This window comes from Epibacterium sp. ABZ3_068 (assembly GCF_056159265.1).
The window spans coordinates 2,459,399-2,517,069 of the sequence record NZ_JBSWUV010000001.1 but is presented as its reverse complement, the minus strand read 5'-3'; the positions used below and the strand labels follow the sequence as shown (position 1 = coordinate 2,517,069).

Sequence of the window (57,671 nt, the reverse complement as noted above, 5' to 3'; positions counted from 1 at the left end):
CATACCTTGGGTGATCTGGCTCAGCTGTTCGGCTGTGGTGATAAAGGGCGGCATCGTATAGATATTCTTGCCAAAAGGACGCAGAAAGACGCCCATCTCTTTGGCGCGTGCATGGGCTTCGTCCGCACTGACACGATGCGTCATCTCGATCACTCCAATCCCGCCCAAGACGCGAACATCGGCCACATTCGGCAGATCGCGGGCGGGTGCAAGGTCTTCTGCCATCTGTGCCGCAAGCCCTGCAACGCGGCTCTGCCAATCCTGTCCTGTGAGCACATCCAGCGCCGCCTTGGCGGCCGCGCAGGCCAAAGGGTTGGCCATATAGGTCGGACCATGCATAAAGATGCCAGGATTGCCACCGCCGACCCCATTGGCCACCCGATCATTGGTCATGGTACAGGCAAAAGAGATATGTCCGCCCGTCAACCCTTTGCCAAGGCAGATGATATCCGGCTCGACCTTACAGAAGTCGGTGGCAAACAGGGCTCCGGTGCGACCAAAACCTGTAGCAATCTCATCAAAGATCAGCAGGATCCCCAGTTCATCACATAACGCGCGCGCCTTATTGAGGTACTCTGGGTGATAGAAATACATGCCTCCGGTGCCTTGCACGACCGGTTCAAGGATCAGCGCGGCAATCTTGTTCTGCCCGGCTTCCAAGGTTTGACGCAGCTGAGCCAGCCCGTTTTGCGCAGGATCTTCACGCCACTCCCGCCCCAGAGCCACCGGCGGCCTGGACACAAAATGCTGCACACTCAGCGCGCCCTGGAACAGATGGTGCATACCGGTGTCAGGGTCACAGACGCTCATCGCCTTCCAGGTGTCACCGTGATACCCGGATCGGATGGTGGCAAATTCGCTGCGCCCGGGATGGCCCAACGCGTGCTGGTATTGCACCGCCATCTTCATCGCCACTTCGACAGAGACGGACCCGCTGTCGCAATAAAAAATCCGGTTAAGCGATTTCGGCGTAATTTCCAGCAGTTTGCGCCCCAGATCGATTGCCGGATCATGGGTCAGACCGCCAAACATCACATGGGGCAAGCGGTCCAGCTGATCATGCATCGCCGCGGTGATTGTCGGGTGACGATGGCCATGCATCATGCACCACCACGAAGACATGGCATCAATAAGCTGGGTGCCGTCATCAAGTGTCAGATGGACGCCTTCTGCTTCCTTGACCACAAACGTCGGGCCCGGTTTGGTAACGTTTGTATAGGGATGCCAGAGGTGCTGTTGATCAAACTCAAGCTGGGTCAGGTCGCTCATGACACATTCTCCAGACTTTGCCGGATCCGATCGACATCCAGCGCGCTTGCAGTTGCAGCCTCAAGCGTATCCGGTGTGATGCTATCCAACATGGGCAGACGCCCCAGATGCGCCACATCGCCAAAGTCGCAAATGGTCGCCTCTACATCCGCAGCAGGCTCGCCGACAAAGACAATCCCCACCACAGGCACGCGCGCGTCGCGCAGGGCGCGCACCGACAGAAGACTGTGATTGATCGTTCCCAGCATGGTCCGGGCGCATAAAACCACCGGGGCCTGCCATTGCGCAAACAGATCAAGATAGAGCATGCGCCGATTCAAAGGCACCAATAGGCCCCCCGCCCCTTCCACAACAAAAGGCCCCTCACCCTCTGGCAAGGACAGGCGCGCTGGGTCGATCTCGACATTTTCTGCCTCGGCAGACAAATGCGGCGACGCAGGCAGATCAAGGCGGTAGGCCTCTGGCAGCACAGGGCGACCGGACAGGCGCGCGACGATCTCACTGTCGGTTTCCTCTTCAAGACCGGATTGCACTGGCTTCCAATAGGTTGCCCGCAGCGCGCGGGTCAAACCGGCCGAGACAATCGTCTTTCCGATGCCCGTATCCGTTCCCGTGATGACCAGACTGTTCATTGGACCTCCTGACGTAGGCGCGCCAGATCAGAAAACATCGATGAAATGACGGCGGCACTGGTGTTGAGCGTGATGGACAGCCGCAGGCGCGAGGTGCCGCGTGGCACTGTCGGCGGACGGATTCCCCGAATGTCATAGCCGATCTCCTGCAATGCGGCAGCAAGCGCCATGGTCGGCGTGTCGCCGCCGATAACCACCGGCATGATCTGGGTCTGAAAGCCGCCAAGCCCACAAAGCCGCGCGGCCTCCCGGTGGGCATGGTCGACCGTTTCGCACGCGCGGCGGCGCAGATCGTTGTTCTCTGCCACCTCCCGAAGCGCGGCCCGCACCAGCGCCGCATTCAAAGGTGACGGCGCCGTGGCATAGATGAAGGCGCGCGCCTTGTTGATCAATGTCTCAACCAAAACCCGTGCACCACAGATCAGTGCGCCCGAAACGCCCAGCGACTTGCCACAAGTGTGTAGCGACAGGACATTGGGGTGATGGGCCACCGCGTGCGCCAAACCGCGCCCGCCTGCGCCCATGACACCGGTGGAATGCGCCTCGTCCACAACGAGAATGGCGTCATGCTCTTGTGCCAGCTGAAACAGATCCGCAATCGGAGCCTTGTCGCCATCCATGGAATAGACCGCCTCAACCGCGATCCAAACACGCCCCGAACCACCTTCGGCCCGCCAATCCCGGATCGCATCTGCCACGGCCTGCACATCGCTATGGGCAAAGGCGCGGGCCTCAGCACGGCCCAACCGCATCCCATCGTGGGTGCTGGCGTGGATCAGCGCGTCATAAAGCACCAGATCCCCCTGCTGCGGCAAACTGGAAAAAATCGCCAGATTGGCATTAAACCCGCCGCCCATAAAAAGCGCCGCCTCGGTTCCAAAAAACGCTTCTGCGTCTTCTTCCAAACAGGCGTGTTCATGGGCGTTCCCGCGCAGAAGGCGCGCGCCCCCAGCCCCGACCGGAACACCCCGCGCAATCGCATCCGCCGCGGCGGCGCGCAGCACATCGCTGTCCGCCAGCCCCAAGTAATCGTTGGACGCAAAATCATGGCCTGCGCGCGGCAAAAGCTGACGATACCGCCCGCGTTCTTTCAGACGATCCAACGCATGACTGTGCCGCGCGAAGAGATCCGCCATCAGCGGCTGCCGTCGCAGCCCGCCGCCATCGCAGTGATGCCCAGTCGGGTGAACAGCGCCTTGTCGTTATCCTCTTCGGGGTTATCCGCTGTCAGCAGTGTATCCCCGACAAAGATCGAATTGGCCCCCGCAAAGAAACACATGGCCTGCATCTCATCACTCATCTCGGTCCGGCCCGCAGACAGGCGCACATGGGATTTAGGCATCAGGATCCGCGCCAGCGCGATGGTGCGAACGAATTCGATCGGGTCCAGCTTTTCAACATCGGCCAAGGGGGTATCCGCAATTGGGATCAACTGGTTCACCGGCACGGAATCGGGGTGCTCGTCCAATGTGGCCAATGCGAGCAACATGTCGATGCGGTCCATCTGCTGTTCGCCCATGCCAACAATCCCACCGGCGCAGACTTTCATGCCTGCCTCGCGCACGCGGTTCAGAGTCTCGATCCGATCCGCAAAGGTGCGCGTTGTGATGATCTCTTTGTAATAACGCTCGGATGTGTCGATGTTATGATTGTAGTAATCCAGACCTGCGTCGCGCAGACGAAACACCTGAGTGTCGTCCAGCATGCCAAGCGTCATGCAGGTTTCCATACCCAACTCTTTGACCCCGTGGATCATCGCTTCAAGTGCATCCATGTCGCGATCCTTGGGCGAGCGCCAGGCTGCACCCATGCAGTAACGGGTTGCGCCTGCCTCTTTGGCCTTTTTGGCCTCAGAAATCACGCGCTCCACCTCGATCAGCTTCGCCGCAGACAGCTTTGCCCCGTTGCGCGCCGACTGCGAACAATAGGCGCAATCCTCTGGACAGCCGCCTGTCTTGATCGACAACAGCTTGGACATCTGAACCTGGTTCGGGTCGAAATGTTCACGGTGCACAGTCTGCGCCTGAAACAGCAGATCCATAAAGGGCTGGTTGTAGATTGTCTCGGCTTCCTCACGCGTCCAGTCGGTGCGAATGGGGGCTGCGTCCAGCATCAGGATCTCCTCGGGCCATTTTATCTATAAAAATTCACCGCATTGGCGGCGCGCTTTTAGTTTCATAGATAAAAAAGCGCCTGGCGATCAAGCCTCCTTTTTCCGCTGGAACACACAAGCATAGAAACGGCCGGCAAACTTTCTGCCGACCGCAGGTTCTACAACGCGAGGTCAGTATAGGTAATCATCCTGCCCCAGAATGGAGATGAAGCCGTTCTGCACTTCAATGTCATTGGCCTCCAACGCATAGTCCCGGAACCGGATCTGACTTTCATAGGCGGTTCCCCCACCCACTGTCAGAACAGAATCCGCACCATCCTGGGACAGATCTATTGCAACAGAGATCAAACCGCTGAGGTAAATGGAGACCAGATCACCCGCTTCAAAATCGCCGATCACGTCAGACCCAAAACCGATTTCATGCCCGTCCAGCGCAAAGACGTCAAAGTCAAAGAAATCCGCGCCCGCGTCCCCCTGGAGGTAATCGTCACCAATTCCACCCGCCAGAACATCGCGGCTGCTGCCCCCAAAAAGCGCATCATCGCCCTGATCACCATAGAGGTAATCCGCGCTGCCGCCGCCATAGACAGTGTCATCTCCTGCCGCGGCGCTGACCACAAAGCCATTTGCAGAAGTGCTCAGAAGGACATCGTTTGACACGATGCCGCTTTGATGTCCCTGGAAAGAGAACTCAAAATCAAATGCGCCACCGGCCGGCAATTGGTAAGGCGCGACAAAGTAGTTCTGCAAGGTGATTGAGCTTTCCAACGCCGTGCCTTCGGAGAAGGTGAGGATCGTGTCCGTGCCGGCAAAGCTGGCCGAAACAGTGACCGGTTCGACGCCATAGTTGAACACGGTCAACTGATCTTCGCCATCGAAATCCGTCACAGTATCGTGGCCAAAGCCCCAGCCGCGCGCACCATAGTCATCCTGACCTTGGACAAATTCAAAACGGTCATCTCCGCCACGACCGCTCAGCACGTCATTGCCCTGACCTCCATCCAGGAAGTCGCGCCCATGGCCGCCGACCAGTTGATCATTTCCGGCCTCACCAAACAATCGGTCATGACCAGCGTTCGACCCCAACAATGTGTCATTGCCCGCACCACCAAACAGATAGTCCAGCCCGTTGTTCGCAATCAGCTCGTCATCACCGGCATAGCCAAACAGGCTCTCAATGCTGAGTGTACCGATGATAATGTCATCTGACACGACGCCGTCTGCAAAGCTTGTGAGGTTAAACTCCGCCCCCGGAAAAATAGCCCCGGTGATGGAGCCACTGTCGACCAGGTAGTTTTGCAGCGTAAACGTGCTTTCAGCATCTGTGCCCTGCGCAAAGATCAGGTAGGAATTGGTGCCATCAAAGCTGAGATCGATAGTGACCGGCGCGCTACCGTAATTAAAAGCGCTGAGATTGTTATCATCCGCACCAAAGTCCGCGACGGTATCATTGCCAAAACCGTATCCATCGCCAAGTTCACCGGCAAACGTATCGCGGCCCTCTCCGCCAATCAGAACGTCGTCGTCAGCGCCATAGCCACCGGACAAGTAATCATTGGCACCAAGGCCAAAGATCGTGTCATTGCCAGCCCCTCCAACAAGGAAATTCCCACCGTTGTCGCCAATAATCTGGTCGACCACAGAGTTCAAAAACCGAAATTCGTTAAACAAAACTGTTTCAGATTCATTTTCAGTAGACATAACGCCCCTCCTAAAAAGTGAAGCCAGAAGGGCGTCAGCGCTCTTAACAAATTGTTAATCTGGAATTCGAAACCCGAACAAGTTTGCGTTACCGTCAACATCACAAAAGCAATGCAAATTGCATGTCACACGTCTCGCACAACACCGAAAAGCGGCTTTTCTCAGTGGCCCGACATTCAAAACATCCCTTTTCTGACGAGACGCCGCCGAGGCGCGGATGCGGAGGGTCTGCTCCCAAATTCGCGCCATTCAACTCTGGATGCGCCGTCCAGCGCGCTTTTTTCATGGCGACAATTGAACCTATATGTTTAGGAACCAAACTGCGCCTTTATGCTTTGCGCTCAGGAACCTCGGGAATTTGCCTATGTCGTCAGCTGAAACCAAAACACGGATAACCTCCAGCCATTGGGGTGCGATGGAAGTGGATGTTGAGCATAACCGTATCGTTGCAGCGCGCCCGTTCTCGCAGGATCCAAGCCCGCCGCAGATTGCCCATATCCTCGCAAAGGCCGTGCATCATTCTTCCCGTGTTGCACGCCCCTCATTCCGGCGCGCATGGCTTGAGACGCGGGAACGCAGCGGCCGGGGAACCGGTGATTTTGTCGAACTGCCCTGGGACGAGGCCTTGGACATCACGGCTGCGGAAATCGACCGGGTACGAACGACGCACGGGAACGAGGCGATCTTTGGCGGCTCCTACGGGTGGTCTTCAGCGGGGCGATTTCACCACGCTCAAAGCCAGGTGCACCGGTTCCTGAACTCCATCGGCGGCTATGTAAAATCATTTGGCAGCTATTCAACCGGCTGTGCACAGTCGATCATGCCCCATGTGTTCGGCGTATCTTTCCTCAAATACACCTACGACTCGCAAGACAGCTGGCAGACCATCCATGACAATACAAAAACTCTTGTTATGTTTGGTGGGATAAACCCCAAGAACAGCCAGGTCTCGATGGGGGGGATCACTGAGCATGTGACCGAAAGCTGGTTCGACAGGTTCGCCACCAAAGGGATCAGGCGGATCAACATCGGGCCACAGCGCACCGACGCGCCCGAAGGATGTGAATGGATCCCCTGCCGTCCCGGTTCAGATACTGCACTGATGCTTGCGCTGGCCTATGTGCTCGAAGACGAGGGGCGCACCAACTACGATTTCCTCAACCGCTATACCGTGGGTTATGACCGGTTTCGCCCCTATTTGATCGGAGACAGTGATGGCCAGCCGAAAACGCCGAAATGGGCAGAACACCTGTGTGGCGTTCCCGCCGAAGACATTCGGGCGCTGGCACGGCATATGTCGGAAACCCGCACATTAATCACCGTCGCCTGGTCTCTGCAGCGCGGTGAACACGGGGAGCAACCCTATTGGATGAGCGCGGTTCTGGCGGCCATGCTCGGGCAGATCGGCCTGCCCGGCGGCGGTGTCGGTTACGGGTATGGCGCAATTGGCAGCATCGGTAAATCCGTAAACGGCCCACGTGGCGCGACCCTGCCCCAAGGTGAAAACCCGGTCGACACCGTAATCCCCGTGGCGCGCATTGCGGATATGCTGCTGCATCCGGGTGAGCAGTATGACTTCAATGGAAAACGCGGACCCTATCCGGGTATCCGCCTGATTTATTGGGCAGGCGGCAACCCCTTCCATCACCATCAGGATCTGAACCGCCTGCACGAAGCCTGGCAACGCCCGGACACAATCATCGTCAACGAACCGTGGTGGACAGCCACTGCCCAGCGCGCCGACATCGTCTTTCCGGCCACCACCCCATATGAACGTGAAGACATCGGACGCAGCGATCTGGATAATTACATGTTCCACATGCCGCAGCTCATTCCTCCAGTCGGTGAGGCGCGTGATGACTATGATATTTTCGCCGGCCTAGCCGAACGGATGGATGCGGGAGCCAAGTTTACCGAAGGACGCGACACCCGACAGTGGCTTGACCATCTTTACAGCGGCTTTGAACAGGACGCTCAGGAACGCGGGATCGACGTTCCAAGCTTTCAGCAGCTAAAGGAGCAAAACTGGGGCAAGCTGCCCAACGCCCAAGAAAAAGCGCCGCCGGCGTTCCTGACACGCTTTCGTCAGGATCCAGAGGGCGCGCCACTTGCAACCCCCTCCGGTCGGATCGAGATCTTTTCCGACACGATCGACGGGTTTGGGTATGATGACTGCCCGGGCCACCCTGTCTGGATGCCACCGTCTGAGTGGCCAGGGGCCGCAACACAAGAGACACCGTTGCACATGGTCTCCCCCCAGCCCGGTGACAAGCTGCACAGCCAGCTTGAGGCGGCCCTTGCCGATGAACCGGATGCGCGGCCCGTACGGCTTGTGATCCACCCGGCGGACGCTGAGCCGCGTGGGATAACAACCGGCACGCTGCTCCAGGTATTCAACAAACGGGGGGCATGTCGCGCACGCGCAGTGGTCAGCACAGACATCACCCCCGGCGTCGTCGCCCTGCCTACCGGCGCCTGGTACGGCAAGCCCGGCGTCGCATTGGACCCGCACGGCAATCCAAACGTGCTGACCAAGGACATCGGCACCTCAAGGCTGGGTCAGGGCTGTTCCGCGCATACGGCACTGGTGGACGTCAAACGGCTGGACTAGCGACCGCCTCCGGCCCCGCGCACCCTACGCGGTTTCAAGGTGCGCTCTCAGGACCGGCGGTTGTGAAAAATGAAGCCAAGGAAATTCAACAGCAACTGCGCGGCCAGGATCTGGGTGCTCTCGGAAGGGTCATAGGCCGGCGCCACCTCGACGAGGTCGATCCCGACCACGCCCCCTCTTTTGCTGAGGCCCTGAAGAATTTCAAGAACCTCATAGTAAAGAAATCCCCCATGGCTGGGCGTGCCTGTTCCGGCTGCAATTGAGGGGCAAAAGGCGTCAATATCGATGGTCACATAATATCGCGCACCTTCCGGAATACGTGCCAGCACGGCTTCGGTTCCCAACCTGCGAACTTGCCGGACTGACAGAATATCGGATCCACGGGCGCGGGCGTCCTCATACCCGTCCTTTGCGGTGGAGGAGACATTACGGATGCCAAGCTGGGTCATGCCTGAGACATATTCTTTTTCTATGGCGCGTCGCATGGGATTGCCATGCCCCGCTGTCACCCCGTGCCGTTCATCCACAAAATCGAGATGCGCATCAATCTGGATTACATGAATGAGGCCGTTTTCAGCACAATCATCGGCAAAGGCATTGATACAAGGAATGTTTACCGAGTGATCGCCACCGATTGTCACCGGCAACGCACCGGCTTTGAGGATCTTGTGCACGCCAAGGGCGATATTGGCATGGCTCTCCTCGGTTTTGGTATGGATGATATCTGCATCCCCAAGGTCCACGATCCGCACATCCTTGCCAAGATAGGTTGCATCATCCTCATGATCATATGCACCGGCATGACCAAAGCTGAACAAGGTTGAAGCCTCACGCACTGCGCGCGGGCCAAACCGCGCCCCGGACCGGTACTGCGCCCCGAAATCAAACGGGGCCCCCAAGACCGCCACATCTGCATCAATCTGATCCCAGTCCGGAACATAAGGCGCCTTGCCAAAGGTCGGCAGCCCGACAAAGGGCAGGTTCAGACGTCCAGTGTCATAACCGTGGGAAGACATCACTTTGTTCCTTTATGCTGAATGGCGGACCTGTGCGGTGCAGATCTTTTGAACCCCTGCGCGCAGATGACTGTACGACGATGATCTCTGCTTTGGCAAAGTCAAGTAAGTGACCAAAAGCATACGCCCTTTCGCATCTCCGTCATCGGCGAATGGGCCCCATGGGGCCGCAATGCCAAAATAAAAACACGCCCCGGATTTCGGCGCGTGTTTTTGCGTTTTCAGGCAACATCAGTTCAAATCAGTTCAAGCGGTTTCCCGTTTGTGGCGCGAAATAGGACACTTTTCCAAGGTCAAAGGCCAGCGACAAGGGCTGACCAGCCTGTGCCGTGGTTTCTGCATGAAGCCGCGCGGTGACCTGTTTTCCTCCCAGATGCGACACCACAAAAGTATCCGCACCAGCAGGTTCAACCATCTCAACCAGACACTCCGCCTCTTGCACATCCGCACCAGAGCGAAAGCCGCTTTCTGCGATGTCTTCCGGGCGAAGTCCCAACAGGACATCAGCAGGCAGGTCCGGATTACGGTGATCCCGCAGGATGATGGGTGCGCCCTCGGTGCGGGCGATTTCCAACACGGTCTCGCCACCGTCCTTATGTGCCTTGGCCGGGATCAGGTTCATTGCCGGTGAGCCCATGAAATCCGCCACAAAGAGATTGGCAGGCGTATTATAGATCTCGGCCGGGGTGCCGATTTGCTGGATCACGCCGCCTTTCATTACAACAATCTTGGTCGCAAGGGTCATCGCCTCGATCTGGTCATGGGTCACGTAGACCATCGAAGCTCCCAACGTCTGGTGCAGCTTCTTGATCTCGGACCGCATTTCAACACGCAGCTTCGCATCAAGGTTCGACAGAGGTTCGTCAAACAAGAAGAGCTTCGGATCACGCACCAGCGCACGCCCCATCGCAACCCGCTGACGCTGACCACCGGACAGCTGCCCCGGACGACGGTTCAAAAGCTGCTCGATCTGCAACTGGGCCGCGACTTTTTTCAGCTTTTCTTCCTGCGTGGCCGCATCCACCCCACGGACTTTCATGCCAAAGGTGATGTTCTTTGCAACCGACATGGTCGGGTAAAGCGCATAGGACTGGAACACCATGGCGATGTCGCGGTCCTTGGGGCTGACATGGGTCATATCCCGGCCGCCAATGCTGAGGCTCCCACCGGTGATCGGTTCAAGCCCTGCAATACAGTTCAGCAGCGTGGACTTGCCGCAGCCAGAGGGGCCAACAAGGACCAGGAAGTCACCGGGTTCAATGGAGACGTTGATATCCTTCAGGATCTCGACGTTGCCGTAGTTCTTGTAGAGGTTTTTGATATCAAGAATAGGAGCCATGGGTCACCCTTTCACAGAACCGGCGGTCAGGCCGCGGATGAAGTATTTGCCGGCGACGACATAGACAAGGAGCGTGGGCAGCGCTGCAATGATCGCGGCCGCCATGTCTACATTATATTCTTTGACGCCAGTGGTGGAGTTGACGATGTTGTTGAGTGCAACCGTAACAGGCTGCGTGCCGGACTGGCTGAAGGACACACCAAACAGGAAATCGTTCCAGATCTGGGTGAACTGCCAGATGACTGTGACCACGATGATCGGCAGCGACAGAGGCAGGAAAATCGACCAGAAGATCCGCAGAAAGCCAGCGCCGTCGACCTTGGCCGCCTTGGTCAGTTCGGTTGGAACCGTCACGTAGTAGTTGCGGAAGAACAGCGTGGTAAAGCCAAGCCCATAGATCACATGGACAAAGATCAGCCCCGGAATGGTCCCGGCCAGCCCCATGAACCCCAACACACGCGCCATGGGAAGCAGCACCACCTGAAACGGGATGAAGCAGCCAAACAGCAGCAGCGAGAAGATCAGATTTGCGCCTTTGAACTTCCAATGGGCGATGACATAGCCATTGAGCGCCCCAAGGATCGTCGAGATTGCAACAGCAGGGATTGCCAACAGAACCGAGTTCCAGAAATACGGACGCAGGCCCTCGCATTGGATGCCCGTACAGGCTCCGGACCAGGCGGTTTTCCAGGCGTCAAACGTTACCTCACGCGGGAGAGCCACAAGCGATCCGGTACGGATTTCATCGAGGCTTTTGAGCGAGGTTGTGATCATGACCACAAGCGGCAAAAGATAATAAAGCGCAAAGAGGCCCAGGATCAGGTAGAGCCCCCAGCGCAGGGCAATCTTGCCCAGCCGGGTCTCGGATTTGGATGTTTGGGCGGCGGAAGGCACAGAGATATCAGTCATTTTTCGCCCTCAATTCTGAGTAGAGATAGGGAACGACAATGGTGAAGACGACCGCCATCATGATCATGGCCGAACTTGCCGCCTGACCGATATCGCCGCGCGAAAATGCCATTGCGTACATGTATGTAGCGGGTAGATCGGTTGCATAGCCAGGGCCACCACCCGTCAGGGCAATCACCAGATCAAAGCTCTTGATCGCAAGGTGGGCGAGCACAATGAACGCGGACAGGAAGATTGGCGCCATCGAGGGAATGATGATTGCGGTGTAGATGCGCCAGGTCGGGATACCGTCCACTTGGGCCGCTTTTATGATCTCGCCATCCACCGAACGCAGGCCCGCCAGGAACAGCGCCATCACAAAGCCCGAGCTTTGCCAGACCGCTGCGATCACCACAGTGTAAATTGCGTAGTCAGGGTTAACCAGCCAGTCAAAGCTGAAGGTCTCAAATCCCCAGCCTTTGACCATGGCCTCCAGCCCAAGACCGGGGTTCAGGATCCATTTCCACGCTGTCCCCGTCACGATCATGGACAGCGCCATGGGGTACAGGTAAATCGTGCGGATCACCCCTTCGCTGCGCACCTGCTGATCCAGCAGGATCGCAAGCATCAGCCCCAGCACCATTGCTACCACGATAAACAGCGCACCAAAGACAAAAAGATTGTCCATAGCCGTGTCCCAACGGGGCGAGGCAAAGAGTTTTTCGTATTGCACCGTGCCCTTCAGCTCATAGCGGGGCAACAGTTTTGAGCGGGTGAATGAAACCCAAGCCGTCCAGCCGATGAACCCGTACCCGAGGCCCCAACACAACGCGCATCGAAGGCACCGGGCTAGGACTGTCGATCGTTTCAACAATCGTTTCCATTCACGGCGGCAATTTGCGCTTTGAAGACGGCGAAACCGGCCTGCGGGCACGCATAACCTTGCCGCGCTGACAGACGCTCTTGATGTCGACACAGACGCAGCTGGATATGTTATTACATACCATACACTGATACATACGCTGCGAATCTCACCAATGTGAATCGGAGTGTCCCTTATGTTTAAAAATCTGAGCACGGCTCTGTGTCTGGTTACTGCGCTTTCAGGCAGCTGGGCCATGGCCGACACGAAATCAAGTGTAACCATTGCCGCTCCTTGGGAAATCGCAAGCTATGATCCGGCGGTTGCAGGCTTTGCGCTGCAAAAGTTGCAAATCATGGAAAATCTGGTCGATGCGGATGAAACCGGCACATTGCGCCCGGGACTTGCGACAGCATGGGCTGCCTCCGATGACGGTTTGACCTGGACATTCGAACTGCGCGCAGGTGTCACCTATCACGATGGCACAGAGATGACAGCCGGGACTGTCGCCCAGGTTCTGACACGCGCCTGGGAACAGCCGGGCGTTCTGAAAAAAGCACCGATCACCAGCATCGCAGCCAAGGGCAACAACCTGGTTATCACAGTCGACAAGCCCTTCACTGCGCTTCCGTCACTGCTGGCCCATGCCACAACCATCATTCCCGCCCCAACCGCATTTGATGCAGAAGGCAATGCGGTCAAACTGCTTGGCACCGGACCGTTCAGCGTTACTGAATTCACACCTCCGCAAAGCATCTCGCTGGCGCGCAATACCGCATATTGGGGAGATGCCCCCAAACTGGAAAGCGCCACATATCTGGCCGCGGGTCGCGCCGAAACACGAGCGTTGCTTGCGGAAAGTGGAGATGCAGACATCGTGTTCAGCCTGGATCCATCCGGCTACGCCCATCTTCAGCACGTGGACAATATTGAAACCTCGGCCCACCCGATCCCGCGCGTTGTTTCGCTCAAGGTCAATGCAAGCCACCCGTTCCTGAACGATGTACGTGCCCGCCAGGCGTTAAGCCTCGCAACACCGCGCGCAGGCATCGCCAAGGCAATCACACGCTTTCCAGAAGCCGCCGCTGGACAATTGTTCCCACCTGCATTGAACTCTTGGCACTCTGACGGTCTTGAGCCTCTGAAGACCGATATTGAAGCTGCCAAGGCGCTGCTGGCAGAGCTGGGCTGGGTTCCGGGTGATGACGGTATTCTGACCCGAAATGGTGAACGGTTCTCGATCCAATTGCGCACATTCCCGGATCGCCCAGAGCTACCGCTGATCGCCGCCGCCCTTCAGGACCAATGGCGCGAGATCGGTATCGAGCTGGACGTCAGCGTCGCCAACTACTCCGAGATCCCCGCAGGTCACAAAGACGGCTCTTTGCACGTTGCGCTTTATGCCCGTAACTACGGTCTGACCCCGGATCCGATCGGCACCGTTCTGCAGGATTTTGGCAAAGGTGGCGGAGACTGGGGGGCCATGGGCTGGAGCAACGCCGATGTTGAAAAAGCGCTGGAAATCGTTGCCGGCTCTTCGGATCCCCAACTGCGCAAAGAAAGCATCGCCAAGATCTCGACCACCCTTCACAACGAACTGCCGGTCATTCCCGTTGTCTGGTATCAGCACACGGTGTCCGTTGCCGACAAGCTGGAAGGTGTGGTGATTGATCCGCTTCAACGGTCCTACGGGCTGAGCAAGATGTATTGGGTCGAGTGATCAGATGCCCATTCTTCTGAATTCAATCGCAAAGGCGCTTGCAACCCGGGGGCTGCAAGCGCTGATTGTCGCGGTTATCGTCGGCATCGTGAGCTTTGCAATGATGCACGCGCTGCCGGGCGATGCGGCCTATCGTATCGCCGCGGGGCGTTATGGCTATGACATGATGGACGCCGCCGCCGCCGAGGCCGTTCGCAGCGAACTGGGGCTGGACCGGCCGTGGATTGTCCAGCTGATGTCCTGGCTGACCGCTCTTGCACAGTTTGATTTGGGCACATCAGCGGTCTATGGAACCCCAGTGGTGGATGAGATCGCAACCCAGCTCGGTCATTCGCTGATGCTGGCCGGGGGGGCTGTGGTTGCATCACTTCTGATCACCTTGCCTGTTGGCATTACCGCAGGCCTCAAGCCGGGGGGATTTGTGGACCGAGTTTCGCTGGCGGTTTCTGTCCTTCTGCGCGCAGTGCCTGCCTTCGCATTGGGGATCGTTCTGGTCCTGATCTTTGCGGTGCAGCTGAAACTCCTTCCTGTCGCCGGGTTTCGGGGGATCGAATATCTGATCCTACCCTCGTTCACCCTTGGCTTTGGTTTGGCCGCTGTCTCCAATCGCGTGGTACGAGACGCAGTTGCAGACGCCATGAGCGCTGACTGGCAACAGTTTTCCCGGACCAAAGGGCTGTCCGCCCGGTTGACACTCTGGCGCCATGTTCTGCGCAATGCGGCACTGCCCGTTGTGACCTACATTGGCGTTCAACTGGCCTATCTGATCGAGGGCGTGGTGATTGTTGAAACCGTCTTTGCCTGGCCTGGTATCGGCCATGCTCTGGTCCATGCCATCTTTGGCCGCGACATCGCCATGGTACAGGGCACCGCACTGACACTTGGCCTCTTGTACGTTGCGCTGAACCTCTGTGTTGACCTGACCTGCCGCGCAATCGACCCCCGTGTGAGGGCACAATGACTGATCAATCCAACTCACTTCTGACCTCCCCTGCCGCGCTTGCTGTTCCGCGATTGCGCGGACCTCAGCTGCTGGGCCTGATGCTGCTGGCCCTATTGGCCATATGTGCCATCGGCGGCCCTGCTTTGATCGGGGGCGACCCTGCCAAACAATCACTGCTCAGCACCATGGAGGTCCCAAGCGCGGCACATCCGCTGGGAACGGACAATCTGGGCCGCGATATGGCCTCCCGCCTGTTGTCCGGGGCACAGCTGTCCCTGTCTTTGGCCTTTCTGTCTGTTCTGACAGCAGGCCTGCCCGGCACCATTCTGGGCATCACCGCCGCATGGTTCGGAGGCTGGACGGATCGCGTGTTGGGTGCCTTTGCTGATGCGGTCCTGGCATTGCCCGGTCTTTTGCTGGTTCTGATGCTGGCCGCCATTTCACCCGGATCCTGGTGGGCCCTTTATGCAGGGATCTCGCTGACGCTTTGGGTGGAATACTTCCGCTACACCCGCCAGCAGGCCCGCATTGTTCTGGCCGAACCCGCTGTTGAAGCCTCCCGCCTCCTTGGGCTGGGTCCCTGGCTGCTGCTGCGCCGACATCTGATCCCGGCAATCGGTCCCGGTCTCAAAACCATCGCGGCCTTTGGCGCGGCGACGGCCGTGACTTCTGTTGCGGCCCTCGGATTTGTCAGCGTCGGCGTGCGCCCCCCCACAGCGGAATGGGGAGTAATGATGACGGAACTCCTGCCCTATTGGCGTGAAGCTCCGTTCCTGATCCTGCAGCCGGTCGCCTGTCTGGTCCTCACAGTCCTTGCCCTACATCTTTCAGTCGGAGGATTGCGTCGACCATGACCTATTCCATCGAAGTCAACGCGCTCTCTGTCTATGCGGGATCAACCCGCCTGATGGGCCCCGTGAGCTTTCAAGTCGCCGCCGGTGGCACACTTGTTATCATGGGCGAAACCGGCGCAGGAAAAAGCCTGATCGCCCAGGCAATCCTCGGCACCCTTCCGGCGGCCCTGCATGCCGAAGGGGAGATTGCCATCAACGGCCGCCGCGTCGACCAACTGCCCATTGCGGAACGTGTCGCCATGTGGGGCAAGGAGCTGGCAACCCTGCCCCAGGAACCCTGGCGCGCATTGGACCCGCTGATGCAGGCCCTCTTTCAGGTTTCCGAAGCGCATCAATACGTGGCCGGAGCCTCACCAGCAGAGGCCCGCACAAACGCACAGGATGATTTTGCAGCCCTAGGTCTAAAGGGCGCGGAACACAGGCTGCCCGGTGCCCTCTCCGGGGGTATGGCGCAACGGGTGGCCTTTGCGGCGGCCACGGCGGCCAAAGCTCCGATCCTGCTGGCGGATGAGCCCACCAAAGGTCTGGACGCGCAACGCAACGCAAAGGTTGTTGAACTGCTGGCAGACGTCCCCAAAAGCGGCGGCACGCTCATTGCCATCACTCATGAAGCAAGCGTTGCCCATGCCTTGGGCGGCGAGGTCCTTGTGCTGCGCGACGGCGCCTTGGTAGAGCAAGGAAATACCGTGTCCGTCATGGAAAACCCTACGGCCCCCTACACCAAGGCTCTTCTGGGCGCTGACCCGCAAAACTGGCCCCGCAGTGACGCTAGCAAGCCCGGCGAAACCGTCCTGACAGCCAAAGGCGTCTCCGTATCACGTGGTGATCGTCTTCTGTTTGAGGATTTCGGTCTGAACCTTCAGGCCGGCGAACGGGTTGCGCTGGTCGGTCCAAGCGGCATTGGCAAAACCACGCTGCTTGATGCTTTGGCGGGAGTGCTTCGCCCTGCTTCGGGTACCGTCAAACGCAACCCAAATCTGGCCCGGCATGCGGTTCAAAAGCTCTATCAGGATCCGCCTGCCGCCTTCCCCCCACGCGTTGCGCTAAAGCAGACGTTGCGAGATGTTGCCCACCTGCACAAAACAGATTGGTCAAAAGTGATCGCCACGCTTGAACAGCTTGGCATCCACCCGTCCCTGTTGGATCGACGCCCGGATGAGGTTTCAGGCGGCGAATTGCAGAGGATCTCCATAGCGCGGGCTTTGACGGTTGGACCCAAGGTGCTGTTGGCAGATGAGCCCACGTCACGCCTGGACCCCATCACCCAGCGAGAGACGCTTTTGCTTCTTGAACGGATCTCCAGGGATGAGCGGATCGCAGTTGTCCTGGTCACTCATGACAGCAATATTGCCGCGAAATGGGCGGACCGGACCATCACGTTGAAAGCGGCGAAGCTGCACGCATAAAAGAGCATAAAAATGTGCAAAAGAGGCGCGGTTCAAACGGCGCCTCTCTTTCGTTATATCGGGGCACTTTCTGCACTCGGCGGCACCGTGCCGCATTGGCTTACCGGGCAGGCTTTGGAACACAGCCTCAAAGGGTCTATCGCAACTGCGGCTTAATTGTGCATCAACCGTAAAAGCATCACGCGCTAGATTGAGCCCTTGTAGCAAGTGTAGTAAGAGATTTTGGAAGGACACAGGTAAAAACCGGAGCCTAAAGGATCAGCGACGCAAGGGATCGCGTTTTTGCAGCCCCCTTTCGTTCAGTTGATCGTCTTGCAAACTCGCCGCACTTGGTATACATCCGCATACAACGCGCTTGTCGCTGACTCGCCAGACCTGTCTTAGATTCAGTGGTCAAGCTTCCCGAAACGCATATTCGTCGAGGCAGTCATGAGCTTGTACACAGACTACTTAAATGAGATCGAAACGCGCAAAGAGCAGGGTTTGCACCCGAAGCCCATCGATGATGGCGCGCTGACCCAGGAAATCATCGCGCAGATCAAAGATGCTGACAACGCGCATCGCGAAGACTCCTTGCAGTTCTTCATCTATAACACCCTGCCCGGCACCACGAGCGCTGCGGGTGAAAAAGCCAAGTTCCTGAAAGAGATCATTCTGGGCAACGTGAGCGTCCCGGAAATTTCGGTAGATTTTGCTTTTGAACTGCTGTCCCACATGAAGGGCGGTCCGTCGGTTGAAGTCCTGCTGGACATAGCATTGGGCGACAACGCAGACTTGGCGGCACAAGCCGCCGACGTTCTGAAGACGCAGGTCTTCCTTTATGATGCTGACACCGACCGCATCAAAGCGGCCTTTGAAGCAGGCAATGCAGTCGCAAAAGACCTGTTGGAAAGCTATGCCAAGGCAGAGTTTTTCACCAAGCTGCCCGAGATCGACGAAGAAATCGAAGTTGTGACCTATATCGCCGCCGAGGGGGATATTTCCACAGACCTGCTGTCTCCGGGTAACCAAGCGCACTCTCGCGCGGACCGTGAGCTGCACGGCAAATGCATGATTTCCGAAACCGCGCAGCAAGAGATTGAAGCGCTGAAGATCAAACACCCCAATGCCCGCGTGATGCTGATCGCAGAAAAGGGCACCATGGGTGTGGGCTCCTCACGGATGTCTGGCGTAAACAACGTGGCCCTGTGGACCGGCAAGCAAGCATCGCCTTATGTTCCGTTTGTGAACTTTGCCCCAATCGTTGCAGGCACCAACGGCATTTCCCCGATCTTCTTGACCACCGTAGGTGTGACCGGCGGCATCGGCATCGACCTTAAAAACTGGGTCAAGAAAGTTGATGAGGACGGCACTCCGATCCTGAACAACGATGGCAACCCGATCCTGGAACAGAAATACTCTGTTGAGACCGGCACCATCCTGAAAATCAACACCAAAGAGAAGAAGCTCTATAACGAAGCGGGCGACGAAGAGCTGGTCAGCCTGGACTCTTCTTTCACTCCTCAAAAGCTGGAGTTCATGAAGGCAGGTGGGTCCTACGCCATCGTCTTTGGCAAAAAGCTGCAGACATTTGCAGCCGAAGCACTGGGTGTTGAACTGAAATCCGCCTTTGCACCGTCCAAAGAGATCCATGTGGATGGCCAAGGTCTGACTGCGGTAGAAAAAATCTTCAACCGCAACGCGGTTGGTGTGAAATCCGACAAGCCGCTGCACGCAGGCTCTGACGTTCGTGTCAAAGTCAATATCGTTGGCTCTCAGGACACCACCGGCCTGATGACCATGCAGGAACTGGAAGCTATGGCGGCTACCGTTGTGTCCCCGATCGTGGATGGTGCCTACCAGTCCGGCTGTCACACCGCGTCGGTTTGGGACCTGAAAGCACAGGCCAACACACCCCGCCTGATGAAGTTCATGAACGACTTTGGTCTGGTTACTGGTCGCGACCCCAAAGGCGTCTATCACTCCATGACCGACGTCATCCACAAGGTTCTGAACGACATCACCGTGGACGACCGTGCGATCATCATCGGTGGCGACAGCCACACCCGGATGTCAAAAGGCGTGGCCTTTGGTGCGGATTCCGGGACCGTTGCGCTGGCACTGGCAACAGGTGAAGCCTCCATGCCAATTCCTGAATCGGTCAAGGTGACCTTCAAGGGCAAAATGGCAGACCACATGGACTTCCGTGACGTTGTGCACGCAACCCAGGCGCAGATGCTGGAGCAGCACGGCGACAACGTCTTCCAGGGCCGCGTGATCGAAGTGCACATTGGTACCCTTATGGCGGACCAAGCCTTTACCTTCACCGACTGGACTGCCGAGATGAAGGCAAAAGCCTCCGTCTGTATCTCCAATGATGAAACGCTGATCGGCTCGCTGGAGCTGGCAAAGTCCCGCATCCAGATCATGATCGACAAAGGTATGGAGCATGAAAATGGCATGCTTGCTTCCCTGATCGCCATCGCGGACAAGCGCATCGCCGAAATCAAATCTGGCGAAGTGCCAGCCCTGACCCCGGATGAGAATGCAAAGTACTTTGCCGAAGTGGTCGTGGATTTGGACCAGATCGTCGAGCCGATGATCGCGGACCCCGATGTGAACAACGTGGATGTCTCCAAGCGCTACACCCACGACACCATCCGTCCGATCTCTTTCTACAAGGCTGAGAAGAAGGTCGATCTGGGCTTTGTGGGCTCCTGCATGGTGCACAAGGGCGACATCAAGATCGTAGCCCAAATGCTGCGCAACCTCGAAAAAGCAAAGGGCTCGGTTGAGTTCAAAGCACCGCTGGTTGTCACCGCGCCGACCTACAACATCATCGACGAGCTGAAAGAAGAAGGCGACTGGGAAATTCTCCAGAAATACTCTGGCTTTGAGTTCGACGATGCAGCGCCCAAGACAACCGCACGCACCGAGTATGAGAACATCCTCTATCTTGAGCGTCCGGGCTGTAACCTGTGTATGGGGAACCAGGAAAAAGCCGCCAAAGGCGACACTGTTCTGGCAACCTCGACCCGTCTGTTCCAGGGCCGCGTTGTGGCTGACCTTCCTGAGAAGAAAGGTGAATCCCTTCTTGGCTCGACCCCGGTTGTTGTTCTTTCAGCGATCCTCGGCCGCACGCCAACCCTGGAAGAATATAAAACGGCTGTGGAGGGGATCGACCTCACCAAATTTGCACCACCTCAGCAAGTCCCGGCCGGCGCAAAGTCGCTGCACTTCTAAAACGCGGCAGACCATAGGACATGATGGCAGCGACGGGAAACCGTGGCTGCCATTTTCGTTTGACCCTCAGGTCGTGTCGCAAACAAGCGGATCATTCAGAACAGACATGCTCGGCTGCCCCGCCCCAATGGCCTCCGGTGGCCTCCGGTTTTGAACGAAAGAGAAACCCAAAGGGCACGTTCCCTTCGGGGAGGCCCGCCTCGCATCCCGCGTGATGCGCCCAAGGGGGAGAGAGGGCGCCCCCAGGAGAAGTTTACAGGGGCTTTCAGAAACCGCCTGCTGCCACAGCCTGATGCGCGGCACGTGCGATGACGCGCTCTTCATCCGTCGGAATAACAAGGATCCGAGTCGCGCCACCGCCAATATCGCGTGGATCTGCGGGCGCGCTGTCATGTATCGCCAGCCCAAGGTATTCAAGCCCCTCAACTATCCGCTCCCGGATTATTCCCGCATTCTCACCTATTCCACCGCAAAAAACCAACCCGTCCAATCCCCCAAGGACCGCGCTGAGCGCGCCAATTTCGCGGCGGGCGCGGAACACATAGTAGTCGATTGCCTGCTGCGCCTCTGGGGCCTCTGAGGCAAGCAGCGTTCGCATATCACCCGAGATCCCCGACAAGCCCAGCAGTCCGCTTTCCTTGTACAGGAGGGTCAGGACCTCATGCGGTGACATGCCTCTCTGTTCGATCAGATGCAGCACAACACCGGGGTCAATCTGCCCGCACCGCGTCCCCATAGGCAGCCCGTCAAGCGCGGAAAACCCCATTGTGGATCCAACACTTTTACCGTTTCGAACCGCACACATGGAAGCACCGTTGCCCAGATGGGCGATGATCACCCGCGCCCGGTGCAAGTCCGGAAACTCCCGTGCAATGACACCGGTGACATAGTCGTAGCTCAGACCATGAAAGCCATACCGCCGGACCCCTTCGTCATAAAGCGGACGCGGGAGTGCAAAAGCGTCATTCACCCAAGGATGGCCGCGATGAAAGGCCGTATCAAAACACGCCACCTGAATGGCTTCGGGAAAACGGTCGTGAGCGGCTGTGACACCGGCCAGATTATGCGGCTGGTGCAAGGGAGCCAGCGGGTTTAGCGCCGCAAGAGCCTCTTGGATCCGGGGCGTAAGAACAACAGGTGCGGCGAAATCTGGACCGCCATGCACCACCCGGTGGCCAACGCCCGTGATGCGCAGCCCCCGCATATGCGGTTCCAGCGCCTTTATGACGTGGTCCAGCGCCTCATGCTGGGTGTGGGCTTCGATCTCACGCGATGTCCGGGTCCCGTCTGCGGTCAGGATCAACCGGGCCGCGCGCCCTATTCCGTCAACCTGGCCACGAACCAGCAGATCAGGTTCCGCGCGGTCCTCATACAGCCCGAACTTGAGCGACGAGGAACCGGCATTGAGCGTGAGAAGCCCGCTCATGCGCGGCGGGCCACGCTATACAAGGAAGCAATGGCAGCCGATGCTGTGCGTGTGCTGTCGTCATCCGCCCGGCTGGTCAGGATGATCGGAACCTGGGCGCCAAGGACAATGCCTGCGGCCTCGGCACCAGCCAGATACATCAGCTGCTTGGCAATCATATTGGCAGCTTCCAGATCGGGGGCCACCAATATGTCAGCCTGCCCGGCCACCGGAGAGACGATGCTTTTGGTCGCCACTGCGCGCATTGAAATCGCATTGTCAAAGGCCAGTGGACCGTCGAGAATCCCACCGGTGATCTGGCCCCTGTCGGCCATCTTACACAAAGCGCCCGCATCAACGGTGGATTGCAGCCGCGGCGTAATCGTCTCAACCGCAGACAGAAGCGCAACCTTAGGCGTGTCGATGCCAATCGCATTGGCCAGATCAATTGCGTTTTGAATAATATCGGCCTTGGTCGCCAGATCCGGCGCGATGTTGATCGCAGCGTCGGTAATGATCAGAGGCTTCGGGTAGGTCGGGACATCCATCACATAAACATGGCTCATGCGGCGCTCGGTGCGCAGCCCACCGGACTTGGCCACAACCGCGGACATGACCTCATCCGTGTGCAGCGCGCCTTTCATAAGCGAGCGGGCTCTGCCCTCGTGAACCAAAGCAACCGCCATTTCCGCCGAAGCATGGCTGTGCGGAGTATCGACGATTGCCACCCCTTTGATATCAAGCTCGTGTTCCAAGGCCACCGCAGAGATGCGCTCCCTGGGTCCGACCAGAACAGGGTCGATCAGGTCCAGATCGCGCGCATGAATGGCGCCCGCAAGCGAGGCCTGATCACAGGGGTGTACCACGGCAACTGACAGCGGTTTCTGTGATCTGGCTCGGGCCAGCAAATCGCCATGCACAGCCCCATGCCGGTGCAGGACCAGATCGGGCATCGCAACCCGTGGCCTGCGAATTTTGCGATCCGGCGCGATTACGCGGGCTTGCCCGACGATCACCGCTTTCCCACCGCCATTGGTACAGGTGCAGTCCAACGTCAGACGCTTCTTTTCGGGATGTTTCTCGACAACAGTGACCCGCACTGTAACCGTATCGCCAACACCAACCGGTTTCAGAAACTTCAGCGACTGTTCAAGATAGATCGTCCCCGGGCCGGGAAGCTGGGTGCCAAGCACGTTTGAAATCAGCGCGCCGCCCCACATGCCATGCGCAATCACCTTGTGAAAGATGTCACCTTCCGCAAATTCGCTATCCACATGGGCCGGGTTCACATCTCCGGAAACAACCGCAAACGCGTCGATATCCTGCGCCGTCAAAGTCCGAACCAGCTCCGCAAAATCCCCCACTGCGATTTCGTCAAATGGGCGGTTTTCGATAAATTCCAGGGCCTCAGACGACATGATGCCCCCCATCAATATAAGCAGTGTTCCCACTGACCGACCCCGCCAGGTCCGTTACAAGGAAAGCAGCCATAGCCCCGACCTCTTCGATGGTGGTGAGGCGATGTAAAGGGGCGCGCGCCTTTGCGTCTTCGATCAGCGTATCAAAGTGGTCGATGCCCGACGCCGCGCGTGTCTGCAACGGGCCAGGAGACAAGGCATTCACCCGGATGTTTTTGGGGCCCAATTCAACAGACAGGTACCGCGTTGTTGCTTCCAGGGCTGCTTTGACCGGCCCCATGATATTGTAGTGATCCACGACCTTTTCAGCACCATGGTAAGATACCGTCAGGATCGAGCCCCCGTCTTGCATCAGCGGTTCAGCGCGCTTTGCCAACCGGATGAGCGAGTGGACAGACACATCCATGGCCAGGGCAAAGCCTTCCTGCGAACAGTCGACAACGCGCCCATGCAGATCATCACGCGGACAATAGGCGATGGAGTGCAACAGAAAATCCAGTTTACCCCAGCGCTCCTGGATCTGGGCGAACACCGCATCCAACTGCGCTTCATCCATCACGTCGAGCGGCAGAAACAGGTCCGCGTCAACGGCGCTTGCAACCGGTTCCACAAAGGCCTTTGCCCTGTCACTCTGGTAAGTGACGCAGAGATCTGCGCCAGACGTCCGAAAGGCCGAAGCACATCCTGCCGCAATTGAATGTGCATTGGCGATCCCTACGATCAAACCCTTTTTGCCTTTGAGCAGTTCGTTTCCTGGCAGCATTGGCTACTCCATCATCACATATGTGCCCGGCGCAGCGGCCAGTGGCTTTGTCATTGTTGGCGGTTGGGTGCGCGGACCTGAAATTTTCTCAAGCCATGTCGTCCATGCAGGCCACCAGCTGCCCTCTTCCAGCGAAGCGGCATCCATCCAGTCCTCTGCGGTCAGCGCCTTGTCCGAAACCCGTGTCGTATGGATCCGATAGTGGCGCCGTTTGTGCCCCGGTTCAGAAATCACCCCAGCATTATGCCCGCCATTGGTCAGCGCAAAGGTCACATCAGCATGGCCCGAGTTGTGGATTTTGAACACGGATTTCCAAGGCGCAATGTGGTCCGTTTCAGTCCCCACGCCAAAGACCGGGATGCGGATGTCGCGAAGTGAAACCGGGTGGCCATCAACCTCGTAGCGCCCTGCCGCCAGATCATTGTTCAGGAACATGTGACGGAGGTATTCGGCATGCATTCGCGCCGGCATCCGGGTGCTGTCCATATTCCAGGCCATCAGATCATTGACCGGCACGTCCTCTTCGCCAAGCAGATATTTGCGTATCATCTGCGACCAGATCAGATCGTTGGAGCGCATCATCTGAAACGCGCTCATCATCTGATTTCCGGCAAGGTAGCCCTGCGACTGCATGATATCTTCAAGAAAGGAAACCTGGCTTTCGCTGATGAACAGCCCAAGCTCGCCTGGCTCGCTGAAATCGGTCTGCGCCGCAAGCAAAGTCATGCTGGCCAGCCTGTCATCTCCATCCCGCGCCAACGCGGCCGCAGCAATCGACAAGAGCGTGCCGCCCAAACAATATCCTGCCGTGTGGATCTTGGCCGCTCCCGTTACAGCGGTGATATGATCAAGGGCCGCACGAGGGCCTTGATCAAGATACTCCGCCATCCCCAGTGCCGCATCATCCTCTCCCGGATTGCGCCAGGAAATCATAAACACGGTAAACCCTTGATCCGTAAGAAAACGCACCAGAGAGTTGTGCGGGCTGAGGTCAAGAATGTAATACTTCATGATCCAGGCCGGAACGATCAGGATCGGCTCAGGATGGACCGTATCGGTCGTCGGGGCATATTGGATCAGCTCGATCAGGTGATTTCGAAAGACAACTTCGCCATGCGTCACGGCCACTGTTGTTCCGACCTGAGCATTGCCACCGGCGTGATCCGCGTGGCGCGCGCCTTTCAGGTCCTGCAACATGCGGGCCATGCCGTGCTGTAAATTGGCGCCACCCGTCTCTATCGTGCGCTCGATCACCTCTGGGTTGGTGGCAAGGAAATTAGATGGCGCTGCTGCATCCAGCATCTGACGCATCAAAAATGTCATTGCCCGATCATGTGCAGGATCCAAACCCGGCACATCTGTTGTGGCCTGGTCAAAAAAGTCCTCTGCCAGCAGAAATCCCTGAGACAGCGCCGCAAAATAAGGCCTTGACCAGCCTTCAGCCTGAAAGCGGCGATCAGTCCGCTGCGGCGTGATTGGGCGAAGGTTGGGATCATCGGGGCACCCTTGCGCCACATAGCCAAACCAGCTGATCCAATGATTGGCGGCAGTCTGAGCAAGCTCCATCTGCTTATCCGGAGCCATCGCCAAATGGGCCTGCCAGTCCGCGTAGATAGAAAACAGCGACGCAGGTGAACTGCCTTGGGTCAGCGCCGCCAGGGCTTGGCGCATGGGCCGATTGTTTCGTTGATCCTTGGTCACCGAGTGCACATCTGTCGCTTGCGCAGCGGAATGGTCTTTCATCGGCACTACCTCAACTTGTCTTTGTGTCTGGACTATAGTCCGAAGACGTAAAAGTTAAACGACAAATGCTGCACGGCAGAAAAATGCTAAACATATATTTTTGCTTGATAATTACCGGCCCAAAATTCAAAAGAAACAAACCTGCCGCCCGACCGGTTCAGCTGCGTTCACGCTGATTTAAAAAAGTCTGAGAACAACTTTAAAGCGTTAAGAAGACACACCAATTCAAACAAAGGAACCTCCCCCTAAGTCGTGCTACATAGCGAAGTACAACTGGACAGAACATCCTCAAGGCCTTTGCACGCCCCCTGCTGACACTTGCCAAAAGCTATCCCCTCGTGCCATCACGGCCCTGATCAAGACGGTGAACAAATAGGACGCACTGGACTATTTTTTGACCACAAACAACCAAAGGCGGGCCGTGAAGACAATAATTTCAGTGACGTAACTGAAAGCGATGTCTGATGCTGGCGACATGTAACTCTTGAAGGTGACTTGACGTGCCTGATCCAAATGTTAGGGCCTGCGAGCAAGAATATCCAGTTTACGTCCAAACCCAATCCCGGGCGCAGGACCACAGAGAAGTTAACGATCGCCATGTTCACCCGACTTTTGCGCAGCACTGATATGATGCTTTGGCGGCGCTCCCCAAACCCTCCCGGTGAAACAGCCGTAAAACTGGGTGACCAGAACTTGACAACATGTCGTCTATGCCCCCTTTCAAAGAAAAGGCTTTTTTCATGACCTCCAATCAGATCACCCTTCGCGAATTCCTGCTTGCCGAGCGCAGCCATCACAAGCTGGATAAGGATCTGATCTTCCTGCTGGAAGACATTGCAACCTCTTGTCGTATCATCTCACATCAGATCCGCGGCGGGGCGTTCGCCGGCAAGTTGGGGGCCACCCAATCGACCAATGTTCAGGGTGAAACACAAAAGCAACTCGACGTGATCGCCAACGACGTGTTTGTGCGGCATTGTTCAAATTGTGGACGCGTCGCCGCGCTGGTGTCAGAAGAAGTGGATGAGGTTTACTGGCTGAAAGAAAAGCCAGAAGCCGGTGATTATCTGGTCTATTTCGACCCGCTTGACGGCTCCTCAAACCTTGATGTGAACCTGTCGGTCGGATCCATCTTCTCGATTTCGCAGCTGCCCACTGCAATCGATGCAACTGACGACCGCTCAGTGCTGCGCGCAGGTGCCGAACAGATCTGCGCGGGGTATTCGGTCTATGGCCCTTCCACATCTCTCGTGATCACAACTGGCAATGGCGTGAACGGATTTACCCATCAGCAAGGCACCGGAGAGTTCCGGTTGACCTACCCCGATATGGTCATCCCTGAGACAACAGCCGAATTTGCCATTAACGCCTCTCGTTATGCGTTGTGGGATCAACCGGTAAGACGCTATTTTGACGAATGCATCCAAGGGAAATCGGGCCCTCGTGCAAAGACTTTCAACATGCGCTGGACCGCTTCCATGGTTGCCGAAGTGCATCGCATCCTGATGCGCGGTGGCGTATTTCTCTACCCGCGCGACGCGGGCAACATCGCGGACGGCGGTAAATTACGCCTGATGTATGAGGCAAACCCGATGGCATTTGTTGTCGAACAGGCTGGCGGTGCAGCGTCCACCGGAACACAGCGCATTCTTGATGTTCAACCCATGTCACACCATCAGCGTGTTTCCGTGATCCTCGGTTCCAAAGAGGAAGTCACCGTTCTCAATCGCTATCACGAAGAGTCGTGATCAGCACGCCCCGCGCCAATATAAGTTTTTGGAACGCCTCTGGCGCGGGGCGCTGAAATGCTAAGCTCACGAAGGCCAACTACGGGCTTGGGAGCTTAGCATAATTCACTGTTACGGTCAGAAATCTGTCCATTTTCCTTGTCCGCCACCGCCCTGGGATGCGGCAACAGCTTGTGGCGCGGAAGAGAACTCTTCGACCTCCCAATCACCTGCATCTGATGACGTTGCGCCGGCACCAGAAGACGACTGAGACAGGCCGCCGTTTGAGCCAGAGACTTTGAAGCGCCCAACAATGTCAGCCAGTTTTCCTGCATCGGAATTGAGCATGTGACCAGCTGCAGTTGATTCCTCGACCATTGCTGCGTTTTGCTGAGTGACCTGATCCAATTGCATAACGCCTGTGTTGATTTCATTCAGGCCAATGGATTGTTCGGCTGCCCCTTCGGCAATACCCGACACCAACTGCGAGATTTGTGTGATTTGCTGAACGACATTCTGCAACGCACCACCCGCTTTGCCGACCAGGTCAACACCGCGTTCGACTTGTTGCGAACTTTCGCTGATCAATGTCTTGATCTCGGTTGCTGAATCTGCGGAGCGCTGCGCCAAGGCCCGAACCTCGCTTGCCACCACAGCAAAGCCGCGACCTGCTTCACCAGCGCGGGCCGCTTCAACCCCCGCGTTCAGGGCAAGCAGATTGGTCTGGAACGCAATGTCATCAATGACCGAAATGATCTGGCTGATGTGGTTGGAAGATTGCTCGATCTCAGTCATAGCCGTCACGGCGTTTTGGACCACGGCGCGGTTTTTCTCCGCTTCATCACGGGCACTGGTCATCGTCTTCTCAACGTCGCGCGCACGACTTGCGGCGGATTTCACCGAAGCAGTCAGTTCATCCAGCGCAGCGGCGGTTTCTTCCAACGTTGCTGCCTGGCTCTCGGTCCGATGAGATAGATCGTCAGAAGACTGGCTAATTTCCGTTGCACCATTGCGGATGCTTTGTGTGCTGGCGACAACCTGTGACATCGTATCATTGAGGGTATCTACAGTCTTATTGAAGTCCCGACGCAACTGTTCGTAATGCTCGGGAAAGGACTGGTTCAGTTTAGAGGTGAGGTCTCCGCTGGCGAGTTGGTTCAAGCCGCTGGCAAGGGACTGCACCACGGTTTTGTGGTTTTCTTCTTCCACGATACGCGCTTCTTCAAGCCGTTCTTTTTCGACCAGGCCATGACGCAATGTGTCCAGCGAAATAGCGACCACACCGATTTCATCCTTGCTCTGCGGCAAGTCAATGTCGTCCTTGACACGCCCTTCGGACAAGGCATTGACAGCATTCAGCAATTTCGAAAGCGGCTTTTGAACCAACGACCGGGTTGCAAAGAAAGTGGTGACGAGAACCAAAGCCAGCAACAGGCTGGTGGAGATGACCCCTTGTTTGACGCTTTCGCGAACCGGATCAGTAAAGACGTGACGCGGCACATCCAAAACCACTACCCATGTCTTGTTCATGCCGCTGGCCGAAAACGGCTGGAACAGCCGGGTTACGCCATTTTCCAGACCAGACACCACCTGTGTCTCGCCAGTTTCCAAGGCAGCATTATAAGCCTCGACGCCCGGACCGTCATAGGGCTGTGTGATCTTTTCCTTGTCATGATGTGCAAGCCATTTTCCGCTTTGTCCCAGCAGCATGACCCGCCCGCCATCAAAAACCGAAAGGCTGGTCACCAAGTTGGTCAGGTCGTCAAGCACAACGTCAGTCCCGGCAAGTGCCACAACTTCTCCGTCGACGATTACAGGCACCGACACGGACGTCAGCAATCTGTTCTCTGCCGAAAGGTAAGGTTCAGTGATCAGCCCATTACGTGTTTCGACCGGCACCCTGAACCATTCCAAATCAGTGTCGGGATCAAAATCGAAGGTTTCAAAACTCAAATCACCTGTGTCGGTTCGCGTCCAATATGGCGTGAACGTACCAGTTTTGTTGCGTCCTTCGGTGCCCTGAATTTGCGTGTCCGCAAGTCCCCCGGGAACAGCGGCCGCCCAAGTGAAAAAGCCAGCGCCAAACTGTTCCGCGACCCCCTTCAGCAACTCGATAACGTCCTGTGTTTTAACGTCACCCTCTTTGAGCAGACCGCCAACAGACCCACTCAGCGAGATCGCGGTTGTTGTTGCTTGCGTAAGTTCAGTCGTCAAATTTTGCGCCACCTGAGAGGCCGCATTCGTGGCTTTCTCCAGCGCTTGATGGTGGGCCTCTTTCGACACCCGTTGCACAGTGAAAAGTGTAAAGCAAATCCCTAGCACAGCAATAGCGAGGGTTATAGTTATCAGGAGTTTACCTGAAATCGAGCGAAGTTTAAGTGGCATGTCCAAGCGTTCCCAAAAGTTGCCCACACTGCTATTTACTGGCACAAACGCATGAATCAGGTGTTACCGCCGACCTGCCCTCCCCAAGAAAGCTACTAAGTGCCGACCATAAAAGACTAAATTTTCTATTCAATAATCCACTTGTGACTAATCAGGCCAACTCACGACGCGATTCTATGGTCGTTTTTCCTCAAAGAGTCCTCCCCTGACTGCATCGGCCATGCGCTATATTTAGAAATACGGAGGAAACACCTTGCCAACAAGCGCCCGTAGCCCGAGGAAATTGTAACGGAGTTACGGCAATTTGATATTCTTACCGGGCAGGAACACCGTGTCTGGACGCGATCAGAAAGTTTGGTTTGATCGTCTGATGACCAGAAGTAGTCTACAAAGCAATCCATGAGAGGGGTTTTCCTCGTTTGAAGTGCCCCCCCCCGAACTTCGGAAACTGACGTAAGCTACGATTTGTTGTCTGCTGATCTTCGACGAAAAGGCGAGTGAGGCATGAGTGCCGCCATCGGTCCGAGGCCCATGGAGAACGATGTCGAAACGAAAGAACCACAGCCCTGAATTCGAGGCCAAAGCCGCGCTTGAAGCCTTTAAGGGTGACCGGAAACTGGCTGACCTTGCCAGCCAATGTCCTGTCACCCCACCATGATCCACAGCTGGAAGCGGGGGTTTCTTGAAGACGCATCTGGCGCGTTCGAGCACGGCGGCAAGAAAGCTCTTGAGATTGACGAAGAGCAGGTCAATGAGCTGCATGCCAAGCTTGGGGCATACACGATAGCTCCGTTTCCGCAGTCCAAGCGCCAGGTTCAGGGCCAGAAACGGTTCGACATTGCCGCGCGTCCCATAGGTCGGCATCAAGACTTAGTGTGGGGAAGACATCTATTTTCCCAATCGCTCAAGTTCGCGCACAAGATGCGCCTGCTCTTCAATCGAGGGATTGCAGTCCAGTGCCGCGGAGAGTGCCCGAATTGCATCGCCCACACGTCCCGCTTTCTCGGACAACCCAGCATATACCGTGTGATAGGGAAGATAAGAGCACAATGGCTCAGTTAAACTCTGTAAGTCGTCCAGCGCGGTCTCTGGTCCCTGGCATTGCGCGGCTGCCACTATTCGATTGAGCCGGACCACAGGGGTCGGTTCCATCGCTTCCAGAATGAGATAGAGACGGTGAATTTCTTCCCAATCGGTGTGTTCGGTTTCTTTCGACGCATTGTGCACGGCGGCGATCGCCGCTTGCAATTGATAGGGGCCAGGCCGAGAAGCGCGCAGTGCATTCTCCAGATAGAGTTTTGCCTGAGAGATCATGCCCTGATCCCATAGAGCACGGTCTTGATTGTCCAAACTGACAAGGGCTCCTGCGGCGTCCACGCGCGCGGCCAGCCGCGCAGATTGTCCGAGCATCAGGGACAGTAGACCCAGGCTTTCCGGCTCCGCCGGATACAGCGTGACCAGCAACCGCGCCAGCCGGATCGCCTCGCGTACCAAAACGGGCTGGACGTGCGGCTCGTCATGGCTGGCGCTGTAACCTTTGCTATACATGAGATAAAGCGCACGGCGGATTTGGGACAAACTCTCGGCGCGCTCTTTGGGTGCGATCAAGTCCGCACCGTCACGCAAACAGTCCTGTGCCCGCGCCCGCGCCCGCGAAATGCGCCGCTGGATCGTGTCAGCCGATGTCACATGTGCTCGTGCCATGTCGTTCACACTAAGCCCTAGCACGTAGCGCAAACACAGCAAAATCTGATCGCCGGATTTTAAACTAGGATGGCAGCACAGCACCAAAAGCTGCAAAACCTCGTCCTGAAACTGGCGTCTCTCTAGTTGGTCTTCCGCAGACTGGATGTTGTTATCTGCGACTTCCAGATCCGGTTCGATCTGGCTTTCGGGACGCCGCGCGCGCTGGCGCAGCGTATCGCGCACCGCATTTCGGGCGACGTGGATCAACCACGCAGTTGGGTCGCGTGGCAGACCGTTGTCTGGCCAGAACTTTGCTGCACGCAAAGCCGCTGCCTGAAATCCGTCTTCGGCCAAATCAAGGTCACGACACCAACCCAAGAGGGCGGCGACAGCCCGTGGGCGCGCTGCTGCCAAGTGCGCAGATATCGTGGCACGTTCAGGCATCTCCCGCCAGCGGGCCACCAGCCCAAGCCGCCGCACGCACTTCGGTGGTCATGATCCCTTGCGGTAAGTCTTGGGCGGCGGCCTGTGCATAGGTAATGTCGTCGCATTCGATAAGATAAAAACCCAGGAACTGTTCTTTGGATTCCGCGAATGGGCCATCGAACAGCTCGGCACCTTTGCCCTCATCTCGCAGATGTGTGGCTGTGGAGGGTGGCATGAGTTGAACCGCACCGCGATATGTGCCATCGGCGGTGAGACGCGCCTGCAAGTCCCGGTGTTTTTGCAACAGGGCATCATGCGCCTCAGGAGATAGGCTTTCTGCAACACCTTCGGTGCCAAAAAGCAGCAGAGAATAGAGCATCAATTCGTTCCTATTCTTGAGAAAATCACGTTTTGGTTCTGGCATCAAAGACCCGATGAACCGCCGTAAGAATAATCCAATACATTACAAACTGGACCATGAGGTAAATCGTTTCAATTGCCACAAAGGTGCTTCGGGGAAGAAACCCGCATTTCGCAGCATCGCCGATCACATGGCTTGACCACAGGAACACAAAAGCGATTGCGCAGAACGACGCCGCGCTTTTTCCAGGCGCATGGCCATCAATCCATCTCTGGAACAAGTAGCCCAGCACCACTCCTTGGGTGATGACGGCGAGAAATCCAAGCGCGATATCCGGTGGCTCGGGGGTGGGCCAATTGAGAGAGGTATAGAGCGGCTCAAAGGCCAGTACGTGCCAGATAAGCGCAAACCCCAATGTTGCTACCAGATAGAGCGCCGCATCGATGATCGCGAAGGTCCGAGGAGCGAAAGCCATGTCAAAGGTTTCCTTTTTCTATCTCGTTCTGACGTAAGACGCCTCAGCAGACCCGTTTCGGACAATCTTGAAAAAAATCCCATGGCCCTGTCCGGTTACATCTTGGCCGATCGTCCTTGTTCCAGTCACCGCGACTTGCGGTGTCGAAATGACAAGGAGCAAGACATGAACCCGATGGAGACACATGGCGCGGTCAGCTGGATCGAACATTCCGGACCAAGCAGTGCCGAAGCGCGCAGTTTTTACGAGGCCGTACTTGGCTGGACGGTGGTCGAAAACGACATGCCCGGCGGAACGTACTCCGCCATCGTTCTGGGCGAAAAACCCATTGGCGGGTTCTCTCCGATGCCCGGCACCGAGGGCTGGAAGATTTTCATCACAGTCGACGACGTGGATGCGCGGCTGGAAAAAGCTAAGGCAAGCGGCGCAAAAATCGCGTCAGAGCCGATGACGGTTCCCGGAGTGGGACGGATGGCGACACTCACCGATCCGTTCGGCGCCAATCTTTGCCTGATCGACTATTCCAAAGCCTGAACCTGTGGAGGTCGGCGAGAACCGGCCTCCTAGTCCCTGGCGGAAGCCTGTGACAGCTTTGCGCGATGCTGGCTGTTCGGGCCTTTGCTTGGTCTGATCTAACGCATGCCAAAAAGCTTGAGAAAGGAAAACATCTCAATGCTCGAAACGCTTCCACTCTACCCGTTCAACAGCCAGCTCCTGAAGGTTCAAGGGCACAACATTCATGTCGTCACACTGGGAGACCCGTCCGGTCGTCCGATGCTTTTCTTGCACGGCAACCCAACCAGTTCTTACGTTTGGCGGGATGTGATGCCGCGTGTTCACACTGAGACTGGACGGTATTGCGTGGCGCTTGATCTTTTGGGGTTCGGGAAGTCCGACAAGCCGATGGATGTCACCTATTCACTGGACCTGCACGCCAAGATTATTGCCGATGTCATCAATCAACTCGGGCTAAGGGAGATCACTCTGGTTGCCGAGGATTGGGGCGGCCCACTGGGGATGCTGAATGCAGTGCGCCAGCCAGCGCTGTTTTCCGACGCCATTCTGATGGAAACCTTCCTGTGGAGTTTTAACTATCAAGAAGACTTCGAGCCAAAATTTCGGACACCCTTCAAACTGATGCGAGGCCCCGCAGGATACGTTTTTGTGCAGGTCATGAACCTCATGACAAAGAAGCTCATCCCAGAACACTGCCCGATCACCGATGATGGATTGCAGTACTATCTCGATAGTTTGCCCACGATCCGGTCGCGCCGGTCTATCCGCGCATTCGTGAACCTGAATCCACTTGAGGGTCGTCCGCAGGCATCATACGACGCTATCCGCGAAATTCAGGCTGGAATGGAGCACCAATCGATGCCCATTCACTGGTTAATGCCTTCGCCTGGGGTAATTGTGTCCGAAGACCATCCCCCCTCACAAAAGAAGTTTGCGAAGTTTTGCGATAAGTACCCGCAAATTGAAACACACGATTTCGGGACAGGCCATCATTTTCTGTCTGAGGAAAACCCATTTCGCGTCGCACAGTTGATCTGCCAGATTGCCGAAGCACAGCGTTGCAGATAGTCAAATGTACCCTTCAGTCAGTTTTACGCCCAGAATTCGACGTCGGATTTGAGGAGAATGACAGCCTGACGGTTGTGGAAGTTCAGATTAACCCTATGCTTGGCTGTGGACGCCTGCCACCCGCTGACATTTTTCGTGGTGAACTTCTACGATGATTTTCTCTATCTACCTCCTTCCGCAAATCGCGCGGATGGAAATGCGGGTCCCATATCATCTTGCGCGATTTGGATCGAGAGATACGGGATGTGTCTGTTACCCATTCCAACACCTTCACCGATGGTTCGCTTGGCACCACCTATCTGAAAACGGCGCTGCCGATCATATTCGTCATGGGCATGAACGGACTGCTGTCTGTTGCTGACGCCCTGTTTCTGGGAATCTTTGTCGGACCGAACGCGCTGGCCGCGGTCACGTTGATGTCTCCGATCTATATGCTGATCGTCGCGTTCCCGACACTTGTTTCGGGCGGCATGTCGAGCTCGCTCGCCGGAAAGCTCGGCGCCGCTGACCACTGCGGTGCCAGTGCAGTTTTCGCAGACGCGCACGGATTGGCACTTTGTCTCGTTGGTATCCCGGTCGTTTTGTTTATTGTCTTCGGTAAATCCGCGTCGGTGCTTGCCGCAGGGGACACGGAAACGCTAGCCGAGATGGGACTGGTCTACCTCAGGATCACCGTGTTTTTCTCGCCGCTTCTCTTTGTGCTTTCTGTTAACTCGGACGCCTTGAGAAACGAAGGCAGGGTCGACTTCATGGCCGCCATGAGCCTGTTGGTCTCTCTTACGAAAATTGACTTCAACTACGTTCTGATCGCAGTCTTGGGGCTGGGCGTCGCTGGATGGACTTGCCACTAAATTGTTCCGTTCGCTTGACTGGTATTTTGCGGAAAAGGAGACCGAAAATGGCAAATGGACACATTCGGCGCTCGGATACCTACCCCCATCGGAGTTCCTGATAAAAACACTGCGCCAGCGCTTGAGCCTCTTGCGGTCTTTTCGCTGCCGCTCAACACTCAAACACAACCGGAAGACTCTGAAGCAAACCGGCCCTAATCGCGGGGGAAGGTCAACTCAAACAACTTGGCGATGCCAAGGCGCTTTATAGTGTGGCCCCCAGTGGGGGGGCCACACTATTTTCCTTCAGTATTCTTATGCAGTCGGGCGACCGTATCCGCCGCCCCCTGGTGTCTGCATAATAAAAACATCCCCCGGGTTCATGTCGACTCGGTCGTTGCCTTTCAAATGTTTAAGAACACCATCCATACTCTGAACCATATTTTTTCCGGGCTGTCCTGGCTCGCCACCGTTGACCCCAAAGGCGCGAGTGATCCGATGCGACGACAGAACCGTGACCGTCATTGGCGTCAGGAATTTCAGGGTGCGAGTGATGCCATCTCCGCCGGTCCAGTGCCCTGCGCCGCCAGATCCGTACCGAATGGAGAAATTTTCGACCCGCACAGGGAACCGCGCCTCAAGAACTTCGGGATCAGTCATACGGGTGTTGGTCATATGCGAATGAACAGCCGAGCACCCGTTGAACCCATTACCTGCGCCGGTCCCACCGCAAATCGTCTCATAGTTCTGCAGCGCCGCATCCCCGTAGACAAAGTTGTTCATCGTCCCCTGGCTGCCTGCGACCACCCCAAGCGCTCCGTAGAGCGTATCCGCAATCGCCTGGCTGACTTCGGTATTACCGGAGATCACCGCGGCCGGATAGCGTGGATTAATGAAGCTGCCTTCAGGTGCAACAATGTTAATCGGGCGCAAGCACCCCTCATTCATCGGTATGTCACTGCCAACCAAGGTCCGGAACACATAGAGCACGACCGCCCGGCAAATGGCCAAGGGCGCATTGTAGTTAAAGGCGTCCTGTTCGGATGTTCCAGTAAAATCAACTGTCGCAGTACGCGCGGCTTTGTCCACGGTGATCGAGACGTCAATCTTGGCACCGCTGTCCAGCGGATAAGAGAACTGGCAATTCTCCAGCACGCCCAGCACGCGCCGCACGGATTCTTCGGCGTTTGCCTGAACATGCCCCATATAGACCTGCACAACTGCGCGCCCGAATTGTGAAACCGCCTTGCCCAGTTCCTGCGCACCGGTTGCGTTCGCGGCGATCTGTGCGGTCAGGTCGGTGATATTGTCGTCAATGTTCCGACACGGATAGTGACCAGAGGCCAGAAGCGCACGGGTTTCCTCTTCGCGGAAGCTCCCCTTTGACACCAGCTTGAAGTTACGGATCAGCACTCCTTCTTCATCGATATGCTGGCTGTCAGGCGGTGCAGAACCCGGCGTCTTGCCACCGATATCTGCGTGATGCCCGCGTGACGCGACAAAAAAGTCAACCTCGCTGCCACTTTCATCGAACACTGGTGTCACAACCGTAACATCAGGAAGATGCGTTCCCCCGTTGAAGGGATCGTTCATCATAAAGACATCGCCCGGCGCAATTTGGCCTTCGTTCGCTGTTAGAATTGCCTTCACGCTGGCGCTCATCGAACCCAGATGCACCGGCACATGCGGCGCATTGGCAACCAGATCACCTTCACGATCGAAAATGGCGCAGGAAAAGTCGAGCCGTTCCCGAATGTTCACCGAAGCGGATGTCTTTGCGAGCGTTGCACCCATTTGTTCCGCAATAGACATGAAGAGATTATTGAATACCTCCAGCATAATCGGATCAACGGTGGTGCCAATTGCCTCGCGGCGTTCCAGAGCAACTTCACGGCGCAGGACCAATGCGCCGCCCTTGATGCATTCAGCACTCCAGCCGTCTTCTACCACAATGGTACCGGTAGGCTCATTTATGATAACGGGACCGGAAATCTTATTCCCAATACCCAGCCGCGTACGGTCATAGGTTGAGGCCGTGTGATAGCGCGACGCAGACCAAAGACGTGTTTCACCACTTTTACCATCCCCTCCCTTCAACTCTTGAATTTCGGCAGATGCGCCTGACTTCCCAACTGCCTCTACGGTGAGCATATCTGCGATAATGCGCTCCGCATTAGGTCGGAAGCCAAACTGTGCCTCATGCGCGCTCATAAAGTCTTCGATCATCTCCTCTGCCGTGGCAAAAGCAACCGGTAGCGTTGTTTGAGAGCTTCCAGATCTGAGGTAAACGGTCACGTTCAGGTCAATATTGGTTTGCGCCACACCTTGTTGCAAGACCTCCTCGTAGGCGTCCGCTCCCAGCGCATCGATTGCGGCCTGCAGCACGTCCAAATCCCGCACACTGACATCCATCTGACGCTCGCGCATGACGACGATATCGGCAAGCCCCATGCCAAGAGCGGAAAGCACTCCCGCAAACGGGTGGAGGTAGACCGTCTTGATCGCCAGAGCATCTGCAACCAGACAGGCATGCTGCCCTCCTGCCCCACCAAAACAGTTCAGCGTGTAGCCCGTGACGTCATAGCCGCGCGCAACACTGATTTCTTTAATCGCGTTGGCCATGCTGTCCACCGCAATCCGGAGGAAACCTTCAGCCAGCTCTTCGACAGTCTTGGGCGCTTCACCCAACGTATCTGCAATGTCCTGTGCTAGGTCCTCGAACAGTCGCCGCGGCGTCTCAAGGTCCAGCGCCTCGTCACCGTTTGGGCCAAAGACCTTCGGGAAGTTCTGCGGTTGCAGTTTCCCCAGTACAGCGTTGCAGTCTGTAACAGTCAGCGGGCCACCGCGGCGGTAGCACGCGGGCCCGGGATTGGCGCCTGCACTCTCAGGTCCAACCTGTAACCGCCCATCACGATAAGACAAGATCGAGCCACCGCCCGCAGCAACTGTGTGGATATCCATCATAGGTGCCCGCATTCGAACGCCAGCGACCTCGGTCTCGAAACTGCGTTCAAAATGACCGGCGTAGTGGCATACATCGGTAGATGTTCCGCCCATGTCGAAGCCGATCAACCGGTCAAAACCGTCCTGAGCTGCGGTCGCAGCCATGCCTACGACACCACCGGCCGGGCCAGACAGAATAGCGTCCCGCCCATGAAAGAGATCTGCGTCCGTCAACCCTCCATTTGACTGCATGAACATAAGGCGTTCAACCGTCCCCGGCCCGAGCGCGTCGCGAACCCGATTCACATAGCGACGCAGAATCGGTGTCAGATAGGCATCAGTCACGGTTGTGTCTCCGCGTGACACAAGCTTTATAAGCGGGCTGGCCTCGTGGCTGAGCGAGATCTGGTCGAAACCAGCCTCGATCGCCAGCTCGCCAATCTTTTGTTCGTGAGCCGGGTTCTTGTAGCTGTGCAGCAGCGCAATCGCGACGGCTCGATACCCGCTATGATAGGAGCTGACCAAAGCGTCACGAGTCTTTTGTTCGTCGAGCACAGTCAGCACGTTGCCTTCTGCGTCCAGGCGCTCTTCCACCTCGATGACTTCGGAATAGAGAAGTTCCGGAAGCTGAATGTGCAAATCGAACAAATCGGGCCGATTCTGATATCCGATTCTCAACAGATCGCGAAAACCACGCGTAATGAAGAGTACGGTGGGCTCGCCTTTACGCTCCAGCAAGGCGTTTGTCGCGACGGTCGTGCCCATTTTTACAGCACCTATAGTATTCTGTGGCACTGCTTCATTTGGCTTCAGCCCAAGAATCTCGCGTATTCCCTGAACTGCTGCATCTTTATAAAGCTCTGGATTTTCAGATAAAATCTTGTGAGATCGCAACTTTCCATCCGGGGTGCGCGCGACAATGTCAGTGAAGGTCCCCCCACGGTCGATCCAGAAGTCCCACTTTCCATGCGTTTGCTGAGTCATTGTCATCTCCATAACAAAATTCTGTTGCTTTATGTGCAAAACGCTGACATTTTGTCAACGTATGTTAGGGAAGGCTAAAAATTTGCCTCGCCAGGCAATGAGATACCCACACGAATTCAAAATTCGTCCGACAACAGTGGAGACATGAAATGAAACAGATGTATTTTGCGGCGGCCGTATGCGCAGGCCTCGCAACCGCGACGACCGCCGAAACTTGGGACATGGCAACGCCTTACAGCGACGCCACGTTTCACACCCAGAACATAGCGCAGTTTGCCAAAGACGTTGCAGCTGCCACCGATGGCACGATGGAGATTACAGTCCATTCGGCAGGCTCCCTCTTCCCACACGGTGAGATCAAGAACACAGTGCGCTCGGGTCAGATCCCGATGGGTGAGTTCGTTCTCTCCCGCCTCGTCAACGAAGACCCAGCCTTTGGCCTTGACAGCCAGCCTTTTCTTGCAACGAGCTATGATGATGCAGCCCGCCTCTGGAATGTTCAGAAACCTATCGTTACCGAACTGCTCGAAAAGCAGGGGTTGATGCCGCTGTTCTCCGTCCCGTGGCCCGCACAAGGTCTCTATACCAACGGCGAAGTTGTTTCGGTCGAAGACCTGCAGGGTCTCCGCTTTCGCGCCTATAACGCCGCGATTGAGGAAATGGCAACGCTTGCAGGCGCAGCACCGGTTCAGGTTGAGGCACCGAACATACCGCAAGCCTTTGCTACAGGCCAAGTTGACGCAATGATCACCTCGCCATCGACTGGCGCGAACTCAAAGGCATGGGATTTCGTTACCCATTACACGCCCATCAACGCCTGGGTGCCAAAGAATATCGTCGTAGTGAACCAGCGCGCATTCCGTCGTCTTCCGGATGACATCCAAACCGCAGTTCTGGAGGCCGCCAAAGCCGCCGAAGCGCGCGGCTGGGAGATGTCCGCTGCAGAAGCCGCAGCAAAAGTCGATATCATGAAAGAGCACGGCATGGTGATCACAGAACCCTCGGCCGAGTTAACCACGGGCCTTAAACTGATCGGCGACAAGATGCTGGAGACCTGGACGTCCAAAGCCTCTGCATCCGGTCTTTCGGTTCTCGAAGCCTACCAGCAGTAACGCTCAATAGGATCGCCTCTGAAGCGCTGCGCCTGCGAACAGATCCGGCGCCGCCAAAGTGAGGCATCATCGGGGCCCGCACCTGTACCTCCCCGGCAGGTTTGCGGGCCCCATTTCAAAAGGATTCCCAGACATGCGGACCACACTCGACCGTATCTATCAAACGGGGGGCTGGCTTGCTGCGGCAACTATCCTGGCCATCGCGCTCTTGGTCAGCACACAAGTGCTCCTGAACTTGGCGACACGCACGCTCAGCCTGCCCCTGCCCTCCACTATCCCATCGTACGCGGACTTTTCTGGCTTTATGCTGGCAGCAGCAACCTTTCTCGCGATGCCATACACGTTTCGAAGCGGTGGTCACATCCGGGTCGGCCTGATCACGTCCAGGCTGCCGGCAACAGTCCAATTCGTCACCGAAGTCATCGTTCTGATAGGCGCAGCCTGGCTCGTTGGTTTCCTCTGCTTTTACACCGTCAAGCTCGTCGAAGAGAGCCTCCACTTCGGAGACACCTCCCCGGGCATGGTGCCGATCCCGCTGTGGTTTCCACAGTGTTTCATGGCGCTAGGCCTGATCATGCTGTTTATTGCGATCCTGCACACGCTTGTTGAGACAATTCAAAACCGTGGTGTAGTGATCTCTGCAGGGGAGGAAGCATAATGTCTGATCCCATTATTGGCATCTTCCTTCTGACGGTGCTGTTCGCCTTTCTCGCGTCTGGCCTTTGGATCGCACTTGCCCTCTCGGGCGTGGCGGCACTCGCACTGATGCTGTTTTCAAACGCGCCCGTTGGGCTTGTGATGTCTACCACATTCTGGGGCCACAGTCATTCCTGGTCACTGACCGCACTTCCCCTTTTTATTCTCATGGGAGAGATCCTGCTGCGATCGCGGCTCAGCAAAGACATGTTCGACGGGCTTGCTCCCTGGCTGGGCGGGTTGCCCGGGCGCCTTTTGCATGTAAATGTCCTCGGCTGTGCGATCTTTGCGGCGGTGTCTGGGTCCTCCGCAGCAACGGCTGCGACCATCGGTAAGATGTCCATCCCCGAGCTTAAGTCGCGCGGCTACCCCGAAAGCCTGATCTTAGGCACTTTGGCAGGGTCCGCGACACTTGGACTTCTCATCCCGCCGTCGATTATCCTGATCGTCTATGGTGTCGCGACAGAGCAATCTATTGCGCGCCTGTTTATCGCAGGCCTTATCCCTGGCGCTCTGCTGGTCGGGCTGTTTGCTGGATATGTAGCCCTCTGCGCGCTTCGGAACCCTGATCTGATCCCGGTATCAGACATCAAACTACGGTTAACAGAGCGGATTTGGGCGTCCAAAAGCCTGATCCCTGTTGGGTTGCTGATCACGGGTGTTATCGGGGCAATCTATTCCGGCATTGCCTCGCCGACCGATGCTGCGGCACTCGGTGTTCTGCTTTCCATCCTGCTCGCGGTCGTTTCCGGAAGCTTCACAGTGCAGAATTTTCTCGACGCTATGCTCGCGGCCGCCCGCACATCCTGCATGATAGCGTTTATCCTGCTCGGCGCTGCATTTCTCGCGGTTGCGATGGGCTTTACCGGGCTGCCACGCAACCTGGCGACCTGGATCGCGGCGATGGAGCTCTCACCCTACGTCCTGTTGACCGTGCTTACAGTCTTTTTCATCGTTCTCGGGCTCTTTCTGGATGGGATTTCTGTTGTCGTGCTGACAACGTCGATCATCATGCCCATGGTACAGCAGGTGGGTATTGATCCGATCTGGTTTGGAATTTACTTGGTTCTGGTTGTTGAGATGAGCCAGATCACACCGCCAGTCGGCTTCAATCTGTTCGTGATCCAGGGCCTTACCGGAATCGACATTCTGAAGATCGCAAAGGCAGCCATGCCGTTCTTTTTCCTGCTCCTGCTGGCTGTAATCTTGATCACAACATTCCCGGGTATCGTCACCTTTCTTCCCGAAGCAATGAACTGACGCCGCCAATTTAATCCGGGTTGCCTTAAAGAGAAGAGGCAGCCCGGCTGGCCTGATCGTACTGACCGGAAAGTGCGCGCAGATTGGATCCGATCTCGCGCAGGTCATCGCCGGACAAATCCATCCGCGCCAATCCTTCCAACAGACACTGCTCGCGCACGGTCCGGTAGGACTGACACAGTTTCGCACCTGCATCCGATGTTGAGTAGAAGACTTCCTTGCCCCGCTTCTCGGACTGGATCAGCCCGGCTTTGGTAAGCTTACGCAAAGCGTAGTTGACCGTATGAGTGTCCTCGATGTTCAGCAGGAAACAGATGTCATTCAACCGCTTTTCCCGCCCTCGGTGGTTCACGTTGTGCAGAACCAAAATTTCCAAAGGGCTCATTTCGGTATGCCCGCTCGCGGCCATGCACTTCACCATCCATCTAGAGAACGCATTGTGCGCAATGATCAGTCCGAACTCCAGTTCGGAGGCTTCCCAACCTTCGCCTTCAGCAAGGTGACGAGAAGACACGATCCTCCTGCTATGTGCTTCGCTCACGGTCGATCCCCTCATCAGAATAATAATTTACCGACGTTATGCCGGCATAACTCGCACCATTAATACGTGATCTGAAGCCACCAATCCAGACATATTATCAACGATGCTAGGGTCAGGACTCATAGCCAATAGATAACGAGTGCTGCGAGGGCGATTGCGGACAGGAAGACCTTCGGGCACCTGTCGTATCGGATTGCCACACGCCGCCAATCCTTCAACCTTCCGAACATGATCTCGATCCGGTTGCGCCGTTTGTAGCGACGCTTGTCGTATTTCACCGGTTTCTTCCGCTGCTTCCGGCCAGGGATGCAAGCTCGTATCCCTTTGTCTTGCAACGCTTCTCGGAACCAGTCGGCGTCATAACCGCGATCCCCAAGCAGCCAATTAACCTTCGGAAGGCTGCTGAGCAATGCCCGCGCGCCGATATAATCGCTGACCTGTCCTGCCGTGACGAACAGATTGAGAGGGCGTCCTTGACTGTCGCAGATGGCGTGCAGTTTGGTATTCATGCCGCCCTTGGTCCGGCCGATCAGGCGTCCACGCCCCCCTTTTTCGCGGCCATACTGGTCGCCGTTCGGTGGGCCTTCAAGTACGTGGCGTCGATCATGACGGTCTTTTCTTCGACGTGCTCGGCAGCCAGACCCGCCATCATCCGGGCAAAAACACCCTTATCACTCCACCGCTTCCAGCGGTTGTACAACGTCTTGTGCGGCCCATAGACAGTGGGGGCGTCGCGCCAACGCAAGCCATTGCGATTAATAAAGATAATACCGCTCAGCACGCGCCTATCATCAACACGTGGCTTGCCGTGGGACTTGGGAAAGAAGGGCTCAAGACGCGCCATCTGCGCATCCGTCAGCCAGAATAGATCAGACATGTTCACCGCTCGATTTTCGACCCGTGAATCACGTAGCCAAGCGGAAATCAATGGGTCCAGACCCTAGAGATTGTGGCTCTCGACCGGGCATCTTTTCGCTCGGCCATTCTTGAGCAGGCCACGGAAATCTGTCGCGTTGAAAAACCACAATATGCGTTCTTTGCAGGAGAGCTTTTGAACGCACGAGAGTTGCGCGCGTTTTTTCGTGGCGATTTGGCGCTCGGCAATCGACATCATTCAAGCATAGGGTATTGGCGTGAACACGAGTGACACTTCCCGTGCACTGTCGTTTGACGCAGGCCAAGCATTTCGGCCATTGCCTTCCCCTAGAGTTCGAGCAGATGCAGCAAATGTCGAGAAAGCGGGAAACGGGTGCAGCATCCAAACAGGGTGTCGAGCGACCGGTATAGGCCGCCCTTGCGAACGGCCCAAATGGTTTAGATTTCAATACCTTCCGCGACGGTCAAAGCATCTTCAAGCACAATGCCAAGGTACCTGACCGTGCTGTCAATCTCAGTATGCCCAACAGGAGTTGGACGACCCGAAAGTTGTCGGGTAAAGCGTTGCATGCGACAAGCCCGGACGGGCGAAGGATTGCCGAGCGCCACCATTGGGTGAACGGGAGTGACGTCCGCCTAGCCGTGGCCTGGAAGACTTGAAGGGCCAGGCAACAGCCATTGTTCCGCACAGGTTCCACTTGCCACGCGAGGTAGCGACGTCGAAGCCAGTCAAAACAAAGCCCCCAAAAGCTTGTGGATTGGAGGCTTTATGTTTTGCCATTTAATTCCTTCGCATCCAATCTCTGAGCGCGCGGCCGATGGCATCGGGCTGATCTTCCTGGATGAAATGCAACCCCTGGCCAACAAAGCTGGTTTCCAGGTTTTCTATCAGGCCCGTGTAGTAGGGTACGGCCTGAGGCGGCACCAGAACCCCGGGTTCTGCGTAGGTCAGCAGCACCGGCATGCCGGTCTCACCCATAAACGCTTGAATCAGGTTCATAAGCTCTACATTGCTCGCAGGCTCCCCGCCGATAGGGACTTCGCGCGGCCACATCCAAGTCGGGAGGCGGTCGGCCTCTTCCAGATAGGGGGCGGCATAGGCGGCTGTGGCGGTCTCACCAAGAGAACGGTTGACCATCGCAGGCAGGATCTGGTTCACGAAACTGTTCTCAACAATGATCATCTGGCGACCCATTTCAGGGTCACGCATCGCGCGGAACATATTACCGAATTCTTCCCCCATGGCCTCGTAGCTGGATTGCGGAAAGGCTGGAGGCAGGACACCCTCCATGAAGGCCAGCCGCACGACTCTGTCCGGATTGCGGCGCGCGAAGTCCCAGGCTAGCGCCGCGCCCCAGTCGTGCCCGACCAGTGTGATATCCGTCAGACCCAGCGCCTCGACAAAGCCGTCCAGATAACGCGCGTGATCGGCAAAATCATAGGTGATCTCTGGCTTGCCAGAGTTGCCCATACCAATCAGGTCCAATGCAATCGCCCGATTGGTGTCGGCAACAAAGGGCATCACATTGCGCCACAGATAGGACGAGGTCGGGTTGCCATGAATGAACAAGACGGGCGCACCGGCGCCGACCTCAAGGTATGACATTGTACTGTCGAGCACGTCGACCGACTGTCGCGGCAGTTCGGTTTCTTCGGCAACGACCGGAAAAGGAAGCTTGTAATCCAGGGCCCGTGCTGCAAACGGGCTGGCCAGGCCAACCGCGACACAAAGCGCGAGTTTAAGCGATTTCATAGGTGTATCCTTGATTGGGGGGCTGTCCGGGGTGCGAACAGTGGCTGGGTTTTGCTGATCTGCTTACCGGTCTGTCGTCATCCAGAACTGGGTTTGCGACATGTTGAAGATCGAGTCCCGCAGCGGCACATGCTGCAGGTAGTTTGGGTCTGAGAAAATGCCCGAAAACGGGTCGGCAACCTCCAGTTCCCACAACTGCACGATGTTGGGCGTCACATCCGGGTGCCCCTGCATCTTATTTTGGACCTCCAGTACGCGAACACGTTTGATGCCGTGCGTTTCGATGATGGGGATTACCTTGTCGAAGTAGCCCTGCGCATCTTCATAGGTCTTGCCCTCGTTCAGGGTCAGGACGTCCACCAACATTGGGCTGTTCTCGGCCCATGCCAGGGTCGCGGTTAGGGCCATCGTGGCAAAGCTGACGGCGGCGGCGAGATTTTTAAACATAGTATTCTCCTCTCCCCGGTGCGGAAACCTGGGCGTGGATCGGAATTGGAAATTCAGACGAAGCGCGATGTCAGGATGATCGAGGCATTATCCAGATCGAAAATCGTATCGCGCAGCGGGACATGGGATTGATATTCGGGATCCGAGGCCATGCCCTGCATCGAGCTTTCCGGGTCGTCGGTCTCAAACAGATTCACCAGGTTGGCTGTTTGCGTGCCGCGCAGCACCTTGTGAGCCTCCAACGGTTCGTTCAGCCGGGTCAAGCCATGACGTTCCATAGCTGGTTTCACCTTGTCGAAATAGGACATGGCATCGGCGACGGATTTTCCCTTTTTCAAGGGCAGAATATCGACCAAAACATAGGTCATTCGTATCTCTCCTCATTCTCCCTCCACAGGTCGGAGGGTGTGATCTAATCCGGGCTATTGCCCGATGATCGGAAAGATATTAGTCACATTACAGGCTCTCAATTACTTCTATTGAGACACTGTGGAACACTCATGAGACAATATGACTGGAACGATTTAAAGCTCTTCTTGCTGTTTTTGCGCAGCGGTTCGACCCGTCGCGCGGGTGCGATGACGGGGGTCAGCCATTCCACCGTTGCACGACGTCTGGAAGCTCTCAGCACCCTGGCGGGTGGGCCACTCTTTCAGCGGGTATCTGGTCGGCTTGAAGTCACCGGCATCGGGCAAGACGTGCTGACCGCCGCCCGCGCCATCGAAAGCGAAATCATCGCATTGGATCGTCGCGCGTTTGGACAAAACCGGGAACTCGAAGGCCCGGTGGTTTTGTCCATGGGCGATGTCTTGGCCGTAACGCCGATGCTGAGCATTCTGGCGCGTTTCTGCCAGAGCTACCCAAACATCGACCTGCGGATTATCACCAGCGCCTCACTGTCTGACTTGGACCGGCGCGAAGCCGATCTGGCGCTGCGCTTTTCCCACAGCCCAAGCGACCATCTTGTCGGGCGCAAGCTGACACAAACCGCCCGCGCGATCTATGCCTCCAGAGACTATGTCCGCCGCTTCGGGCCGGACCTTGCAGTCGGTGGCGCAGGCTGGATCAGCTTCAGCCCTGATAGCTCTACCGAAGGCTGGAAAAAAGCCACGCCCTTCGCGAAACTGCCGACCCACTTGCGCATCCTGGACATGCGCGCGCAGCAAAGTTCCTGTCGGGCGGGCGCGGGCATTGTCATGTTGCCTTGTATGCTGTGCGACCCCGATCCCGAGCTGGTGCGGATCACCGAGCCTGAGTTTGTACCACGTCAGGACCTATGGCTGTTGCGCCATGCCGAGCTGCGCGACAACGTTCGGGTCCGCGCATTGAGTGATCATATCGTTGGTGAACTGCCCGACCTCCTGCCCCTTTTGCGCGGCGAAACGGCGGATACTTTTGGACAGGACGCACGTGCTTGAGAATGCCTCGTGAGCAGTAGCTTAGCTGATCTGTCGCAATCCTTCGTTGGCGGCATCCAGGATCTCTCTGGCTTTCGCGGGATCCTCGGTAAAACGTGCGATCGTGATCGCGCCGACGATCAGCGCCAGCTTCTTATATCCCTCTTGGATACCTTTATCGCCCTGCAACAAGGCGGCTACCCTGTCCGTTGCATTGGCGATTTCGGCCTTTAGGGGTCCATCCGCGCGGGCCAGTTCGGACCCGAGAGCCGCCATGGGACATCCATGGCGGGGGGTGTTGAGATGTTCTTCGGACAGGTAGGTCTTGAGATAAGTTGCGCGGGCAGCATCACGTTCTGCGCCTTCGGGTGCGGCCTCTATGTTGCCAACTGCCCCATCAACGGACCTGGCTAACGCGGCGGTTGCCAACTCTTCTTTGCTGGAAAAGTGGCGATAAAACCCGCCATGCGTCATGCCCGCCGCCGCCATAACGTCGGCGAGGCTCAGGTTTTCGATCCCCTTTTCACGAGACAGCTCAGCTGCAGCCTGAAGAATTCTCTCATGAGACTTCTGTTTTTCGACATTGGACACTCTCGGCATCGCGGACCTCGGATCGCAGGTTGACAAATTAGATTTTTGATATCATCTATTTCTTTAGATTACAACGAACATCTAAAGGTGAGCCATGGCGAACGCCCAAAAAATCCTTGTCACATCCGCCGCGGGACGCATTGGGCGCGATGCGGTTCGGTTTTTCCTGGAAAGCGGATTTGAAGTCCGCGCCATGGTGCGACGCCAAGATGGGCGCGCGGATGAGTTCAGCGCGCTTGGCGCTGAGGTCTTTGTGGGCAATCTCTTTGACTTTGGCGATTTGACCACCGCGATGCAGGGCGTCACCCGCGCTTTTCACATTCCGCCCTTTGCACCGCATTTGCTGCACAACACGATGTTGGTGTGCCTCGCCGCACAGGAAGCAAAGCTGGAAGCACTGGTCTTGCTGTCGGGCTGGAACCCAAGCCCAGAACACCCTTCAATGCTGACGCGCGAGCACTGGATCGCCAACAACATCGCGCGCTGGATGCCGGATGTGGGTGTCATCCATCTGAACCCAGGCATTTTTGCGTTCACGTATCTTTTGACCACGCCTGTGACGCGCAAACTCGGCGCGCTTCCGCTGCCCTTTGGCGACGGCGCGAACGCCCCAGTGGCGGAACGTGACATCGCGCGGTGCGGCGTGGCGTTGCTCAAGGATCCGCAACGCTATGTCGGAACGTCGTGGCGACCGACCGGGCCTGCCATGCTGACCGGCGCGGATGTGGCCGAGATCCTGACCGAGGTATTTGGCCGTCGCGTGCGCAACCAGCCCATCTCGTTCAAAATGTTCTCCAAGGCCGCGCGGGCCATGGGGTTTCCTGATTTCGACACCCACAATCTGCGCCACTATGCCGAGGAGATCGCAAATGGTGCCTTCGCCATTGGAGCGCCAACGGATCATGTCGCAAGGCTAACCGGCTCACCCGCGGAGAGCTTCAAAACCACTGCAGAGCGCTACGCGGCAGACGTCCGGCGCTTGGCGCCGAATGTCTCTGATGCCTCTACCTTTGGGGCCATGGCGTTCATGGTCAAAATGCTGCTGACCCGCGCCCCCACCTTCAAAGACCTGTCCCAATACGAAGCCAATGCGCAGCTCAGCGCGCCCAAAGGCGGGCATGAAAACCCCAACTGGCAGGATGCGGCGCGTCGCGACCAGTTGATGCTCTTGAATGGCCCCAGCCCGACCCAAGCGCTTGCCCCCTTCAAAACTGCCTAATTCCATCATCAGGAAAGAAACAACATGACAGCTACAACCCTATTGCTTGATCGCAACTCCCGCTTTTCGGAAGGATTTGACAGCGGCGATATGCCGGCATTTCCCAAGCTGGGCACGATGATCCTGACCTGCATCGACGCGCGCGTTGATCCGGCCCATGTTCTTGGTCTGGAGCTTGGCGACTGCGTGGTCTTTCGCAACAACGGCGGCCGGGTCACGCAAAATTTCGTCGACGAGGTCACGGCGCTTGCCTTCATGGTCGCAAAGATGAGCGGCGCCATGGAGGCGGCGTTCGATATTGTTCTGATGCAACATACTAAATGCGGCGCGCAGAGCTTTGCGGACCCGCAGTTCCAGGCGCTGATCAAGCAGCGCACGGGCGTTGATGTCACCCCCAACGCCATCACGGACCAGCGCAGCGATCTGTTGGCGGATATCCGCACCCTACGCGATGCACCGCATATCCCGGGCGGTATTAGTGTCGCCGCAATGCTTTACGACGTCGAAACCGGTATCGCGCAGGAAGTCGCCCCCCCGACACCTTTGGCTGACCTGCGACATTGAGGGGGGAAGCGGAACATGCAAAATTTCTATGTGATCTACGTGCAAATCTTCAGCATTGCGCTGCCGATACTGGCGGTCGCGATCGGGAGCTTCGGCGCCTTCCGAGCAAACCTGACCCCCGCGCAGATCGGGCTGTTCATCGCGGTTTCGGGCGCTGTTTTCGGGTTTTGGTACGCGACGGCCCTCCCCTTGTCAGAAGCGGGTATGTTCAACGTTCCCGTCGTATTTGGGGAACCGCCGGTGGTGCTGATGTATCTCTTCGGCGGCGCGTTCGGGATTTGGGCCCTGGCGTGGCTGACACCGCTTGGCAGACGGCTCAGCGAGGCCACACCTCTGAGCGCCATCGCGGCGTTTCAGATCCCCGGACTGATGGGGGGGCCTCTTTGTGGTTGGTTGGTTGGCCAGGGATCTGCCCGCCTTGTTTGCACTCCCCGCCGGGTTGGGTGATATCCTTGCCGGGATTGCGGGCTGGCAGGCCAGCCGGGCGTTGGCAATGGGTGCGCCAAATGCCCATCGGCTGTTATGGCGCGCGACAGTTATCGGGATCGCAGACTTCATTCTGGCGGTTGTTCTAGGGATCCTCACGTCACCCGGGTTTGCGCATCTTTATGCGCTGGACGCTCCGAATATTATCAATGATCACCCTCTGGCGATGTTTCCTGCCTATTTCGTGCCGATCTTTCTTGGGTTTCATTTCATCGCGATCTCCCGCCTGCGCCGGGATCGCGATCAAGGAATGATGGCGCATGCCGGACTTTGACCTTGACCAATCCCTATACCCGTTCACCTCACGGTGGGTCACGTTGGGCGATGGCACGCGGATGCACTATGTCGACGAGGGAACCGGACCCGTCTTGCTGCTGTTGCATGGAAACCCGGCGTGGTCGTTTTTGTATCGCAACATCATTTTGGGCCTGCGAGGACGCTTCCGTTGTATCGCACCTGACCTGCCGGGTTTCGGGCTTTCCCAGGCCCGAGCGGGATTTGGATACACGGCCAAGGAACAGGCCGATGTCATTGTCGACTTTGTCGATCAGCTCGGTCTGAAAGGCATTGGTGTCATGATGCAGGATTGGGGCGGTCCGATCGGTTTGCATTTGACGCAAACGCGCCCCCAATCCGTGGAACGTCTGATCATTGGCAATACATTTGGATGGCCGTTGAAACGGCGCGGCCCGCGCGTATTTTCATCGATCATGGGGGGTTGGGCGGGCCGAATGGGCGCAAAACACTTCAATGGGGTGCTGTTGTGGTTCTTCAGAATGGGTGTCACGAAACCTCTTCGGAAAGAAGTTTGGGATATGTACCAGGCACCTTTTAAACAGCGTAAGAAGCGTGCTCCAACGCACATTTTCCCCAAGCAACCCACAGAGGCGGATGAATTCCTTCAGAGGATTGAAGAAGGATTGTCGGCCATCTCTAACAGGCCTGCGCTGATCTTGTGGGGGGATAAGGATTTCGCGTTCAACGGAGACGAGCGCGGCAGGTTTGAAACGGCTTTCCCATACCACCTGTCGATAACGCTCAAAGGTGCAGGACACTTCATCCAGGAAGACGCCCCCGATGCGATCAACAAGGCCGTCTTGGATTGGTATGGTTACTCAGAATAATCCTCGACGCAGAACATCACCTAGGGTCAGGACTCATAGCCAATAGATAACGAGTGCTGCGAGGGCGATTGCGGACAGGAAGACCTTCGGGCACCTGTCGTATCGGATTGCCACACGCCGCCAATCCTTCAACCTTCCGAACATGATCTCGATCCGGTTGCGCCGTTTGTAGCGACGCTTGTCGTATTTCACCGGTTTCTTCCGCTGCTTCCGGCCAGGGATGCAAGCTCGTATCCCTTTGTCTTGCAACGCTTCTCGGAACCAGTCGGCGTCATAACCGCGATCCCCAAGCAGCCAATTAACCTTCGGAAGGCTTCTGAGCAATGCCCGCGCGCCGATATAATCGCTGACCTGTCCTGCCGTGACGAACAGATTGAGAGGGCGTCCTTGACTGTCGCGGATGGCGTGCAGTTTGGTATTCATGCCGCCCTTGGTCCGGCCGATCAGGCGTCCACGCCCCCCTTTTTCGCGGCCATACTGGTCGCCGTTCGGTGGGCCTTCAAGTACGTGGCGTCGATCATGACGGTCTTTTCTTCGACGTGCTCGGCAGCCAGACCCGCCATCATCCGGGCAAAAACACCCTTATCACTCCACCGCTTCCAGCGGTTGTACAACGTCTTGTGCGGCCCATAGACAGTGGGGGCGTCGCGCCAACGCAAGCCATTGCGATTAATAAAGATAATACCGCTCAGCACGCGCCTATCATCAACACGTGGCTTGCCGTGGGACTTGGGAAAGAAGGGCTCAAGACGCGCCATCTGCGCATCCGTCAGCCAGAATAGATCAGACATGTTCACCGCTCGATTTTCGACCTGTGAATCACGTAGCCAAGCGGAAATCAATGGGTCCAGACCCTAAGCGCGACCTCCGCGCCCACGAGGACGCACAGGCGCTCTCAGGCCCCGTGATCTTCGACCGGGGCATTCCCGACATAATGGGCTACCTGACCCTCTGCGGCCTCCCCGTGCCACCCCACGTCGCTGCAGCGGCCAAGGCAGCCCGCTACAACGCCCGCGTCTTCCTGACACCCTACTGGGATGAGATCTTCACGCAGGATACCGAGCGTACGCAGACCCGTGCCGAGGCCGAAGCAACCTACATCGTCATGCGCGAGACCTACACCGCCCTCGGATACGAAATCACGGAGCTGCCGCGCGCCGACATTGTAACACGCGCCGACTTTGTCTGTAAGCAACTGGCAAATTGACCGTCATCTCTAGATGCCGTGGCGAAACTGCTGAAGCAGACAAACCGCATGGTCCCTCCGGCCTCCCGCTGCCCGACACTCACGGCCTATTCAGTTGAAAAACTCGCCGATTTGAATGCTCGGTTTTGATCTCGATATCTGCACAGCCGAGACCTTGATCATATGGCGGGTGTTGTTTGGGGAGCCGTGATGAGCTTTGCGAGTTTTCTGAGGTTCTGGGCGGTGGCGGCGAGGTGGAATTCGTCGCGTGCGCCGCATGGACCACGTAATCGGAGGCGTCCGAGACCGAGGATGCGTTTGAGGTGGGCAAACAGCATCTCGACCTTCTTCCTGAGCTTGCAAGAGATCGCGTATTGGGTGGTTTGGGCGATGGCGCGCGCCACGTCTCGGGATGGTTCGTGGACCGACCGTGTTACCTTGCGCCGCGGCTCTTTCGGGCAGCATCGGCTTTTCAGGTTGCAGGCGTCGCAGTCGGATCTGCGGGCACGATAACGAAGGATGCCGTCCTTGTCCGGTTTCGGTTCCCTCGGCTTTGTGAAGGCCCGGCGGTATTGTTTGAGTTCCTTGCCACCTGGACAGATGTACGCGTCATTCTCAGTGTCATAGGTGAAGTCGGCTCGCTCGAAGGTCCCGTCGTTGCGACCGGATTTATCGATAACCGGGATATGCGGAGCAATGCCATGATCGACAAGCCAGCCAAGCATGGGTCCCGAACCATAAGCCGTGTCTGCGATCAACCGTTCCGGCTTGAGATCATGGCGCTGGTGCACCCGACTAACCATGGTTCGGGTAGCACCGACCTCAGCCTGTCGGATAGACCGAGTTGCTTCAACATCCAGGATCACACCGTTGTCGGTGTCGATCAGATAGTTGGCGGAACAGGCAAAATAGGCGGGTCCACCCCGTGCCCCTGTCCATTGCGAGGCTGGATCGGAATGTGAGGTGAACTTCGGCTTCACCGGGCTTGCAGCACCAAAGGCGGCTTCATCCAACGTCTCTAGGTATTCCCTGACGGCGCGGGGTGCATCTTCAGGGACGATCTTCTCAGGTGCCCAATCCCGCTGCGGTGAGGAGTTCTGCCGATTGGCATCAGCCTGGATCAGGCTGGCGTCAGCTGCGAAACGCTGCCCACTGGCCAACCCTTCCTCGATACAGCGCGTAACAACCGTCTCGAACAAATGCCGCAAAAGGTCACTGTCTCGGAAACGGCCGTGCCGGTTCTTCGAGAAGGTCGAATGGTCCGGCACCGGATCAGTGAGATCGAGGCGGCAAAACCAGCGGTACGCGAGGTTGAGATGCACCTCGTCACAGAGCCGACGCTCAGATCGAATGCCCATCACGTAGCCCACCAGCAGCATCCGGATCATCAGTTCCGGATCAACTGACGGTCTGCCCGTTGAGCTATAGAAGGGGGCAAGGTGTCCCCGGATGCCTGAAAGTTCGACGAACCGGTCTATGCCACGGAGAATGTGATCCTGAGGAACATGGTCCTCAATCGAGAACTCGTAGAACAACGCTCCCTGCGCTTCCTGCCTCGGCCCCATCATCGCGGTCAATCTCCTGCAACGTCGCAAGAATTGAATCAGTCAATCCAGCACCAAACAAGAAGAGTTTTTCAACAGAATAAGCCCAAAGCGGTCACTCAACCCATCCACCGGATGCTGCGGTCGCAGCCCGCTTAACGGTCATTCGCTGCGATAGCGAAATTTCGAGGTCGGAGAATGGGAAAGATGCGGACGAAGCCGTCATTCACAAATCACAATGGAAGATCAACTTGTCTACATGTGGGCAGCTTCGCTTGCGCAGGCAAGAAACTCCACTCCAAGGCAACCAATTTTTTCAAAAGCCAATTTCAGTTCGTTTGACATAAACACTTGATGTTGCACCATGTCGTCCCGCCACAGGTGGTGCCCCTCTGCTGCCTTTTCGTCAACTACACAAGTTTTGGGGGTCAATGATCGAAGAAAAATAAAATCAAGCCCATCGGAACGCCGTTTCTTATGGACAACCCGTGACTTATCCAAATCTACGGTTCTACATTTCTTATGGACATTAACAAAGCAGTATCGCCTTTTGATACGCTCCTGGCTCCCGAAAGACCACAGATTTGGTATCGGAATAATGTCGTGCTGTCCCGGTTCCAGCTTCTCTATAATCTCCGCCATTTCAGAACTCATTACGATATTGGAGTCGTCAAAACTTTGGAAACAGTCCGGGAGTTTACCCACAACCTCACGCGCTATGGCCCAGTGTTCATCTATAAAAGCGCGGTCCTCCTTTCTGAGCGGCGAGGGATTTATTTTGTCTAAATCTATAAATGCAACGCCAGAGCCCGGACCAGGCTCCTTCGTCGGGTCCTTGCCCCACCAGAGGCCGGTCCTGAAGTCGTTGCCCGCATATCTAATTGGTCGCCAAATCATAAACTTGCCTCTTCTCAGTGCTTGATGTGCTTGCATACTATATATGATTTTTTCATGGCCCTACTTTCTATACAGACAAACACACATCAGTCTAAGCTGCCATTCGTTAACGGCACAGCATCGGTCAAAGTGGGCTCGCAGCCGCCTTGCGGCGGTGCGGCAGCACTGTTGCAGCAAAACAGCGCTGGATCCTACCCGCCTGATGACGCCAGCCAGCCCAAAGCGGTCCCTCACATGACGTGCTTCGCGCTCAACGCTGCATCTGCGAGATTTGAAGGTCAGTTTTCCCGAAAGCAGACACTCAGCGGTTTCAGGCCGCCAATCTGATGCTGCATCCCGCCCCCATGGCAACGATGCGCAGAAAACGCCCTTTGCAAAGTCGGCGGATCTGGCAGTCAACCGGCGGTCACATGCTGCAGGTGCAATGTAAGGAACAGACCTCCGCCGCACGTGCAACCGCCCCCCCCATCATCGAACGGAAGTGATGCGGACAAAACGGCCTTTTGCTCACGCAGCTATTGCTGACGCAGTATTCTCTCGCTCGTGCAGAATGTTCGGCGTTGCCGTGCAGCACAATCACCGAAGCAGTCATTCCAGAGCATCAAATTTGCCAGTACTGCAACTGAGCTTTCGCCGCAGTCTGATCCGACAACTCAGACGCGGACAAAGCTGGCACTGGATGATGGGCTTTCTTTGTTGCGGCATGAACTTAAACTTGGCGTAAGCCTTTGGTTGCGATGTAGCGAATGCCTTCTAGGCAGGCGTTCGTATTACCGCTCCGTTTCCGAGCAACTAATAGTATTGGAGATTAGTCTATCTTGACCTTGAGCAGAGCTAGCGCAAAATGTTGAGAAGAAATTGCGCCAGAAACCTGACAAGGACCCTGGTAGCACGTTTCGAAGTTGGCCCTGATACTAACGCGCGATCACCATGCTATGCGCCCCGCGTGCCACCCGGACAGAATGTGTGGTTTTGATCAGCTGCGTGTTCTCAGTATTTAGTGGATCAGATTGTATGCGCCAGAAATCAATGGAAGACCCGGCGATACGGTCGTCAAAGTGATCGTAATTCGCGACTGCAAGATACTGGCTTGAATTATCAAAGACTGCAGCCTCTGGCAGAATCCCATCATAATTATAGGTGCCGACCAGCGCCATCTGACCGGTCGCCTGGTCCAGGCGCGCCAAAGTGATTGAACTCCACCAAGTGATGCGCCCATCATCATAAGGCAGGTAGCTGCGTTCAAGGTTGGTTGTCGCAACCCATTGGCCATCTGGGGATACCGCCAACCCCTCTGGCGAAACACCGGTTGTAATGCGATCCACAAATGCATGGCGTACTGTGCCGTCATCGAGTGTTTCCGCATTCATACGAACTGTGCTGACCGATCCGACAGGCCCTTCTATCCAGAAACCATCGATATCGGGCCCCCAGTACAGACCATTAACCACCAGATGACGCCCGTCTGGCGTGAAGAACACGCGATAGGGCGCACGCTCGAGATCGACGGCATTCCCAAAACGTTCCAGTGTGAGATCTGTGTTGACCCGTACAAAGATCATCTGTGCTCCGCCGGACCCATCCAGCAACGCGAGCGTGTTCTCGTGAGGGTGCCACGCCATATCAATCAACCGAGACCCAGCGGGCCAATCCGGAATGGTCACCGTGGTGCCTGCTCCCAATGCTCCATTTTCGAACCGATAAAGCATCAAAGGCGTTTCGGTGCCCGCGCCTGCTGGGTTAAAGGAAATCGAAACGAAGTCTCCTGTGCTGTTGAACCGCACGGAGTCCGGCCGCAAGGGGCCTTCAACGACCTGAGAGACAACTGGCGCGCTTGGGGTGCTCAAATCCACGACCGTGATCTTGGTACCAAAGGCCAGATCGCTGAAGGTATGCGCGCCGCTATCATCAGGGCGCGGTGTCCAAGTTTCTATCACGATGGCATGTTTCCCATCAGGTGAAACATCCACTGCGGCGGGCGGCCCTGCGACAGAATTTGACACGGGCACCTCTGCCGCAACCCAGTCACGCGGGTCCCCGGCCAACTCGATAACCGCCAAAGTGTCCACACCCTCGCGTGGTCCTAAATGTCCATTGACATAAGCAGAGGCAACCATGTCGGCGTCTTGCACGGACACCAGATAACGACCCTGAAAACCAAGAACTCCATGCAGGTCCCGAGTGACGGCCTCTTGTGCGACCGAGGTGAGGGTTGTTGCGAAGGTGAGAAACGTTGTTAGTAGTAGATTGCGCATCTTTTCTTCCTAAGAGTTGAGAGATGAGTGTGAGATTTGGTCCGTGAACTGGCGTGCGAAACCGAGCAGTTCCCGGCTGCCAAAAATGAAATTATGTCGTTGGCGAAATCTGGCTCGACCGTGCCCGATGTATCGGGCCGAGACACGACCGATCGGACCACGTTCCCAAAACCAATCTGGCTTGCTGTCCAAATCTATTGTTTTATTCGAATGATTTATCCCCTTCGGTGCCACTAAGACTTGGGTGTGTTGCACAAAGGGGCAGACCGAGAAACTGACAAGCCGGGGCGGTTCAGAATACATGTTCCGTATCTCAGATCAGGCGGTGACCGCCGTCGACCACCAGCGAGGTTCCATTCACAAAGCCATTGTCAATCAGGAACAGCGCGGCTTTCGCCACATCCTCAGGGATGCCGA

The 57,671-nt window shown here is 56.6% G+C and carries 49 protein-coding genes and 2 pseudogenes (2 of these 51 running past the window's edge); 22 read left to right on the top strand and 29 right to left on the bottom strand.

Features of this window, described 5'->3' with window-relative positions:
• The 5 genes from bioA to ACXAEW_RS11975 all read right to left on the bottom strand — a co-directional run.
• A protein-coding gene (gene bioA / locus ACXAEW_RS11995) for an adenosylmethionine--8-amino-7-oxononanoate transaminase (RefSeq protein WP_474941530.1) crosses the window boundary here: on the bottom strand, window positions 1–1,269 show its 5' portion. 24 nt of this gene lie to the left of the window's left edge; 1,269 of the gene's 1,293 nt are visible here — the first part of the coding sequence; the start codon lies at window positions 1,267–1,269; the stop codon falls past the left edge of the window.
• Window positions 1,266–1,901, bottom strand: a complete 636-nt coding sequence (gene bioD / locus ACXAEW_RS11990) for a dethiobiotin synthase (protein ID WP_474941529.1) — start codon at window positions 1,899–1,901, stop codon at window positions 1,266–1,268. The genes bioA and bioD overlap by 4 nt, the downstream gene beginning before the upstream one ends.
• Window positions 1,898–3,037: an 8-amino-7-oxononanoate synthase gene (locus tag ACXAEW_RS11985; protein ID WP_474941528.1), complete on the bottom strand. Its 1,140-nt coding sequence runs from the start codon at window positions 3,035–3,037 to the stop codon at window positions 1,898–1,900. Before ACXAEW_RS11985 ends, bioD begins: the two co-directional genes overlap by 4 nt.
• Window positions 3,037–4,014 carry a biotin synthase BioB gene (gene bioB / locus ACXAEW_RS11980; RefSeq protein WP_474941527.1) on the bottom strand — a complete coding sequence of 326 codons (978 nt, stop codon included), beginning with the start codon at window positions 4,012–4,014 and terminating at the stop codon, window positions 3,037–3,039. Before bioB ends, ACXAEW_RS11985 begins: the two co-directional genes overlap by 1 nt.
• Before the next feature lie 171 nt (window positions 4,015–4,185).
• Entirely contained in the window at window positions 4,186–5,715 is a 1,530-nt protein-coding gene (locus tag ACXAEW_RS11975; RefSeq protein ID WP_474941526.1) for a calcium-binding protein, read from the bottom strand.
• Window positions 5,716–6,079: 364 nt separating this feature from the next.
• Between ACXAEW_RS11975 and ACXAEW_RS11970 the strand changes: the two genes are divergently transcribed.
• Window positions 6,080–8,326: a molybdopterin-dependent oxidoreductase gene (locus tag ACXAEW_RS11970; RefSeq protein ID WP_474941525.1), complete on the top strand. Its 2,247-nt coding sequence runs from the start codon at window positions 6,080–6,082 to the stop codon at window positions 8,324–8,326.
• Between the two features lie 47 nt (window positions 8,327–8,373).
• Here ACXAEW_RS11970 and speB read toward each other — a convergent pair whose 3' ends face one another.
• The 4 genes and pseudogenes from speB to ACXAEW_RS11950 all read right to left on the bottom strand — a co-directional run.
• Window positions 8,374–9,342, bottom strand: coding sequence for an agmatinase (gene speB / locus ACXAEW_RS11965; RefSeq protein WP_474941524.1), 969 nt, complete (start codon window positions 9,340–9,342; stop codon window positions 8,374–8,376).
• A 241-nt stretch (window positions 9,343–9,583) separates the two neighbouring features.
• A complete protein-coding gene (locus ACXAEW_RS11960; RefSeq protein WP_474941523.1) occupies window positions 9,584–10,681 on the bottom strand; it encodes an ABC transporter ATP-binding protein in 1,098 nt (365 codons plus the stop codon).
• A gap of 3 nt (window positions 10,682–10,684) precedes the next feature.
• A complete protein-coding gene (locus ACXAEW_RS11955; RefSeq protein WP_474941522.1) occupies window positions 10,685–11,590 on the bottom strand; it encodes a carbohydrate ABC transporter permease in 906 nt (301 codons plus the stop codon).
• A pseudogene (locus ACXAEW_RS11950) lies at window positions 11,583–12,380 on the bottom strand (carbohydrate ABC transporter permease); the annotation flags it as partial. The pseudogene ACXAEW_RS11950 and the gene ACXAEW_RS11955, both read right to left, overlap by 8 nt.
• Before the next feature lie 17 nt (window positions 12,381–12,397).
• Here ACXAEW_RS11950 and ACXAEW_RS11945 point away from each other — a divergent pair.
• The 6 genes and pseudogenes from ACXAEW_RS11945 to ACXAEW_RS11920 all read left to right on the top strand — a co-directional run.
• A pseudogene (locus tag ACXAEW_RS11945) lies at window positions 12,398–12,523 on the top strand (ATP-binding protein); the annotation flags it as partial.
• A 104-nt stretch (window positions 12,524–12,627) separates the two neighbouring features.
• Window positions 12,628–14,151, top strand: a complete 1,524-nt coding sequence (locus ACXAEW_RS11940) for an ABC transporter substrate-binding protein (RefSeq protein WP_474941521.1) — start codon at window positions 12,628–12,630, stop codon at window positions 14,149–14,151.
• Window positions 14,152–14,155: 4 nt separating this feature from the next.
• On the top strand, window positions 14,156–15,112 hold the full coding sequence (locus ACXAEW_RS11935; RefSeq protein ID WP_474941520.1) for an ABC transporter permease: 957 nt from the start codon (window positions 14,156–14,158) through the stop codon (window positions 15,110–15,112).
• Window positions 15,109–15,948: an ABC transporter permease gene (locus tag ACXAEW_RS11930; RefSeq protein ID WP_474941519.1), complete on the top strand. Its 840-nt coding sequence runs from the start codon at window positions 15,109–15,111 to the stop codon at window positions 15,946–15,948. The genes ACXAEW_RS11935 and ACXAEW_RS11930 overlap by 4 nt, the downstream gene beginning before the upstream one ends.
• The gene (locus ACXAEW_RS11925) at window positions 15,945–17,354 is read left to right on the top strand and encodes an ABC transporter ATP-binding protein (protein ID WP_474941518.1); all 1,410 of its coding nucleotides are present in this window, start codon (window positions 15,945–15,947) and stop codon (window positions 17,352–17,354) included. Before ACXAEW_RS11930 ends, ACXAEW_RS11925 begins: the two co-directional genes overlap by 4 nt.
• Before the next feature lie 429 nt (window positions 17,355–17,783).
• Window positions 17,784–20,576, top strand: coding sequence for a bifunctional aconitate hydratase 2/2-methylisocitrate dehydratase (locus tag ACXAEW_RS11920; RefSeq protein ID WP_474941517.1), 2,793 nt, complete (start codon window positions 17,784–17,786; stop codon window positions 20,574–20,576).
• A gap of 265 nt (window positions 20,577–20,841) precedes the next feature.
• Here the strand turns inward: ACXAEW_RS11920 and ACXAEW_RS11915 are convergent, their stop codons facing one another.
• Genes ACXAEW_RS11915 through ACXAEW_RS11900 form a run of 4 tightly spaced genes read right to left on the bottom strand, consistent with a single transcriptional unit; the run spans window position 20,842 to window position 25,905 of the window.
• On the bottom strand, window positions 20,842–22,002 hold the full coding sequence (locus ACXAEW_RS11915; RefSeq protein WP_474941516.1) for an acetate/propionate family kinase: 1,161 nt from the start codon (window positions 22,000–22,002) through the stop codon (window positions 20,842–20,844).
• A complete protein-coding gene (locus ACXAEW_RS11910) occupies window positions 21,999–23,399 on the bottom strand; it encodes a bifunctional enoyl-CoA hydratase/phosphate acetyltransferase (protein ID WP_474941515.1) in 1,401 nt (466 codons plus the stop codon). The genes ACXAEW_RS11915 and ACXAEW_RS11910 overlap by 4 nt, the downstream gene beginning before the upstream one ends.
• A complete protein-coding gene (fabI, locus tag ACXAEW_RS11905; RefSeq protein ID WP_474943031.1) occupies window positions 23,389–24,144 on the bottom strand; it encodes an enoyl-ACP reductase FabI in 756 nt (251 codons plus the stop codon). Before fabI ends, ACXAEW_RS11910 begins: the two co-directional genes overlap by 11 nt.
• Window positions 24,145–24,165: 21 nt before the next feature.
• On the bottom strand, window positions 24,166–25,905 hold the full coding sequence (locus ACXAEW_RS11900; protein ID WP_474941514.1) for a PHA/PHB synthase family protein: 1,740 nt from the start codon (window positions 25,903–25,905) through the stop codon (window positions 24,166–24,168).
• Window positions 25,906–26,645: 740 nt separating this feature from the next.
• Here ACXAEW_RS11900 and ACXAEW_RS11895 point away from each other — a divergent pair.
• On the top strand, window positions 26,646–27,653 hold the full coding sequence (locus ACXAEW_RS11895) for a class 1 fructose-bisphosphatase (RefSeq protein WP_474941513.1): 1,008 nt from the start codon (window positions 26,646–26,648) through the stop codon (window positions 27,651–27,653).
• Window positions 27,654–27,770: 117 nt separating this feature from the next.
• On the opposite strand, the gene ACXAEW_RS11890 is transcribed toward ACXAEW_RS11895, so the two are convergent.
• The 4 genes from ACXAEW_RS11890 to ACXAEW_RS11875 form a co-directional block, all read right to left on the bottom strand.
• A complete protein-coding gene (locus ACXAEW_RS11890) occupies window positions 27,771–30,017 on the bottom strand; it encodes a methyl-accepting chemotaxis protein (RefSeq protein WP_474941512.1) in 2,247 nt (748 codons plus the stop codon).
• An 888-nt stretch (window positions 30,018–30,905) separates the two neighbouring features.
• Window positions 30,906–32,117: an RNA polymerase sigma factor gene (locus tag ACXAEW_RS11885; protein ID WP_474941511.1), complete on the bottom strand. Its 1,212-nt coding sequence runs from the start codon at window positions 32,115–32,117 to the stop codon at window positions 30,906–30,908.
• Window positions 32,118–32,139: 22 nt separating this feature from the next.
• Complete coding sequence (locus ACXAEW_RS11880) at window positions 32,140–32,508, bottom strand: YciI family protein (protein WP_474941510.1); 369 nt, start codon at window positions 32,506–32,508, stop codon at window positions 32,140–32,142.
• A gap of 25 nt (window positions 32,509–32,533) precedes the next feature.
• Window positions 32,534–32,965: a hypothetical protein gene (locus ACXAEW_RS11875; protein ID WP_474941509.1), complete on the bottom strand. Its 432-nt coding sequence runs from the start codon at window positions 32,963–32,965 to the stop codon at window positions 32,534–32,536.
• A 165-nt stretch (window positions 32,966–33,130) separates the two neighbouring features.
• Between ACXAEW_RS11875 and ACXAEW_RS11870 the strand changes: the two genes are divergently transcribed.
• The 3 genes from ACXAEW_RS11870 to ACXAEW_RS11860 all read left to right on the top strand — a co-directional run bounded on the left by ACXAEW_RS11870 (window position 33,131) and on the right by ACXAEW_RS11860 (window position 35,400).
• Window positions 33,131–33,499, top strand: a complete 369-nt coding sequence (locus tag ACXAEW_RS11870) for a VOC family protein (RefSeq protein ID WP_474941508.1) — start codon at window positions 33,131–33,133, stop codon at window positions 33,497–33,499.
• A 138-nt stretch (window positions 33,500–33,637) separates the two neighbouring features.
• Window positions 33,638–34,549, top strand: a complete 912-nt coding sequence (locus tag ACXAEW_RS11865) for an alpha/beta fold hydrolase (protein WP_474941507.1) — start codon at window positions 33,638–33,640, stop codon at window positions 34,547–34,549.
• A gap of 245 nt (window positions 34,550–34,794) precedes the next feature.
• Complete coding sequence (locus ACXAEW_RS11860; protein ID WP_474941506.1) at window positions 34,795–35,400, top strand: MATE family efflux transporter; 606 nt, start codon at window positions 34,795–34,797, stop codon at window positions 35,398–35,400.
• A gap of 294 nt (window positions 35,401–35,694) precedes the next feature.
• Here the strand turns inward: ACXAEW_RS11860 and ACXAEW_RS11855 are convergent, their stop codons facing one another.
• On the bottom strand, window positions 35,695–39,306 hold the full coding sequence (locus ACXAEW_RS11855) for a hydantoinase B/oxoprolinase family protein (protein ID WP_474941505.1): 3,612 nt from the start codon (window positions 39,304–39,306) through the stop codon (window positions 35,695–35,697).
• 149 nt (window positions 39,307–39,455) lie between these two features.
• On the opposite strand from ACXAEW_RS11855, the gene ACXAEW_RS11850 reads away from it, so the two are divergent.
• The 3 genes from ACXAEW_RS11850 to ACXAEW_RS11840 all read left to right on the top strand — a co-directional run bounded on the left by ACXAEW_RS11850 (window position 39,456) and on the right by ACXAEW_RS11840 (window position 42,374).
• A complete protein-coding gene (locus ACXAEW_RS11850; protein WP_474941504.1) occupies window positions 39,456–40,418 on the top strand; it encodes a TRAP transporter substrate-binding protein in 963 nt (320 codons plus the stop codon).
• 133 nt (window positions 40,419–40,551) lie between these two features.
• Window positions 40,552–41,076, top strand: coding sequence for a TRAP transporter small permease (locus tag ACXAEW_RS11845; RefSeq protein ID WP_474941503.1), 525 nt, complete (start codon window positions 40,552–40,554; stop codon window positions 41,074–41,076).
• Window positions 41,076–42,374, top strand: a complete 1,299-nt coding sequence (locus ACXAEW_RS11840; RefSeq protein WP_474941502.1) for a TRAP transporter large permease — start codon at window positions 41,076–41,078, stop codon at window positions 42,372–42,374. The genes ACXAEW_RS11845 and ACXAEW_RS11840 overlap by 1 nt, the downstream gene beginning before the upstream one ends.
• 25 nt (window positions 42,375–42,399) lie before the next feature.
• On the opposite strand, the gene ACXAEW_RS11835 is transcribed toward ACXAEW_RS11840, so the two are convergent.
• Both ACXAEW_RS11835 and ACXAEW_RS11830 read right to left on the bottom strand, forming a co-directional pair.
• Window positions 42,400–42,930: a winged helix DNA-binding protein gene (locus ACXAEW_RS11835; protein WP_474941501.1), complete on the bottom strand. Its 531-nt coding sequence runs from the start codon at window positions 42,928–42,930 to the stop codon at window positions 42,400–42,402.
• 104 nt (window positions 42,931–43,034) lie between these two features.
• A protein-coding gene (locus tag ACXAEW_RS11830; protein WP_474940988.1) for an IS5 family transposase occupies window positions 43,035–43,792 on the bottom strand; the annotation gives its coding sequence in 2 pieces (ribosomal slippage) (window positions 43,035–43,468 and window positions 43,468–43,792; 759 coding nt in all).
• A gap of 72 nt (window positions 43,793–43,864) precedes the next feature.
• On the opposite strand from ACXAEW_RS11830, the gene ACXAEW_RS11825 reads away from it, so the two are divergent.
• Window positions 43,865–44,062, top strand: coding sequence for an SIP domain-containing protein (locus ACXAEW_RS11825; protein WP_474941500.1), 198 nt, complete (start codon window positions 43,865–43,867; stop codon window positions 44,060–44,062).
• Window positions 44,063–44,572: 510 nt separating this feature from the next.
• Here ACXAEW_RS11825 and ACXAEW_RS11820 read toward each other — a convergent pair.
• The 3 genes from ACXAEW_RS11820 to ACXAEW_RS11810 form a co-directional block, all read right to left on the bottom strand.
• Complete coding sequence (locus ACXAEW_RS11820; protein ID WP_474941499.1) at window positions 44,573–45,544, bottom strand: haloalkane dehalogenase; 972 nt, start codon at window positions 45,542–45,544, stop codon at window positions 44,573–44,575.
• A 63-nt stretch (window positions 45,545–45,607) separates the two neighbouring features.
• On the bottom strand, window positions 45,608–45,991 hold the full coding sequence (locus ACXAEW_RS11815) for a hypothetical protein (RefSeq protein ID WP_474941498.1): 384 nt from the start codon (window positions 45,989–45,991) through the stop codon (window positions 45,608–45,610).
• 53 nt (window positions 45,992–46,044) lie between these two features.
• Entirely contained in the window at window positions 46,045–46,359 is a 315-nt protein-coding gene (locus ACXAEW_RS11810) for a DUF1330 domain-containing protein (RefSeq protein WP_474941497.1), read from the bottom strand.
• A 132-nt stretch (window positions 46,360–46,491) separates the two neighbouring features.
• Between ACXAEW_RS11810 and ACXAEW_RS11805 the strand changes: the two genes are divergently transcribed.
• Entirely contained in the window at window positions 46,492–47,409 is a 918-nt protein-coding gene (locus ACXAEW_RS11805) for a LysR family transcriptional regulator (RefSeq protein WP_474941496.1), read from the top strand.
• Between the two features lie 21 nt (window positions 47,410–47,430).
• Here the strand turns inward: ACXAEW_RS11805 and ACXAEW_RS11800 are convergent, their stop codons facing one another.
• Entirely contained in the window at window positions 47,431–47,988 is a 558-nt protein-coding gene (locus ACXAEW_RS11800) for a TetR/AcrR family transcriptional regulator (protein WP_474941495.1), read from the bottom strand.
• Window positions 47,989–48,073: 85 nt separating this feature from the next.
• Between ACXAEW_RS11800 and ACXAEW_RS11795 the strand changes: the two genes are divergently transcribed.
• The 5 genes from ACXAEW_RS11795 to ACXAEW_RS11775 are packed head-to-tail and all read left to right on the top strand — an operon-like array spanning window position 48,074 to window position 51,372.
• Complete coding sequence (locus ACXAEW_RS11795) at window positions 48,074–49,198, top strand: NmrA family NAD(P)-binding protein (protein ID WP_474941494.1); 1,125 nt, start codon at window positions 48,074–48,076, stop codon at window positions 49,196–49,198.
• A gap of 24 nt (window positions 49,199–49,222) precedes the next feature.
• On the top strand, window positions 49,223–49,762 hold the full coding sequence (locus tag ACXAEW_RS11790) for a carbonic anhydrase (protein ID WP_474941493.1): 540 nt from the start codon (window positions 49,223–49,225) through the stop codon (window positions 49,760–49,762).
• 15 nt (window positions 49,763–49,777) lie between these two features.
• A complete protein-coding gene (locus ACXAEW_RS11785) occupies window positions 49,778–50,209 on the top strand; it encodes a hypothetical protein (protein ID WP_474941492.1) in 432 nt (143 codons plus the stop codon).
• Complete coding sequence (locus ACXAEW_RS11780; protein WP_474941491.1) at window positions 50,181–50,522, top strand: hypothetical protein; 342 nt, start codon at window positions 50,181–50,183, stop codon at window positions 50,520–50,522. The genes ACXAEW_RS11785 and ACXAEW_RS11780 overlap by 29 nt, the downstream gene beginning before the upstream one ends.
• Window positions 50,509–51,372, top strand: coding sequence for an alpha/beta fold hydrolase (locus tag ACXAEW_RS11775; RefSeq protein ID WP_474941490.1), 864 nt, complete (start codon window positions 50,509–50,511; stop codon window positions 51,370–51,372). The genes ACXAEW_RS11780 and ACXAEW_RS11775 overlap by 14 nt, the downstream gene beginning before the upstream one ends.
• Before the next feature lie 33 nt (window positions 51,373–51,405).
• On the opposite strand, the gene ACXAEW_RS11770 is transcribed toward ACXAEW_RS11775, so the two are convergent.
• Window positions 51,406–52,163, bottom strand: a protein-coding gene (locus tag ACXAEW_RS11770; RefSeq protein WP_474939587.1) for an IS5 family transposase whose coding sequence is annotated in 2 segments (ribosomal slippage) — window positions 51,406–51,839 and window positions 51,839–52,163 — 759 coding nt in all. Because the reading frame shifts where the segments join, the coding sequence is not laid out codon by codon here.
• Between the two features lie 50 nt (window positions 52,164–52,213).
• On the opposite strand from ACXAEW_RS11770, the gene ACXAEW_RS11765 reads away from it, so the two are divergent.
• Entirely contained in the window at window positions 52,214–52,579 is a 366-nt protein-coding gene (locus ACXAEW_RS11765; RefSeq protein ID WP_474941489.1) for an AAA family ATPase, read from the top strand.
• A 158-nt stretch (window positions 52,580–52,737) separates the two neighbouring features.
• Here ACXAEW_RS11765 and ACXAEW_RS11760 read toward each other — a convergent pair whose 3' ends face one another.
• The 4 genes from ACXAEW_RS11760 to ACXAEW_RS11745 form a co-directional block, all read right to left on the bottom strand.
• Entirely contained in the window at window positions 52,738–54,126 is a 1,389-nt protein-coding gene (locus ACXAEW_RS11760) for a transposase (RefSeq protein WP_474939882.1), read from the bottom strand.
• Window positions 54,127–54,357: 231 nt separating this feature from the next.
• Window positions 54,358–54,999, bottom strand: coding sequence for an imm11 family protein (locus ACXAEW_RS11755; protein WP_474941488.1), 642 nt, complete (start codon window positions 54,997–54,999; stop codon window positions 54,358–54,360).
• A gap of 914 nt (window positions 55,000–55,913) precedes the next feature.
• A complete protein-coding gene (locus ACXAEW_RS11750) occupies window positions 55,914–57,254 on the bottom strand; it encodes a hypothetical protein (protein WP_474941487.1) in 1,341 nt (446 codons plus the stop codon).
• Window positions 57,255–57,567: 313 nt separating this feature from the next.
• On the bottom strand, window positions 57,568–57,671 hold the 3' portion of the coding sequence (locus ACXAEW_RS11745) for an SDR family oxidoreductase (RefSeq protein ID WP_474941486.1). It continues 622 nt past the right edge of the window; the window shows 104 of its 726 coding nt (coding positions 623–726); its start codon lies off the right edge, out of view; its stop codon occupies window positions 57,568–57,570.

Bases quoted from the DNA above. Each gene is read 5' to 3' on its own strand.
- ACXAEW_RS11890 (WP_474941512.1), bottom strand. From the start codon at position 30,017: ATGCCACTTAAACTTCGCTCGATTTCAGGTAAACTCCTGATAACTATA.
- ACXAEW_RS11760 (WP_474939882.1), bottom strand. From the start codon at position 54,126: ATGATGGGGCCGAGGCAGGAAGCGCAGGGAGCGTTGTTCTACGAGTTC.
- ACXAEW_RS11925 (WP_474941518.1), top strand. From the start codon at position 15,945: ATGACCTATTCCATCGAAGTCAACGCGCTCTCTGTCTATGCGGGATCA.
- ACXAEW_RS11800 (WP_474941495.1), bottom strand. From the start codon at position 47,988: ATGCCGAGAGTGTCCAATGTCGAAAAACAGAAGTCTCATGAGAGAATT.
- ACXAEW_RS11970 (WP_474941525.1), top strand. From the start codon at position 6,080: ATGTCGTCAGCTGAAACCAAAACACGGATAACCTCCAGCCATTGGGGT.
- ACXAEW_RS11765 (WP_474941489.1), top strand. From the start codon at position 52,214: ATGGGTCCAGACCCTAAGCGCGACCTCCGCGCCCACGAGGACGCACAG.
- ACXAEW_RS11795 (WP_474941494.1), top strand. From the start codon at position 48,074: ATGGCGAACGCCCAAAAAATCCTTGTCACATCCGCCGCGGGACGCATT.
- ACXAEW_RS11960 (WP_474941523.1), bottom strand. From the start codon at position 10,681: ATGGCTCCTATTCTTGATATCAAAAACCTCTACAAGAACTACGGCAAC.
- ACXAEW_RS11790 (WP_474941493.1), top strand. From the start codon at position 49,223: ATGACAGCTACAACCCTATTGCTTGATCGCAACTCCCGCTTTTCGGAA.
- speB (WP_474941524.1), bottom strand. From the start codon at position 9,342: ATGTCTTCCCACGGTTATGACACTGGACGTCTGAACCTGCCCTTTGTC.
- ACXAEW_RS11895 (WP_474941513.1), top strand. From the start codon at position 26,646: ATGACCTCCAATCAGATCACCCTTCGCGAATTCCTGCTTGCCGAGCGC.
- ACXAEW_RS11815 (WP_474941498.1), bottom strand. From the start codon at position 45,991: ATGTTTAAAAATCTCGCCGCCGCCGTCAGCTTTGCCACGATGGCCCTA.
- ACXAEW_RS11975 (WP_474941526.1), bottom strand. From the start codon at position 5,715: ATGTCTACTGAAAATGAATCTGAAACAGTTTTGTTTAACGAATTTCGG.
- ACXAEW_RS11785 (WP_474941492.1), top strand. From the start codon at position 49,778: ATGCAAAATTTCTATGTGATCTACGTGCAAATCTTCAGCATTGCGCTG.
- ACXAEW_RS11935 (WP_474941520.1), top strand. From the start codon at position 14,156: ATGCCCATTCTTCTGAATTCAATCGCAAAGGCGCTTGCAACCCGGGGG.
- ACXAEW_RS11930 (WP_474941519.1), top strand. From the start codon at position 15,109: ATGACTGATCAATCCAACTCACTTCTGACCTCCCCTGCCGCGCTTGCT.
- ACXAEW_RS11870 (WP_474941508.1), top strand. From the start codon at position 33,131: ATGAACCCGATGGAGACACATGGCGCGGTCAGCTGGATCGAACATTCC.
- ACXAEW_RS11910 (WP_474941515.1), bottom strand. From the start codon at position 23,399: ATGTCGTCTGAGGCCCTGGAATTTATCGAAAACCGCCCATTTGACGAA.
- ACXAEW_RS11755 (WP_474941488.1), bottom strand. From the start codon at position 54,999: ATGATTTGGCGACCAATTAGATATGCGGGCAACGACTTCAGGACCGGC.
- ACXAEW_RS11820 (WP_474941499.1), bottom strand. From the start codon at position 45,544: ATGAAATCGCTTAAACTCGCGCTTTGTGTCGCGGTTGGCCTGGCCAGC.
- ACXAEW_RS11900 (WP_474941514.1), bottom strand. From the start codon at position 25,905: ATGAAAGACCATTCCGCTGCGCAAGCGACAGATGTGCACTCGGTGACC.
- bioD (WP_474941529.1), bottom strand. From the start codon at position 1,901: ATGAACAGTCTGGTCATCACGGGAACGGATACGGGCATCGGAAAGACG.
- ACXAEW_RS11985 (WP_474941528.1), bottom strand. From the start codon at position 3,037: ATGGCGGATCTCTTCGCGCGGCACAGTCATGCGTTGGATCGTCTGAAA.
- ACXAEW_RS11875 (WP_474941509.1), bottom strand. From the start codon at position 32,965: ATGGCTTTCGCTCCTCGGACCTTCGCGATCATCGATGCGGCGCTCTAT.
- ACXAEW_RS11835 (WP_474941501.1), bottom strand. From the start codon at position 42,930: ATGAGGGGATCGACCGTGAGCGAAGCACATAGCAGGAGGATCGTGTCT.
- ACXAEW_RS11775 (WP_474941490.1), top strand. From the start codon at position 50,509: ATGCCGGACTTTGACCTTGACCAATCCCTATACCCGTTCACCTCACGG.
- ACXAEW_RS11750 (WP_474941487.1), bottom strand. From the start codon at position 57,254: ATGCGCAATCTACTACTAACAACGTTTCTCACCTTCGCAACAACCCTC.
- ACXAEW_RS11840 (WP_474941502.1), top strand. From the start codon at position 41,076: ATGTCTGATCCCATTATTGGCATCTTCCTTCTGACGGTGCTGTTCGCC.
- ACXAEW_RS11880 (WP_474941510.1), bottom strand. From the start codon at position 32,508: ATGCTCTATTCTCTGCTGCTTTTTGGCACCGAAGGTGTTGCAGAAAGC.
- bioB (WP_474941527.1), bottom strand. From the start codon at position 4,014: ATGCTGGACGCAGCCCCCATTCGCACCGACTGGACGCGTGAGGAAGCC.
- ACXAEW_RS11920 (WP_474941517.1), top strand. From the start codon at position 17,784: ATGAGCTTGTACACAGACTACTTAAATGAGATCGAAACGCGCAAAGAG.
- ACXAEW_RS11855 (WP_474941505.1), bottom strand. From the start codon at position 39,306: ATGACTCAGCAAACGCATGGAAAGTGGGACTTCTGGATCGACCGTGGG.
- ACXAEW_RS11810 (WP_474941497.1), bottom strand. From the start codon at position 46,359: ATGACCTATGTTTTGGTCGATATTCTGCCCTTGAAAAAGGGAAAATCC.
- ACXAEW_RS11955 (WP_474941522.1), bottom strand. From the start codon at position 11,590: ATGACTGATATCTCTGTGCCTTCCGCCGCCCAAACATCCAAATCCGAG.
- ACXAEW_RS11805 (WP_474941496.1), top strand. From the start codon at position 46,492: ATGAGACAATATGACTGGAACGATTTAAAGCTCTTCTTGCTGTTTTTG.
- ACXAEW_RS11915 (WP_474941516.1), bottom strand. From the start codon at position 22,002: ATGAGCGGGCTTCTCACGCTCAATGCCGGTTCCTCGTCGCTCAAGTTC.
- ACXAEW_RS11845 (WP_474941503.1), top strand. From the start codon at position 40,552: ATGCGGACCACACTCGACCGTATCTATCAAACGGGGGGCTGGCTTGCT.
- ACXAEW_RS11865 (WP_474941507.1), top strand. From the start codon at position 33,638: ATGCTCGAAACGCTTCCACTCTACCCGTTCAACAGCCAGCTCCTGAAG.
- ACXAEW_RS11850 (WP_474941504.1), top strand. From the start codon at position 39,456: ATGAAACAGATGTATTTTGCGGCGGCCGTATGCGCAGGCCTCGCAACC.
- ACXAEW_RS11940 (WP_474941521.1), top strand. From the start codon at position 12,628: ATGTTTAAAAATCTGAGCACGGCTCTGTGTCTGGTTACTGCGCTTTCA.